This window comes from Paraburkholderia kirstenboschensis (genome assembly GCF_904848585.1).
In the GTDB taxonomy this organism is placed as follows: domain Bacteria; phylum Pseudomonadota; class Gammaproteobacteria; order Burkholderiales; family Burkholderiaceae; genus Paraburkholderia; species Paraburkholderia kirstenboschensis.
Map to the genome: position 1 here is coordinate 173015 of NZ_CAJHCR010000002.1, position 56504 is coordinate 229518.

Below are 56504 nucleotides of genomic sequence, written 5' to 3' on the forward strand. Positions count from 1 at the left end.
CAAATGCTCGAGCCGGTCCTCGACCCATTTGACCGGCGCACCGGCTTTGCGTGACGCGAGGCACATCAGCACCACATACGGAAACACCGCCTGCTTCACGCCGAAGCTTCCGCCCGAATCGCGCGGCGCCTTGTGACGCAGACGATTCGCCGGCACGTTCAGCGCCATCGCCATGACCGCGTGCAGCGAGAACGGTCCCATGAAATTCGACGTGACGTCATAACCTTCGTCGCCCGGCAGATACTCGGCAATCACCACGCCGCACTCGATCGGCGCACACGTGTTGCGCGGATAGTGCGCGACCAGTTTCACGCGATGCGGCGCTTTTTCGAACGCCGCTTCCGGCTCGCCATAACGGAAATGCCGGTCGCTGATCACGTTGCTGCCCACCTTCTCGTGCAGCACCGCAGCGTTATTCCCGACAGCTTCCTCGATCGACGTGACAGCCTCCAGCGTCGCGTACTCGACCTTGATCAGATCGAGCGCATCCTCAGCGATAGCGCGAGATTCGGCCATCACGACCGCAACTGGTTCGCCGACATAACGGACGCGGTCCATCGCGAGCGCCCACTGCTCCATCGGCGATTTGACGCCGACCACGAACGGGCGCGACCATGCGCGCAGATCGTCACGTGTGAGAATCGCGCGCACGCCACGCAGTTGCGACGCCGCTTGCGTGTCGATTGCAAGCAGTTCGGCATGCGCATGCGGCGAGCGCAAGACCGCCGCGTGCAGCGTCCCGGGACGCACGCCGATATCGTCGCCATAACGGCCGCGGCCCGCGAGAATCGCCGGATCTTCGAGACGCTGCATCGGGCGCCCTACGTGACGCTCGGCGCCTTTCGCGGGTTCGGCCTCGCGTTCGCGCGTAGCCGCGTCGGCTGTATTGAGCAGATCGCGCTGGTTCATTGCCCGCCTCCCGCTTGCCGTTGTGCGAATTCATCGGCCAAGCCGCTCCAGCGTTGGGCGATCTCGCCGTGCTCGATACCGAACAGATCGAGAATGCGCCCGACGGTGTGGTCGACTACGTCTTCGATGGTTTTCGGATGCGCGTAAAAGGCGGGCACCGGCGGCATCACGATGGCGCCCATCTCGGTCGCGTGAGTCATGTTGCGCAGATGCGCGAGATTCAACGGCGTTTCGCGCGCGACCAGCACGAGGCGGCGACGCTCCTTGAGCATCACGTCGGCGGCGCGGGTCAGCAGGTTGTCGGCAAAACCGTTCGCCACGCCCGCGAGTGTTTTCATCGAGCACGGCGCGATCACCATGCCGGCCGTAATGAACGAACCGCTCGCCACGGCCGCGCCGATATCGCGCACGTTGTAGACCACGTCGGCCAGGCTCTCGAGGTCGCCGCGCGTCATGCCGAGTTCTTGCGCGGCCGTGACCGCGCCCGATGCCGACACGATCAGATGCGTCTCGTGTGTGCCGAGACGACGCAATGCAGCGAGCAGACGCGCGCCGATCAGCGCGCCGCTAGCGCCTGAAATGCCGACGACGATGCGCTGCGCCTTAGCCGCGCGCAGGTCTTGCCGGGTGTTGTCGACCCTCGCTTCAGACATGACCGTCACCGAGATAAGTGTCGAACGCGGCGTTATCCGCCGCGACTAGCGCGTTCAGATCCACCGTGTCCTCTCCGGGAATCCGCACGCGCGTGAACACGTGCGATGCATAGGCCACCGGACGCGTCGCGTCGAGTCCCATCTTCGCGCTGATGCCCTGCAGATAAGCAGGTGCGTCCTCGGGCTGGCCGACGGTAGTCGACGGATCGAGTGGCGAGCCCTGCGCGCCTTCGATTACGACGAGATCGCGATCGGCCTGGAAGCGCGTGGCGATTGCCCATTCGATTTCGGCGGGATCGTGCACGTCCACGTCCGTATCGACCACGACCACCTGCTTGATGTCGTAATGCGCGCCGAACGCGCACAGAATCACGTTCTTCGCCTCGCCCTCGCGCTTCTTCTCGAACTGCACCCACAGGTGATAACGGCACACTCCGCCCACGGACAGGTGCACGTCCTTCACGTTCGGATGGCTGCGTTGCAGATGCGAGAGCAGCGTCGCCTCGCGGGGAATCGCGCCGAGCAGCAAATGCTCCATTTCGGCCGGCACGATCGTATGAAAGATGGGGTCTTTGCGATGCGTGACGGCGGTGACCTCGATCACCTCGCGTGCTTCCTGCGCGCTGTAGTACTTCGGAAACTCGCCGAACGGGCCTTCCATCTCTCGCACGTTCGGCAAGATGCGGCCCTCGATCACGATTTCAGCGAAAGCCGGTACATGTACCCCGTTGCTCACGCATTGCGCGACCGGCAGCGGTGCGCCATGCAACGCGCCGGCGATCTCGAGTTCGTCGCAGTCGATCGGAGAAATAGCTTGCGACGCGAGCATCGTGAGCGGATCGACGCCTATCGCAACGGCCACGTCGAGCGCGTCGCCGGCCGCTTCCGCCGTTTTCTGGAATGCGTGAAGATGACGCGGCAACAGCAGGATCGCCATGCGGTCCGCGGCGTGCACCTGGATCCGGTTGATCGACACGTTCTGTACGCCGGTACGCGGATTGCGCGCAATCACGAGACCGGCGGTGATGTACGGGCCGTTGTCGTGTTCGCTATGCGTCGGAATCGGCAGTAGCGCGTGAAGGTCGATGTTCTTCGTATGCACGACCTGCTGGCACGGCGCTTCGTCGCGCGACACGAGACGAGATGCGAGCGGACGTTCGGCAGCGTCGCTAAAGCGAGCGAGCAATTGAGCTTCATCCACCCCCAGCGCTTCTGCGATCCACGCGCGCCGGGACATGAAGCCGCTCACCACCGGCACGCGGTGACCGCCTGCTCGCGTGAAGAAAGCCGCCTGCGTGCCGTCGAGGCGTTTGGCAATCGCCGCCAGCTCGTGTTCCAGCGCGACCGGTTGATCGATGGTCGCGAGGCGTCCGCTGCGCGCGAGATGCGCGAGCCAGTCGCGCAAAGCGAGCGCTCCGCCTTTGCGGGCCCAGCTGAAATGTGAGGTGTCGTGCGGCGCGGCTTCGCGTGTGTTCATCTGCGTCTCCATCGGTGACTGGCTTCATGCCCCGCTTGAATTCCGCTTCATGTCGGAACGGAGCGCCAGTTGATGATGAAGCGTAACGAGATTGGCGTATAACTTCTAATATGGAATATTGATGCTTCGAATCATTCCCGATGATATGAGTGTTAGCACCAATGACAGCCGTTTGTAGGCGGGTTATCAATTCAGCATCCGCATGTAACGGTACATGCACGAGTCCGGTCATCACTGTCGATGACATACCCCTCGGCCCGCAGCGTGTGTTCTGATAAGCCGCGCCCCGCTCATTATGTTCGCTGATGCTTTATTCATACCAACATGGACCTCCGGCAAATCCAGTACTTCATCGCACTGTTCGAGGACGGGTCCGTCACCCGCGCCGCTAAACGGCTGAATATCGTGCAGCCCGCGCTCAGCATGCAGATCGGCAAACTCGAAGACGAACTGCATCAGCAACTATTCGAGCGCAACGCGCATGGCATGGCGCCGACCGCGGCCGGGCGGCTGATGTATCGCCTCTTTCTGCCGATCATGCGCGACCTCGCGCACGCACGTCAGCAACTCGTGCAGCGCGACGAAGTGGTAACCGGGCATGTGTCGATCGGGCTAATTGCCTCGGTGACGGAAAGCGTGCTCGCCGATGCGTTGTCGCGCTTTCATGCGCGCTATCCGCATGTCGACGTGACGGTGGCAGACGGCTACAGCGCGACGTTCATCGACTGGGTGGCGGGCGGCCAGCTCGACGCGGCGCTCATCAACAAACCGCGCGCGCGTCTCTCGCTCGACGCGCAGCCGTTGCTCGATGAGGAAATGGTGCTCGTGACAAGCGCCGCGAACGGCCCCGAGTTACCTCACGCGATCGAACTCGCACAGCTTCCCGAACTCGAACTCGTATTGCCGACGAAGCGCCACGGCCTGCGCGGCGTGCTGGATACGGCCGCCCAGCACGAGGACGTGCTGCTCGCACCGCGCTTCGAAATCGACGTACTGAGCACGATCGTGAAGCTCGTGGAGAGCACACGCTTTGCGACTATCCTGCCGCGCATCGCGGTGCAGCGCGCGGTGCATCAGGGCACGCTGCGCGCATATCCGATTCTCGCGCCGCGCATCGTGCGGCACATTGTGTGCGTAACGCATCCGCGGCGCCCCTTGAACGCGGCAGCGGATGCGCTCGTGTCGGTGATCGCCGACGAGCTGCGCAAGGTGTCGAGCGCGTCGGAGATAGAGGCCTCGATCGAATAGCAACGCTCGGCGCGAACCGCTAACCGTTGGCCACATCGGCGAAGCCGCCGAGGTTTGCGCCGAGGGCTCGAATCGCGCGAGCGACGTCCGGCGACAGCAGTGCTTGCAGTTCGGCGGCGTGGCGGTAATCGCGCATGCCGTCGGTCAATTGGCGCTCGCCTGCAATGGCAGGATGGCAGTAAATTTCTGCGACCCCACCTCTGAGCGAAGCGAGCGCCGCGAGCCACGCGGCCTCATCCATGCGGCCGCTGCCGGCGATGCCGACGACATAGTCGTTGTGAAAAATGCCTGCGCGGTCGAGCCGCGCTTTCACCAGCGCTATCCACGGTCTTAGCCACGGCGGCGCATTCAACTCGAACGGCAAACGCATCGCCTTCATGCCGAATTCGCGGCCGATCTCAAGGATCAAGCCAAGCACCGTCGGATGCAGATGAAAATGCTTGTGGGTGTTCACGTGATCGAGCGCGAGTCCGGTCTTTGCAAACGCCTGGAACTGCGCGCGAATTTCGTGCGCAAGCTGCTCGCGTACATGCGGCAAAAAAAAGAACCGCACGCCGTCGCGGACCATGTTGTCGCCGAAGCGGCCATGCTCGTCCAGCAATGCCCCAATGCAGGCGCGCGGCAATACCGCGTCGCCATCGGCGAGGACGAGATGGAGGCCCACGCGCAAGTGCGGCATTGCGTGCGCGCGCTCGACTGCATCCGTCGCGGCGGGCGCGCCGATCATGAGGCTCGCGGCCGTGAGCACGCCGTGGCGATGCGCCTGCTCCACGGCCAGATTCACACGGGAATGCAAGCCAAAGTCGTCGGCGGTGATGATCAGCGCGCGGGGCCTCTCGGCGCACGGCTCGATGGGACGAGGCTCGAATGCATGTGGCCTGGATGCGAGCGGCCTGGATACGAGCGGCTTTAATGCGTGAGACTCTGCCACATCCACCTCAGCGGCCATCGGATGCCTCCATCACGTCCATCGAGCGCAGTGGCCTCGCACGCGCAGCCGAACGCGAACTTCCGACCGGAACGCGCGCGCCCCGCCACGTGACGTGCGAACCGAAAGCCGCAGCGAGCCATTGGAATAACAGCAGCGTATCGCGCAACGGCAAAAGCGGAAGATCGCGCCAGAACGCACGCCCGAGCGAATCCGCTGTTTCACCGGGAATTGCGCACCGTATTGCCACTTCATGGCGCGCGGCACGCAGATGCAGCAGCAAACGCGCGGCAAGTCCCGCCATTGTGCCGGCCGCGCCGGCGAACGCGTCCCAGGCAGGCGCGCCACCGTTCGCTCCCGCAGCGAACACACCGGTCAGACATGCACCGGCAATGAGCCACGGAGTCGGAAATGTGATGAACAGAAAAGCGAAACCGAGCGGATTCACCGAACGTATCGTGCGCAACCAGCGGGTCTCGCGTTGCCACAGTTCTGCAAAGGTGGGTTCGGTCACATCGGTGGCCACCATTACGCGCGAGAGCACCGTTTGCAACCCGAGCGCACGCGCATGTTCGGCTAGCCAGTAGTCGTCGGCAAGACAGTTCTTGAGGGCCTCGAAACCGCCGATGCGTTCGAGCGTTTCACGCCGCAACGCGAGCGTAGCGCCGAAACCGAAGCGGCGCGAACCCGCCATGTGCGCGACGCGTACCGAGGGCGCAAACCATTCGTTGACGAATAGCGCGCCTACGCGCGGCCAGAAGCCGCCCACGCCTTGCGCGGCATACAGACAGGTGAGAACGCCGATGCGTGGGTCAGCGAGGGGCGCTGCCACGCTCTCCAGATAATCGGCCCGCACGGCGATATCGCTATCGGCAATCACGATCACGTCGTGACGCGCGCGCTCGGCCATATTCATCAGATTGCTGACTTTCAGGTTGCTGCCGTGCACCCGCGTGTCGATCGCAAGTTCGATATCGAGCAACGGATACGCAGCTTGCAAACGACGCGCGACGGCAATCGCGGGATCGTCAGGAGAACATACGCCAAGAACAAGCTGGAAATTCGCGTGACGCTGCTCACAAAAAGTTTGCAGGTTCTCATAGAGGCGGGGCTCGGCGCCGCACAGCGGCTTGAGCACACTCACGCCCGCATGGGGGAGCGGATAAGCCCGACACGAGGCAGGTGCGCCGAGCTCCGCCCCGTGCACGAGGCTTGCCGGATCGACTGCGGGAGCGGCTGGCGAAAGACCGTCGTGGCCAAACGCGGCGCGGCCACGAACGGTAGAGAACGGCATCGCCACCGCCGCGACCAGCGCATACAGCGACGCCGCGATGCAACCGGCGAGCAGAATCCATTCGCCTACTGTGAATGCGTGCGCAACCATTGGCGGATTCCGTCAGTGTCCGCGCAAGACGAACGGTGTGCCAGTGAGGCGAAGATGCAAGATGACGAGCCAAAGCCGCGGGCAATCGGACGCGACGGCGACTGGCCTCGCGTAGAGTCCAGCAGCGTTCGCGTAGCGGTCTTCAACGGCAAGGTGGAATGCGGCCTGCGCCACCTGGCGGGCGACGATCACGCCGCCCACTACCATGGCGAGAGCGGCGAGCCGGAAAGCCGCGGAGACAAACAGATGCTGCGCGCCTGGCAGCGCCGCTACCGTCACACAGGCGAGCACGTCGGCCGCGAGAGCCGTGAGCGAGGCCACCATGAGATGGGCTCGCAGCATATCGACTGTGACTGGCTTCATGGCTTCGTTTCGTGGCCTGATGAACGCATCGTGCGGCTTCCCGTAAGCAGCCAGCGCCCGCTCTTCGACGCATTCGTCAGCAAGGAGAAAGACGGTCACTGCGGCCACGCGTCTGCCGTGAATTCCGTCGATGTACTTACGATTTCATTTCGGTAGACCGACAACAAAAGGCGATGCCGCGTGCTCATGTCGCAAGTTCATTTAGCGAATTCTTATCGCCAATACAACAGTAAGCCGTTGATGAGCGATAGTATCGATTCAAGCTGAAGGGAACCTTAAGCAAAACGCGGTATAACGCAGCTAGCGAACCGCATGGCTGACGCTCGGAGTTGCAGCCGCTGCGTTCATTCCATGCGTGCCGCCACACGATAAAAACATCTACGGAATTTATGCCCCATGCGTGTACTCCTCATTGAAGACGACGATCTGATCGGCTGCGGGATCGAAGCAGGTTTGCGTCAAGCAAGTTTCACTGTCGACTGGGCGCGCGACGGCCACAAAGCCAGCCTCGCGCTCGACACCACCAGCTATGCGCTCGTGGTGCTCGACCTCGGCCTGCCCCGTGTGTCGGGCATGGACGTGCTCAAACGGCTGCGTGAGGCCGGCAATGACGTGCCGGTGCTCGTGCTGACCGCGCGCGGGACGGTGGTGGACCGCGTGGGCGGTCTCGAAGCAGGCGCGGACGATTATCTCGGCAAGCCTTTCGACCTCACCGAACTCATCGCCCGTTGCCGCGCGTTGCTGCGACGCGCGCAAGGCCGCAGTGTCGAGCTGATCCGCTATCGTGAGCTCACGGTGAATCCGGCTTCGCAAACTGTGGAGGTGGCCGGCAAACGCGTGTCGCTCACGTCGCGCGAATGGGCGATCCTGATCCAGTTACTGACCAATCAGGGCATTCCGCAATCGCGCTCGCGTCTCGAAGAAAGCCTGTATGGGTGGCAGGAGGAGATCGAAAGCAATGCGATCGAGGTGCACGTGTCGAACCTGCGCAAGAAGCTCGGCGCGAAGCTCATACGAACCGTGCGCAATATCGGCTACGTGGTGGAGAAACCGTGATGAGCGCATCCATTCGCCGGCGGCTCATGCTGCTCGTGCTCGCCAGCATCGCGCTCGTCTGGGCGATCGCTCTTGCGTCCAGCTATCGCCAGGCCACGCGCGAAGTGGCGGAGTGGGAAGAGGCTCGGCTCGCGGAAGTCGCGCAGATGCTCGGGTTGCTAGACCAGTCCAATCTCGTCACGCTCGCCAATGCACACATCGACGTGCGCGAGGAAGAACGCGGCGGAGAAACAAGTGCAAACGACACGGACGACGATGATTCGCTGCCGCGCGACGCACTGTTCCAGGTGCGCACGCGCAATGGCGACGTGATTGCGGGCAGCCCGCCCTTGCGCGCGCTCAATGCATGGGATTTGCCGGTGCCGCCCGTCACCGGCGTGCAGGACGTCGTGCTCGGTGGCCAGACGTACCACTCGTTCACGCTGCGCGATACGCCGCTCGGGCACACGGTGCGCGTATTCGAACAGGCCAACACGCGCAGCGATCTGGTGAGCGGCGTCGCGAGCCGCATTGCGCGCCCTGCATTGATCGCGCTGCCGGTGCTGGCGCTGCTCGTATGGTCGAGCATCGGCTGGAGTCTCGCGCCGCTGCGCACGCTCTCCGATGCGATCCGTTCGCGAGACATCAATCGTCTCGAGCCTGTCGATATCGGCCATGCGCCGATCGAGGTGCGGCCGCTCGTCGACGCGATCAATTTGCTGCTCTCGCGCCTGTTGCATTCGCTCGAACGGGAACGCGCATTCACTGCCGACGCCGCGCATGAGCTTAAAACGCCGCTCGCCGCAATCAAGGTTCAGGCGCAAGTCGCGCTGGCCGAACCCGACCCCGCGCGTCAGCGGCTCGCCATGGAGCGCGTCGTGCAAGGCGTGGATCGCAGCGCACGGCTCGCCGAGCAATTGCTGTTGCTCGCGCGTCTGGACATGCAGGAGAAACTGGCGACGGCGCCGCTCGCGCCTGGCGCCGTCGCGAAGAACGCATTGCTGGCCAACGCGGGCAATGCACAGCAGAAAAATATCCGCGTGACACTGAACTGCGACATGCGCGCGGAGATCGTTGCAGAGCCCGTGCTGATCGGCATTCTCTTCGACAACCTGCTGGATAACGCGATCAAATACGGGAGCGACGGCGGCACCATCGAGATCGCGGTGCGGCGTGAGAAAGAGCAGGTTCTAACTCCGCTTGGAGAGTACCTTGGAGAGCCGCTCAAAGAGCGCATTCTGGTGAGCGTGCGCGACGACGGCCCCGGCGTTGCGCCTGAGGATCTGGCCCGTCTCACGGACCGCTTCTTTCGCGCGACGGGCAACCAGGCGACTGGCAGCGGCCTCGGCCTGTCGATCGTCGCGCGCATCGCGCAACACTTCGGTGCCACGATGCGATTCGGCACTGGCCTCGCCGGCCGGGGGCTCGCCGTCGACGTATCGTTTCCCGCTTATGCGGCGGCGGCCGCCGAACGATTGAAGCCAGCAGCCTAGCGGCGGTTCGTTTCGCCCGCGACGCTGCCTTCAGCGAGTGGTGCCTGCCGCGGGCCGCGAGCCGCTTCGCCGTGCACACGAGGATGCTCGGCGCGGCTCGCACGTAGCGTCGGATTTTGCACGCGTACGCGCTTCGACGTCTCCGCAAACTGCCATGCGAGCAGCCCCGGCACGAATATCAGCAGATCGCGAATGCGCCGTGCGCCCGCAAGCGCCAGACAGGTCGACGGATCGAGGCCCAGCGCGCCGCCGATCAGTATGAAGCCGCCCTCCTGCACGCCGAGGCCGCCCGGCACGAAGAAAGCTGCGCTGCTGATTGCCTGGATCAACGACTCGATTACCACGGCTTCCACGAGCGTCACTCGCGCGCCGAGAAAATACAGCGCGAGCCAGATTTCGAGCGAGGTCAAAAAGCACTGCAGCGGCTGCCAGAAAAACAGATAGCGCAGCACGACGCCGCGGCGTCGCCAGATCAGCTTGATTGCCCGATCGATCTGCGCCGACTGCCCCACGAGCGCGGTGAGCTTGCCGCTCGTCATGTGATTGAGCGCGCGCGTCATGCGCTCGAACGGACTGGCGTGCTGCACGAGCGCGAACAACACGAGCAGCGGCGTCAGCACGACCACACCCCACGCGAGCTGCCCGGCGAGCCGCAGCGTGTCGGAATGGGCATGCGCGAACAGAAAGCCGATGCCGACCATCGTGAAGAGCAACTGGCTGATCACGGTCAACTGCATGTCGACGATGATGCTCGCCACCGCCGTCGACGATCTCACGCCCCAACGCCTGAGCATGCGAAACGACACCACCTCTCCACCGATGCGCGCGACCGGCAGCATGCTATTGACGGATTCGCGCACCCACACGAGGTGCAGCATGTTCGGAACGTGCGGCCGGTTCGCGCCACGAATCAGCGAGCGCCAGTCGCAGGCATTGGCGAGCATCGGCAGCACATGCGCGAGCGCCGCGAGCACGAGACCCGCGCCAGCCGCGCGCAACGCGCCGAGCACTGCACCCGGGTTGCCCTGCCAGACGAGCCACAGCGACGCGATGAGACCCGCGAGCGCGGCGACGCGGCCGAGATGCTTCATCATGCGGATACCTCGTGCGCACCGGTCGCACGCCTCGTGCAGGAGGCTTGCCGCTCATCGTTCGATTCAGAAGAACTGCGCGTCATTGCTGCCCTAACCTCCCTTCGTCCGCCATCTGTTCGCGCCAAATCGCAGCTCATCAAGCCACCTCGCGCCTCATCGCGACTCGTCCCGCGCGGCCGACAGCAGGCCGTCACCGTCCACGTCGAAGCTGAACCCGCGCCAAATCACGCGCGAAGAGCCGAAGCTCGCCACGAAAATCGCAAACAACACGATATCCCATATCGGCAGCAGCCATAGCCCGCCATGCGCCTGCCGCAACGCGCGATCGGCGCAAAGCTTCAATGCGAAGCGCGCAAACAGGGCGAGCGCCGCAATCGCCCAACCCCATGACGCGCCGCCCGAGAACACCACGGCGAGCAATGCGAACGCGAGTGGATGCATCAACGCGGAGCCGAGATGGCCGAGCGGATCGATGCTGCGGATCGTCCGGCTCCAGCGCAGCTCGTGCGAGACGAGTTGCGCCGCGCTGCCCTCCACGCAAGCATGCGAGATGGTGAACGGCGGAATCGCGACTTTCTCGCCGATTGCGCGTACCGCTTCGCCTATCGCGTGATCTTCCGCGAGATGACGCACGAACGGCATCAGGCCGCCGATCTTGTCGAGCGTGGCGCGCCGCATTGCAATCGTCTGTCCAAAGCATGGCCGCGCAAGACCGAGCGCGATACCGGTGACGACCCCCGGCAAAAACTGATAGTGAGTCGCGGCTGCCGACAGGCGCGGCCAGAAGCCGGGATCGGGCTCGCCGCGATACGGGCACGTCACGAGTCCAACGCCGGGCTGCTCCAGTTCGCCGACGATGTGGCGCAGATAGTCGGGCCCCACGCCGACATCGCTATCGGCAAACACCAGCACGTCGTGCCGCGCGTGCGGCAGCATATTGATGATGTTGCTGATCTTGCGATTCGGGCCATACAGCCCGTTGTCGGCAATCACCGTGATGTCCGCCTGTGGATACAGGCGCTGCAATTCATCGACGGTTTGCAATGCCGGGTCCGCCGGGTCGTGTACGCCGAACACGAACTGCACGGCGCCGGCATAGTTCTGCTCGCAGAAACTCGACAGATTGCGCAGTAGTGCGCCTTCGCTGCCGTGCAGCGGCTTCACGACCGTTACAGCCGGAAAGCTACCCGGCTCGGCCACCGCACGCGCGAAGAACCGCCCGATCAGCACGCTCGCCACGAGCGTATAGCCGACGCCGGACACGGCGCACGCGGCGCATGCATACGCGGTGGCGACGGCAAACCAATGCGCGCCGTTCACGCCTCGTGTGCGCGCAGGAAGCGGAAGAACTCGACGCCTTCCCGCAAGCGCCGTTTCATCATGTCCCAACTGGTCAGCATTTCGCGCACGATTTCCCAGATTTTCGACGGACGGAAATAGAAGCGCTTGTAGAAGTTTTCGAGCTGGTGATAAATCTCTTCACGCGACAGATGCGGATAGCCGATAGCCGCGAGCTGAACGCCTTCTTTGCTGACGAGGTTGATCACCTTGTTCTGTTCGAGCCAGCCGTTTTCAACCGCCTGCTCGTAGAGCCGCGTGCCTGGGTACGGCGCGGCAAGCGACACCTGGATGGTGTGCGGATTGATCTGCTTCGCGTATTCGATCGTCTTCTGAATGGTGTCCTGGGTCTCGCCGGGCAAACCCAGAATGAACGTGCCGTGAATCTTGATGCCGAGCTTGCGGCAGTCGTCGCTAAAGCGCCGCGCGATGTCGGTGCGCAAACCCTTCTTGATGTTCAGGAGGATCTGATCGTCGCCGGATTCGTAGCCGACGAGCAGTAGCCGAAGGCCGTTTTCCTTCATGATCTTGAGCGTAGCGTACGGCACGTTCGCTTTCGCGTTGCACGACCATGTCACCCCAAGCTTGCCGAGACCACGGGCGATTTCCTCGACGCGCGGCTTGAAGTCGGTGAAGGTGTCGTCGTCGAACATGATCTCCTTCACTTCGGGCATGTTGTCGCGAATCCACTTCACTTCTTCCAGCACGTTCTCGACCGAACGCGTGCGGTAGCGATGCCCGCCCACTGTCTGCGGCCACAGGCAGAACGTGCACTTCGAGCGGCAGCCGCGTCCCGTGTAGATCGACACATACGGGTGCTTCAGATAGCCGATGAAGTAGTTGTCGATCTTCAGATCGCGTTTGTAGACCGGTGCGACGAACGGCAGCTCGTCCATGTTTTCGAGGATCGGGCGCGCTGCGTTGTGCTCGATCGAGCCGTCCGGTGCGCGATAGCTGAGGCCGGGAATCTGCGTGAACGGTTTGCCTGCGGCGACATCGGCGCAGGTGAAGTCGAATTCCTCGCGGCAGACGAAGTCGATCGCCTCGCTCGCCGTCAGCGAGTTATACGGGTCGACGGCGACCTTTGCGCCTACCATGCCGACGAGCAGCGACGGCTTGCGCTTTTTCAGATCTTCCGCGAAAAGCGCATCGGTGGGGAAAGACGGCGTGCTGGTGTGAATGATCACGAGATCGTATTGCTGCGCGACATCGAGCGTCGCATCGACCGACAACCCATCGGCGGGTGCGTCGAGAACGCGGCTGCCGGGAACGAGTGCGGCCGGTTGCGCAAGCCACGTCGGATACCAGAACGAGCGGACTTCACGCCTCGCCTGATAACGCGAACCGGCGCCACCATCGAAGCCGTCATACGACGGCGCCTGCAAGAACAGAGTTTTCATGGATGCTCCAGCAAGCCTTGAACAGGCGCTTTCTGTTTTCTGTCGAACAACTGTCGGAGGGGCACTCGCCACGCGGCGAGCAAAGACATGAATTCGCACAGATGCTACGGAGCAAAGCTGAAGGAAACCTTAAGCAGAATGGCGCGAGCGGGCGTTGCACCCGCTCGCATTACCACGAGATTTCGGCATGCTTACTAATCACCTGCGAAGCTACCCGAAACAACAGCCGGATCAACGCGCAAGGTGTCGTGCCCAATCGAGCCACCCAAGATTCAGTGCGGCGTTCACGGCGACGCCGAGGGCCGACGCGATGGCCGCGATCATCGTCCAGAATGCAGAGCGCCGCGCGGCTGTTGCGGAGGTATGCGCGGCATTGGCCGCATCGCGCGACGCGCTCGCCGCCACCTGCGCCCCATGCGACGTGGACTCCATCTGCGCGAGCGACTTCATGGCGAAGCCGCGCTCGTCGTTGGCCCGCTCCTGGTCCTTTTCAAACAGATAGCGATGACAGAACGGCGCGAGCGGCGCCTCGGGATTTTGCGCAGCGAAGAACTTCGCATACGCTTCGCCGCCGTTAGCGTCGATTTCCTGGTAAGCGGATTGCCTGTCCACACGAACCTCGCCTGCGCGCGGCGCGAGGCGGCGATCGACGTGCCGGCCATGCGCCGGGCGCGCATGCCGGCCGCCGCCGCTTCGCTAGCGTCTCGCTTGCCCCTAGATGGGCTTGATATCCGCTGCCTGCTTGCCCTTGGGCCCCTGCTTCACTTCGAAGCTGACCTTCTGGTTTTCCTGCAACGACTTGAAACCCTCCGAGCGAATCTCGGAGAAATGGGCGAACAGGTCTTCACCTCCGTCGTCGGGTGTGATGAAGCCGAAGCCCTTCGCGTCGTTGAACCACTTCACTGTACCGGTAGGCATGTCGATTCCTCATGTGCATCTGGTTGACTAAAACTGGCAATTCTCGGGCGGGGACTGCCGCTCGACTGTACGCCTGTTTGCGCGGCGTCGCAGCGATTGCGCTTGCTTCACGCGCCTCCAAGCCTGGTCAGGCAAGTAAAGGCCTACGGTCCCCAAAACATCTGAGCAAGACGCGTGCCTCGTCCGCGCGAACGCGGCGGCCGCCGGTGCGTTTCGGCACAATCAGATAAGATGTTCGTATCGGCAGTCCATTCTCGGCAGCGCGAGTTCGGCTCATTATCCGAACGCCGCGCAGCCTGTCGTTTTCCCATTTACAGGAACCAGCATGGCAACTTCGAGCTATACCGATACCCGACTTCTGATCAACGGCGAGTGGTGCGATGCCGCGAGCGGCAAGACCATCGACGTCGTCAACCCCGCCACCGGCCAGGTCATCGGCAAGGTGGCCCACGCCGGCATCGCCGACCTCGACCGCGCGCTGGAAGCGGCTCAACGCGGCTTCGAAGCATGGCGCAAGGTGCCGGCTCACGAGCGCGCCGCGGTTATGCGCAAGGCAGCCGCGCTCGTGCGCGAGCGCGCGTCGGACATTGGCCGTCTGATGACGCAGGAACAGGGCAAGCCGTTCGCCGAAGCGAAGATCGAAGTGCTGGCCGCGGCGGATATCATCGAGTGGTTCGCCGACGAAGGCCGCCGCCTCTATGGGCGCGTCGTGCCGTCGCGCAATCTCGCCGCGCAGCAACTCGTATTGAAGGAGCCGATCGGTCCGGTCGCCGCCTTCACGCCGTGGAACTTCCCGGTCAACCAGATCGTGCGCAAGCTGAGCGCGGCGCTCGCAAGCGGCTGTTCATTCCTCGTGAAGGCCCCGGAGGAAACCCCTGCGTCGCCGGCGGGCCTGTTGCAGGCTTTCGTCGAAGCAGGCGTGCCGGCCGGCACGGTGGGTCTCGTGTTCGGCGATCCGGCCGAAATCTCGAGCTACCTGATTCCGCATCCGGTCATCCGCAAAGTCACGTTCACCGGCTCCACGCCGGTCGGCAAGCAACTGGCCGCGCTGGCCGGCGCGCACATGAAGCGCGCCACGATGGAACTGGGCGGTCACGCGCCGGTAATCGTCGCTGAAGACGCCGACGTGGCGCTCGCCGTCAAGGCAGCGGGTGGCGCGAAGTTCCGCAATGCGGGCCAGGTCTGCATTTCGCCCACACGCTTTCTGGTGCACAACAGCATTCGCGAAGAGTTCGCCGCGGCGCTCGTCAAGCACGCCGAAAGCCTCAAGCTCGGCGACGGTCTCGCGGAAGGCACGACCCTCGGGCCGCTCGCCAACGCACGCCGTCTGACGGCCATGAGCAAGGTGCTCGACGACGCGCGCAAGACCGGTGCGAAGATCGAGACAGGTGGCGAGCGCGTCGGCTCGGAAGGCAACTTCTTTGCGCCGACGGTGCTGACCAACGTGTCGCTCGAAGCCGACGTGTTCAACAACGAGCCGTTCGGCCCGATTGCGGCAATCCGCGGTTTCGACAAACTCGAAGAAGCGATCGCGGAAGCCAACCGTCTGCCGTTCGGCCTCGCCGGTTACGCGTTTACGAAGTCGTTTGCCAACGTGCATCTGCTGTCGCAGCAGCTCGAGGTCGGCATGCTGTGGATCAACCAGCCCGCCACGCCCACGCCGGAAATGCCGTTTGGCGGCGTGAAGGATTCGGGCTACGGCTCGGAAGGCGGGCCGGAAGCAATGGAAGCGTACCTGGTCACGAAGTCCGTGACGGTGATGTCGTCCTAAGGCATCTGGGCGGGCAAGCAACGGCTGATCGTTGCTAGCTGCACCGGGTCCGCGAGTTCACGCTCGCGGACTTTTTTATTTCCATCGACAAAAGCGTTCCGTGAGCACATGCAACCCACGCTGACCGGAGAGACGGTCGAACTGAGGCCGCTTGAACGCGACCACGTAGAAGCGCTGCTCGATGCAGCCGCAGACGGCCAATTGTGGAATCTCAAGCTGACTGTCGTGCCCGGGCCCGACACGATCGGCGGCTATATCGACACCGCGTTGGCGGGACGCGATGCGGGAACGGTGATGCCGTTCGTGATCGTGCGCCGCGATACCGGCACGGTGATCGGCAGCACGCGGTTCTGGAAGATCGACCGCGCGAATCGCAAGCTCGAAATCGGCCACACGTGGCTACGTGCATCGGCTCAACGCTCGGCGGCCAATACAGAGGCGAAATATCTGCTGCTGCGCCACGCTTTCGAAGCGATGCAATGCGTGCGCGTGCAATTCACGACCGACGAGCTCAACGACAAATCGCGAGCGGCGATTCTGCGCATCGGCGCGAAGCAGGAAGGCGTGGTCCGCCATGAACGCATCATGCCGGACGGCCGTAAGCGCAATTCGGTGCGCTATAGCATCATCGACGACGAATGGGCGCAGGTGAAGGCCATGCTGCAAATCAGGCTGGGGCCGCGTTGAAGCGCGGGCCCGGCCCCGGCGTGCTTTGCCTGGCGCCTGACGCTTGCCAGCGAGCCTCACACGTGCAAGTCGCTTTCCTTCAGCGGCGGTGCGGTCGGCACCAGCAACTCCTCGCGCAGCGTGTCGCGCGCGTGATGCCGGCGCACCCATAGCGCGGTCAGCATCGGCACAAGAATCGCGGTGACGAGGCACGCGGTTGCAACCATTGCGGTCGCGGCCGGCACGAGCGGCTTGAAGCTCGGAATCATCTCGCCGATGATCGCCGGGTTCGCCACCGCCGCGCCCGCCGTCGACGACGCCGCGAGTCCCGCCGCGCCATTGCCGCCCGCGATCCAGCGGTCCGCGAGAATCAGCGGAATGCCCGTCACGACGATCACCGCGAGACCCAGCAACACGCCCGCCATGCCGCTCTTCGCGATCACGTTGAGGTCGATGCCGTTGCCGAGCGCAAAGCCGAAAAACGGAATCAGCGGATGCACGCAGCGGCCGAAGAACTCGCGCAGGTCGCTGTCGATATTGCCGAGCGCGAAGCCGATCAGGAACGGCAGCACGGCGCCGACGAAAAGCCGCGGCTCGAAGAAAGCAACGCCCGTCGCGCCCAGAATGATCATGCTCACGAGCGGCCCCGACTCGACCGACATCAGCACGAACGCGCCCGCTTCCTCTTTCGTGCCGTACTGCTGCATCACCGCCGCGTAGAGACCGCCGTTGGTCATGTCCATCGACGTGGTGATCGCCAGCACGGAGAGCCCGGCGAAGAGCCCGCCCTTGATTCCGTCGATCGGAATGAAATGCGACGCCACGATTGTCGCGATCCACGCGACCACCATTTTCGTGACGAGCAGCGTGCCGGACTTGCGCAGCACGGTGCCGGTGGCCCGCAAGTCGATCGTCGCGCCCATGCAGAAGAACCAGACCGCGAGAATCGGCACGGTGCCGGCGATCAGTCCGTTGGTGAACGACCCGAAGTATTTGCCCGCGCCCGGCGCAAATGTATGAACGCAGGCGCCGAGCAGCAGCGGCACCAGCATCAGCCCGCCAGGAATGCGGTCGATGGCCTTCTTGAGCTTCATTGTCTCCTCCGTGGACTTCGCGTCCAGTGATCGGGTGAATCCGGCTGGATGAGAACCGGTCTTGCGCCGGCTGCTCCCTTTCGGCGCAATATAGCACCGCGAGAGGAACGGTGTTCCGAATATTTTCGGCGCAAGGGTAATCGTTTACCCGGCATTTTTCTGGGCCGTTTTGCTCGCACCCTGGCGTGTCGCTAAATATTCCGGACCACTGTTCCGAAATCGCGAATAACGCGCTACAGTCGATGCCACACACTTCGCCGGCGCAGCGATGCGCCGGGCCGACCCAATCATCGGAGACAGATCGTGGAAGCGAGCATGCAAGTGAGGCAGGCCATCAACAGCGAATACGCAAAGACGCTGGATACCGCCGGATTGCGCAAGGAGTTCCTGGTGGACCAGGTGTTCGAACGCGACGCGCTGCGGCTCACCTATAGCCACATCGACCGGATCATCGTGGGCGGCGCGTGGCCGGTGGCGCGCGCCGTCGAAGTGCCCGGTTCGCTCGGCAAGTCGATCGGCGTCAACTATCTGCTGGAGCGGCGCGAGCTGGGCGCGATCAACATTGGCGGCGATGGCTGGGTCGACGTGGACGGCACGCGTTACACCGTGCGCAACGAGGAGGCGATCTACGTTGGCCGCGGCGCGCAGTCGGTTGCATTCGGCAGCAGCGACGCGTCGCGGCCGGCCAGGTTCTACGTGAACTGCGCGCCCGCCCACGAGTCGCACCCGACCCGCACGATCTCGCTCGGCGAGGCGTCGCCGCAAACGCTCGGGGACGCAGCCACGAGCAACCGCCGCACGATCTACAAGTTCATCGTGCCGGAGGTGCTGCCCACCTGCCAGCTTTCGATGGGCATGACCAAGCTCGAACCCGGCAGTTTGTGGAATACGATGCCCTGCCATACGCACGAGCGGCGCATGGAAGTGTATTTCTATTTCAATGTCGCCGACGACGCCGCTGTCTTCCACATGATGGGCGAGCCGAACGAGACGCGGCACATCGTCGTGCATAACGAACAGGCTGTGATCTCGCCGAGCTGGTCGATTCACTCGGGCGTCGGCACGCAGGCGTACACGTTCATCTGGGGCATGGTCGGCGAGAACCAGGTGTTCAGCGACATGGACCACATCGCCGTGCGCGATCTGCGTTGAGTGTCCTTCGCGTGTATCGGCCGCATTCGCGACCGGCACCTTCGCACATGCAACACACGTAACACACGCAACACACGCAACACACGACATGGGCTCTGACATTGTGAACATCCCGGCGATGAACCGCTCCACGACAAATCCCTTCGACCTTGGCGGCAAGGTGGCCATCGTCACCGGCAGCAACACGGGCCTTGGCGCCGGCATGGCGCTCGCGCTTGCGGAGGCGGGCTGCGATATCGTCGGCGTATCGCGGGCCGATGCGGGCGATACGCCGGCGCGGGTCGAAGCCGCCGGGCGACGATTCGCGGACGTGCGCGCCGACCTCTCGTCCACCGCGCCGGTCGACGACATCGTGCGCGCCGCGGTCGAAGCGTTTGGACGTATCGACGTGCTCGTCAACAACGCGGGCGTGATCCGCCGCGAGAACGCCCTCGATTTCACCGAGGACGATTGGGACGCGGTCATGGACCTCAATCTGAAGAGCCTCTTCTTTCTCGCGCAGGCCGCCGCCCGGCAGTTCGTCAAACAGCAAAGCGGCGGCAAGATCATCAACATCGCGTCGATGCTGTCGTTCCAGGGCGGCATACGCGTCGCGTCGTACACGGCGTCGAAAAGCGGCGTGCTCGGCCTCACGCGGCTTCTTGCGAACGAATGGGCCGCGCAGCGCATCAACGTGAACGCAATCGCGCCGGGCTATATGGCGACGGCGAACACGGCCGCGTTGCGCGAAGACGCGCAGCGCAACGACGAAATTCTGAGCCGCATCCCGGCCGGCCGCTGGGGCGCGCCGGACGATCTTGCGGGACCGGTGGTGTTCCTCGCATCGTCCGCGTCGGACTACGTGCACGGGCATACACTGGCAGTAGACGGCGGATGGCTCGCGCGCTGACTCGGCAGAAAGCGCGAGAGACGGTATGCTCCGGGCGTTCGTCAACACGCGGTACAGAAAAGCGTTCGATCAGGGAATTACGGAAATGGCAGCAACCGGCAAACACAGCAAAGACGACCCCGCAGCCCTCGCGCACGACGCGCAGAGCGCCGAGTGCGGCAACGACAAAGGCGAATCGGCTTCGTCCATTGGCCGCGTGTTCGCTCTTCTCGGCGCGATCGGCGACAGCGGACAGATCGGCATCAGCGAGTTGTCGCAACGTCTCGGCATGTCGAAGACCACCGTGCACCGCGTGGTTCAAACGCTGAAGGCACTCGGGTACGTCACGCAGGAAGTGGAGACCGAGCGTTATCGCCTGACCATCCGGTTGTTCGAACTGGGCGCGAAGGCGCTCGAAAGCGTGGATCTGGTGCGCGAAGCCGATGTGGAAATGCGCCGCATCGGCGCGGTGACTCGCGAGGCGGTGCACCTAGGTGCATTCGACGAAGACGCGATCATCTACATCCACAAGATCGACGCCGACTACGGACTGCGCATGCAGTCGCGCATCGGCCGGCGCAATCCGTTGCATAGCACGGCGATCGGCAAAGTGCTGCTCGCGTGGATGGACCCGGCCGACGCGCGCGAGGTGCTCTCTCACGTCGAATTCCGTAAGTCGACACAAAAGACGCTGTCTTCGGCGGAGGCCGTGCTGAGCATTCTGCCGCGCGTTCGTGAGCAAGGCTACGGCGAGGACAACGAGGAACAGGAAGAAGGTTTGCAGTGTCTTGCGGTGCCGGTCTTCGACCGTTTCGGCCGCGTGATCGCGGGACTGTCTGTTTCGTTTCCGACGATGCGCTGCGGCGCCGACACCAAGTCTCACTACGTCGCGCTGCTGAAGCAATCGGGCCTCGCGATCTCGACACGGCTTGGCTATCGCGAGGCGGCCGCGCCTGAGCACGCGGCCGCCCAGGCCGGCTAAGCGGATGCCTGTGCGGCGCGCGCGCTTTATGCCGCCTTTGCTGCAGGATTCGGTTCGACGGTGCGCGTGAAGCTCCTGCGGCCGTCCACGCTTACCGGCACGTCACCCTTGAGCGTCACGCGCCGCACCACGCGGTGTTCGTTGCCGTAGTCGTTGACCGCGTAGTGCTGGGTCGCGCGATCGTCCCAGAGCGCGACATCGCCTGCCCGCCCGCGTCAACGCCAACGCCAACGCCAACGCCAACGCACGATATTCTCGGGGCGCGTGACATAAGCCTGCAGCAGATGGAAAAGATGCGCGGACGCGCTCGGCGTCTCGCCCACGAAACTCTTCACGAAGTGCCCGAGAATCAGCGTCTTTTCGCCTGACTCCGGATGCACGCGCACGACCGGATGCCCGGTTTCATAGCGAGTCGCCTTGTGACGCACGAGCGCGGCGCGTGCTTGTCGCGATGCGATGAAGCGGATTGCGGCCATGACGGAGTCATCGCGCGTGCGAGTGCATGCGCGGACGGATCGGCCTTGCGTGCTGCGGAAAGTGTGCTCATGACTGGTCCGCGAAAAGGCGGTTTGGTGCATTCGGCTCGATTGCGTATAGCCAATGTCCGATCTAACCGGTCTTGAGCGTGCGGGTAAAAGACTTGTTCCTTATGTGCTTATCACGCATAACGCGGCGATCGCCAGGCGCCGTCGCGATCACGGAAAAATCGTTGGCATATCGGCACAGCGCAACACATTAATAGCGCTGAGGCCGCGCCGATGCGCACGTGCACGCTTTCGCTCAAGGCAACATACGCTGCAAGACCTGATCCTTGAGAACGAATCGATGATAAAGCGCGCCAGCGACATGCAAGCCGATCAGCGCCAGCAACACCCAGGCAAGATAACCGTGGATGTCGCCCATTTCATGACCGACGCTCGAGCCGACAGGCGAGATCGACGGATAAGGCAGCAGACCGAAGAGCTTCACCGACCAGCCGCGCGACGACGCATTCGCCCATCCCAGCACGGGCACGATGACGAGCGCGAGGTACAGCAGACCATGCGTGACATGCGAAACAATGCGAAGGAAACGCGACACGGGCGCGGGTCCGGGCCGGTGCGTGAGTCGCCAGACGATTCTGAGAACCACGGCTGCGACCAGGGTTGCGCCGACTCCCAGATGCCACGCGATCAGCCCTTCGGGCCGCGTACCCTTGTGAATGTCAGGCATGGTCCAGCCGATCACGAATTGCGCCGTGATCAGCACGACCACGAGCCAGTGAAGGAACTTGGCGACGCCATCATAGCCGGCCGCGTAAAAGTGCGAACGGGTATCGATAGATTGCATCTTCATGGGAGGTGGCCGTTGTCAAAGCGTCATTGGAAGCCGCTTGTCGCGGCCGCGTGGGAGCCAGTATGCTACGGCGCGAATCTTAAGAAAAGCTGACGTCTCGCCGCGCGCCACTTCCGCGCAGGCGTGAATGTCGCCAGAGGCTCGACACGAAGCGCCAGTCTGCAACCGAATGTATCCGCGAGGCATACGTGCGGCTCCTTGTCTTCGTGGCCGCTCGCCGGTGTCCGCAGCACCGAAGCTTCAACGCGCCGCAACTGGTTGCGTCCGCAATCACGCGGCGTTTTCGCAGCAGGCTCAACGGCTTGCCTGTCGCGCGCACCACATCACAGCTGACTCCGCTGTCCTTACCTGCCCTCGCCTGCCCTCGTACCGTGCAATGCTTTCGCGCAATGCAGTCGACACGTCCTGTTACACACGAACACAACGGTAATGCCACCTCTCAGTAGAGTTCGGATCAACAGGAAAAGGAGCAATGTCATGAAACGAATTTTCGCGCTGGCCATTCTGGCGGTAACGCTGGGCGCCGCGCTGAGCGGTTGCATCGTGGTCCCCGACGGCGGCGGTTATCACGACCATTATCGTTACCACGATCGTTACTGATCGACGCTTACGCAGACCGTCCACGCTCAATCATAAAAACGCGGGAACCCCACATGAATCAAACACGAAACCGCTTGTTGTCCATTGCAATCGTCGCGGGCCTTGGTATCGGCGCGTCGAGCGCCGCGCTCGCTCACGTCGACGTCGGCGTGAACATCGGCGTGCCGGGTGTCGCGTATGCGCCCGAGCCCGTCTATGCGCCGCCTCCGCCGCCCGTGTATGCGCCGCCGCCACCGGTTGTTGTCGTGAGCCCAGGCTGGTATGGCGAGCGTTACTACGACGGCCACCGTTATTGGGAGCGGCGCGAGTGGGAAGAACGTCATCGCGAACGTGAATGGCGTGATGCGCGCGGCGACTGGCGCGGCCACGGCAACGGCCGCGGCCACGATGAATGGCACGGCAACGGCCACGGTGAATGGCACGGCCACGGCGGCGATCATTGACGCTTGCCGCGCGGCGCTAATGTCGATGAACATCGCGCCGCGCGGCGTTTGCTTGCGCGTCAGCACTTTGCAGGAGCGACAGTTTGCTACGCACTGATCCACGGCGAGTCACCGCGCAGGTAGACGGCATGGTCGTCTGCGCGGAATACAGCGAGCAGACCGGCCAATTGTGTTTGCGCCAGGACGGCACGCTCGTTCGCGAATGGTTTCCACCGCACTCGTGGACCGCGATTGCTTCGGTGGCCGGCGCGCGGCATTGGGGCACGCGTCCGACCGACGACGATCTGCTCGCGTTGCTACGCAACGAGATGACCTTGTTGCGTTCGCCGCAGGGAAATGCCTCACAGAAGTAAAAAAGCGCGCGACGCATGATGCGTTGCGCGCCTTTTGATCGGCGTCTCACAAGATTCTCTTGGAAAACTTCGGTCGCGGGCTTTGTTTCAAAGCCTTTTCCGCAACCGCTTATCAGCCACTTATCGTGCGTTGTAGACCGGCGGCGAGTACGAACTGAACGTGACGTCACCGCCGCGGCCCGCTTGCCAGGTGCCGTGGCTGCCCGAACCATAGCCGCTGTTATCGGCTCGCGCGAAGCCCTGCTGACCGGCGGCCTGCGTTTGCACGGCCTGTGTGTCCTGCGTCGCGGCTTGAGCAGACGGCTGCGCGAACGAAGCGATCGGCGCGCCAAGCACCGCGGCAATTGCAACAGCCTGAATGAGCGATTTCATTTTGACCACCTCCGGTCATGTCTTCTGCGTATGCTGCAAACGGGATTTGCTCGCAGCGATGAAGGCAGTGTAGGCGCGCGGCGGTACAGGATAAATCCGCTAATCCTGAATTCACTGTTGCTGTTGCGCCGACAATCGGAAGCGGTTTGCCGCGCTCACTCCTGCGGCACGGCCATGCCGACGTAGTTTTCCGCCATGACGGTGGCCGCCGAGCGAGACGTCGTCACGTATTCGAGTTCCGCCACCTGAAGCTGCCGCTCGAACGGCGACGCGCCTTCGATACGGTGCATCATGCTCGTCATCCAGTACGAGAAATGCTCCGCACGCCAGATGCGCTTGAGCGCCGTTTCGCTATAGCCGTCGAGCAGGTCCGTGCGGTTCTCGACATAGAACGCGTTCAATGCCTTCGTGAGCAGACGCACATCGGCGACGGCAAGGTTCATTCCTTTCGCTCCGGTCGGCGGCACGATATGCGCGGCGTCGCCCGCGAGAAAGAGCCTGCCGTGCTGCATCGTTGCCGATACGAAGCTGCGCATACCGACAATGTTCTTCTGGAAGATCTTGCCGTCCACCACGTGCTGGCCGTCGTGCGAATCCACGCGAGCGTGCAGCTCCGCCCAGATGCGATCGTCCGACCAGTTGTCGACGGAGTCCTTCGGGTCGCACTGGAAATACATGCGCTGAACGTTGGCCGAGCGCGTGCTGATCAACGCAAAGCCGCGGTCGTGGCGCGCGTAAATGAGTTCGTCCGACGACGGCGGTCCTTCACACAGGATACCGAACCATCCAAACGGGTAGACGCGTTCGAAGTCACGCCGCAATGCCTGCGGAATCGCCGCGCGCGACACGCCTTGCGAACCGTCGCAGCCGATCACGAAGTCGCATTGCAACTCGCACGCTTCGCCCTCGTGACGATAGCGGATCGACGGCTTGTCGGTATCGACGCCGTGCAGCGACGTTTCGGTTACGCCGAAGCGCAACGCCCCGCCCGCAGCGACGCGCGCCGCGACGAGATCCTTGATCACCTCGTGCTGAGCGTAGACAGTGATCGAATGGCCGGTAAGTCCGGTCAGATCGATCCGCCGACGCTTGCCTTCGAACGCCAGCTCGAAGCCATGATGCAGCGCGCCTTCCGCCTTCATGCGCTCGCCGACGCCGGCTTCAGTGAGAAGATCCATCGTGCCCTGCTCGAGCACGCCGGCGCGGATGGTCGATTCGATCTGCTCACGCGTGCGCGTCTCTAGCACGACCGACTCGATACCGCGCAGATGAAGAAGATGGGAAAGAAGCAGGCCCGCGGGCCCTGCACCGATGATGCCAACCTGGGTGCGCATGATGTGTCTCCTGAGTGCAAGTTTGATTTGCGCCCAGTTTGACGATCGGCCCTGCTATCGCGCAACGCGATATGCGAGATACGCTCTATCCAGTTTTGAGATAACGCACCTGCGTCTCAAGCGCTACTGAAAGGCGTCGATGCCACGCGACGCCCTGCTGACGGCGCTTGCAACGCGGCCATTCGTCATGCGGCTGCATCAAGCGCCGGAAAGGCACTCAAGGTAAACCCCGAGCGCGATTTCAATCCCAAAGTTCAGGCAAGAAACAGCCGATACACCGGATTGTGCGTCTCTTCCCAATGCGGATAACCGAGTGTGGCGAGAAAGCGCTCGAACTCCGCGTTGTCCGTCTCCGGCACCTGAATGCCGACGAGAATCGAACTGTAGTCCGCGCCCTGATTCCGGTAGTGAAAGAGGCTGATGTTCCAGTCAGGCGCCATCGACGATAGAAACTTCATCAGCGCGCCCGGCCGCTCGGGAAACTCGAAGCGGAACAGGCGTTCGTCATGCGCGAGCGGCGAGCGGCCGCCGACCATGTAACGGATGTGCTGCTTCGAGAGTTCATCGAACGTCAGATCGACGGTGGCAAAATTGTGCGCCTCGAAGGCGCCCGCAATCTGCGCCGATTCGCTGCGGTTCCTGATCTGCACGCCGACGAAAATATGGGCGGACTCGGCCTGCGCGATCCGGTAATTGAATTCGGTGACGCTGCGCGTGCCGAGCAGTTCGCAAAAGCGCTTGAAGCTGCCGCGCTCTTCGGGAATCGTTACCGCGAACACCGCCTCGCGCGCCTCGCCCACTTCTGCGCGCTCGGCCACGAAGCGCATGCGGTCGAAGTTCATGTTCGCGCCCGACGTGATCGCGATCAGCGTCTGGTTCTCGATGCCTTCGCGCTCCGCATACTGTTTTGCGCCCGCCACCGCGAGCGAGCCCGCCGGTTCGAGCACGCTGCGCGTGTCCTGAAAGACGTCCTTGATCGCGGCGCACAGCGCGTCGGTGTTCACGAGCAGCACGTCGTCGAGATATTCACTGCACAGGCGGAAGGTTTCTTCGCCGACAAGCTTCACCGCAGTGCCGTCGGAGAACAGGCCGACTTCGTTTAACGTGACGCGCTCGCCGGCTTTCAGCGATGCCGCCATCGCACACGAATCGTCGGTCTGCACGCCGATCACCTTGATCTCGGGACGCACCGATTTCACGTACGCCGCGACACCTGCCGCGAGTCCGCCGCCGCCGATCGGCACGAAGATCGCGTGAATCGGGCCCTGATGCTGGCTGAGGATTTCCATTGCGACCGTGCCTTGCCCGGCGATCACATACGGATCGTCGAACGGATGCACGAAGGTCAGCCCGCGCTCTTCCTGCAGCTGCACCGCGTGGCCGTACGCATCGCTATACGATTCGCCGAACTGCACGACCTCGACGGTCGGGCCGCCATGCGCGCGCACGGCGTCGACCTTGACCTGCGGCGTGGTGACCGGCACGACGATGATCGCCTTCACGCCCATGCGCGCCGCGGACAGCGCCACGCCCTGCGCATGATTGCCCGCCGACGCGGTGATCACGCCGCGCGTGAGTGCCTCGGCGGGAATGTGCGCCATCTTGTTGTACGCGCCGCGCACCTTGAACGAGAACACCGGCTGGTTGTCCTCGCGCTTCAGATAGACCGGATTGCGCAGGCGCGCCGACAGTTGCGGCGCGCGTTCGAGTTCGGTCTCGCGGGCCACGTCGTAGACGCGCGCGGTGAGGGTTTTCTTCAGGTAGTCGTGTCGAAGCGCGACGCTGTCAGCAGTTTCGGCGACCTGTTCGAGTTCGTGTGACGGCAAGGCAAGCTCCTGTGCGGCGAGGACGTAGCATCGAAAAGCGACCAGGAGGCGGAGCAAGCGGACATAAAAAACCCGCCTCATGGGGCGGGTTATGTGTGACTGCTATCAGACGCGCGCTAACCCACCATTCGATGAATGATGCTAATAATCAGCGCAATACGGATGTCGAGGCAGTTCATGTGGCCGATCATCGTTGACTTGTCGTGGTTTGTCAATGCCGGTGCCGTGAGCGGTGACCTCTCATGGCCGCTGCGGTTTCAGCTTCCGCTGCGGTTTTGCTTCCCGCTGAGGAACGCGTGGTCCGCCTGCAACGGCTATGGATGCCGCGCGCGCGCCGAGTATGCGCTCGCGCAAAAACGCTTCCAGCTGCGCCATCATCGCTTCGCGCGCGCAGCGTGAGAAGAGCGCGTGATCGACCTTGCCTATCTTCTTCACCGAAATATTTTTCAGCTTGCGCAACTGATTGCCGTCAGGGCCAAAATGAATGTCGAGTTCGTCGAGGCCTTCGTCGAGTGTTCCGTACAGCAGCGCGGTTTGCACGCCTTTGCGCTCCAGTTCGAGCACGAGTCTGCGAATGGCGCTGCCGGGCGTGCGCTCACCGAGCAGCCTTTCAAGCACGGCGCCTGCGCGCGCCGCGACGCGGGCCGACAATCGCCGCGCAAGCTCGACGGTGATCGCGCGAGCATTAGCCTGGCCGCTCAGCAAACGCAGCCATTTGCGCGGATTGCGCATCGCCCGCCGATACACCTCGCTCGGCGCGACATACTGTGCGCCAGGCCGCACGCGCGCGCCGCCCCATTTGAAAAACGGCAGATTGATGCACGCGCAACCGGCTACGGCGGCATGCGCGAGCGCGGTATGCAGGCTCACATAAGCACCGCTGCAGACGCCGGCCATGACGACCTTCGGATAACCGGCGGCGGTCAACCAGTCGACGCCAGCGCAGGCATCGTCGATCGAGTACGTCGAATAGAGCGCGTCGAGCGTAAGCGTTGCGTCGCGGCGCAGGCTGTCGCCGAGACCGCTCAGATCCATGCGAAGCGATGCGATGCCCTGTGCCGCGAGCCGCCGCGCCATCAGCACGGTGAAACGGCTGTCGCCGATCCGGTGCACACCGCCCGTGTTGACGAAGAGAACGGCTGGCGCTGCGTCGAGTGCGCGCTGCGGTTCGCACAGCACACCTACGTAGCCGCCGAACACGACCGGCGTCTCGCACCCGTGCGCAAAAGCGATACTCGCCGATGCCGCGGCGTTCAGCACTTCGACCGTCGGAAGCGACACTGGCTCAGTGCCGGCGCCGAGCCATTCCAGCACGCTATCGAACGCACGGCGAGGCGGCTCGCTGTAGCTCGGATTGAGCAGAAACTTGCCGTATTCGCCGAAGAACTGCACGTCCGCTTGCGCGCCGAGCGCCTCGTAACGAGCGGCGAGCCGCTTCAGCCGGGCGCTGCCCGCCAGATCCTGCAACAGCACACGGCGCGCGGGAGGCTCGGCGCCTGCCGGGCTGCTGCACGGAGCCCCACACTCTGTAGCAAGTTCGAGATCGACTTTTGCAAGCAGCTCGAGCGTGTCCGGATAGAGCCTGAAACCATGCGCGCCGACGGTGTGCGGCAGCTCTGCATCGAGGTGCAATCCAAGCGCGGTCTGCGCGGCGAGCCACGTATGCTGCTGAAGCTCCAGTTCACGTATATACGCCTTGCCGGAAATCACGGGCATCAACAGTATGAGGTTGTCGACGTCGCCCAGCTCTTGCGCAGCGAGTGCGGCGAGTGTGGCGCCAACGCGCAGACCGCACAACGTGACGCGCTTGACTCCGGTTTCCGCACGCAGAAACTCAACCGCGGCCTTGACGCTCTCGATCCATGCGCGCCAGCGCAGCGGGTCTTCCTCGTTGCCGCCCGAGTCGCCCGTGCCGGGATAGTCGAAGCGCAATACGACGACGCCGCGCGCGGCGAGTACGTCCGCGAGTTCGCGCCAGCCGCGATACACGGAAAGCGCTTCATAGCCGAACGGATTGCACAGCACCACGCCCATTTCGGCTTGCAAAGCGGCCGGCGCATGCAGCCATCCAGAACAGCCGTCGAACGCGACAGGTCTCATCGTGGCCATGACCGTTGCGATAGATTGCCGGAGCACAGCGTCAGCTTCGCGTTGCAATCGACTCCTCCGGCACGAGTTGCGCGATCACGCCGGCAAGCGCGGCGATGCTCGCGAACATGTCGTGGGTGATCAGCGCGCCCGGAATCTCGAGCGCGAATGCCTCCTCCACGGCCAGCATCACTCGCACGGTGCCTAGCGACGACAAACCGGCGGCGTACAGATCGTCGTGATCGCCTAGCGTGTCGACAGCGACATCGAGGCAGGCGGTCTCCTCAAGAATGCGGCGCACATGATGTTTCATTGATTTCCCCGGATGCGTTAGTTTCTCGCGCGGCGCTCGAATGTCGCCGTCGCGAATGCTGTCTGGCCGTCAGGTGAGCGCATTGCCGCTCGCACACTGAGCCGCGAGCGCCCTTCTGTCGATCTTCCCGTTAGCGTTCAGCGGCATTGCATCGAGCGCGATGACTCGCTGCGGCACCGCGTAGGCCGGCAGGCGCTGACGGCACGCCTGCAGAATCTGCGCGGCGTCGATCCGCGTGTGCGTCACGAACGCAAGCAAGCCGTGCGCGCGGCCCGTTTCATCGACGGGCCATGCGATCACCGCGCAAAGCGCGGCGCGGCTACTGGTCTGAACCACGTGCTCGACTTCCTCGATCTCGATGCGGTTGCCGCGAATCTTCACTTGCGTATCGAGACGGCCTTGAAAGACGATGCCGTCTCGCGCCACCTCGCGTGCGGCGTCACCGCTTCTGTACCAATGCGATGAATGCAAGCCCGCGTAGCGCCTCGTAACGAACCGGCGATTGTTCGGTTCGTCCGCGCGCAGGTAGCCTGCCGCGACCTGCGGGCCGCCGATCAGCAATTCCCCGCTCTCGCCTTGAGCGACCGGCTGCAGGGTTGCATCGACGATCAGCAGTTCCATGCCGGGCACGGCTTGGCCAAGCGGCATGACGGCGTGCGTCGCATCGGCGAGAAATTGCGGCGTGACTTCGAAAGCGGAGCACGCGACGGTTGTTTCCGTCGGTCCATAGACGTTGAAAATGCGGCTCTTCGGCGCCGCCTTCTGCCACGCCTGCGCGAGTGAAACGGGCAGCGGTTCGCCGCCGAAGCACGTCACGCGCAGGCTCACGAATTCGTTGGGCGGGAGCTTGCGAAACTGCTGCATGAAGGCGGCCACTGAGGGCACGCTGTTCCAATGCGTGATCGCATGTTCTCGAATGAAAGCCGCGTTGTAGATCGGCTCGGTCGTTTTCGGCACGTACAGGCAAGCGCCGTTCGCCCAGCACACGAACATGTCGTGCACCGAAGGATCGAAGGACAGCTCGCAAAATTGCGCATAGCGTGCATCAGGCAGCCGGCCGAGCAACTGAAGTTGCGCTGTGACGTATGCGCAGGCGTTCGCATGCGAGATCGCCACGCCTTTCGGCGCGCCGGTGGACCCCGACGTGAAGAGCACATAGGCGTGATCGTGCAGCGCGCGTTGAGCGGCGTGTGGCGGCGCGACGGCCAATGCGCCCGGCAGTCGCGGCAGATCCGCCACGCGGCGATGTGCCGGGGAGTCGTCCATGCCGCTGAGATCTTTTTCATCGTCGATGAAAAAGATCTTCGGGCACTCGTCTATCAGCATGAGCACATCGTCGAGCAGAGCCGTGCAGCGGCGGTCGACCAGCAGCACGGGCGCCTTCGACTGCTCGACGGCCGCCGCGATACGGGCGGCGGGCAGCGTCGGATTGAGCGGCACGTAGGCGAAGCCCGCCTTCACGATGCCGAGCAAGCCCGCATAGGCGGCCACGCTGCGGTGTGCGAAAAGCAGACAGCGGCGAGCGCCGCCGGCGGGCATCGCGGATGTCAGTCCCGCCGCTATACGGCTCGCACGCGAAGCGAGTTCGCCATAGCAATACAAGTGTTCATCGACCCATAACGCGGGCCGCTCGGGCTCGCTCGCGGCAGTGTCGAAGAAAAAGGAATCCAGCATTCACGGCCTCGCGTTGCACATGCACGGCTGCGCCGCGCACAGTCGATAACCGTGCGAAAGCGATTGTCCGTCATGTCGAAAGCACACCGCCGCGCAGCGACAGTGCGCGATGGCGCACTGCGCTATCGCAGCAGAATGTCGTAACCAGGATGAACGAAACGGCGCCTTGCAACGTCAGTTGCGCGAGCAAATACTCGTGCAACCAGTCGCTGAAGGATTTGTAAGGATCATAGAATCCGGCCGCGCCGGTATATGTACGATAACGCTCTCACACCGCGATCGAGCGTCCGGGAGAACGCGCGTCGGGCGGGCCGCGGACGGCGGCGGCATTGATCCGCTGCACGTCGCGTTCGAAGCGTTGAAGAGAAAATGCCCTGACGAAACGCGCGCGTTTTCGGAGAGTTCTCGCGATGGCTGCGGGAATACCTTGAGGCCGACGCCCGGAAACGGACGCTCGAATGGCGAGGCAGCCGCTGAGCAGACAGCACCGCAACGGCAAGGGTAACCGCCGCGCCAGCAGTGCGGCAAACGGCGCAACTGGTACGCAACGTCGATGAAACAACTGTGCAACAACGGCGCATGACGCGCCGTTTGAAAAATCAGTCTTGCACGCCGCTCTGTTTTTTGAACGCGGCGAGAATGCGTCGTTCGAGCGCGTTGTAATCGCCGCCGAAGTGATGGTCGCCCGAGGTGCGGATCACCTCGATGCCCGTCTTCGTGAGCGCGGGACACAACGTGTCTTCCTCGTCTGCGCCGTAGATGCACTGCACGACCGCGGGCGGCACGCGCTCTAGTTCGGGGCGCACCTTCAACGCCTTGTCGCTTGCGGGCATGCCGAGCCAGCCGCCTACGCGGATCTGGAAATCGGCGTCCGGCGCGAAGCCGAGCAGCGAAATCAGCGACACCTTTGCACGCAACGCCTCCGGCAAACGGTTGTACGCGAACGGCATTACGTCCGCGCCGAACGAATAGCCGATGAGCGCGATGTGCTGCGCGTGCCAGCGCGCGCCGTACGTTTGCATCACGCGTGCGAGGTCGCGGCTCGTTTGCGCGGGCGGCTTCTCGCTCCAGAAATAGCGCAGGCTGTCCCAGCCGATCACCGACACGCCGTCTTTCTGCAAGGCCTGCGCGATGGTCTTGTCGAGGTCGCGCCAACCGCCGTCGCCGGAAATCACGATCGCCATCAGGCCGTTCGGATGCGCCGCCGGCAACTCGATCAACGGCAGATCGGAGACGTCGTCGTCATGTGTGGAGACGGTTTGCAGATGCGGCGCAATCAACGCGACGAGACGCGCGCGATCGGCGTTGCCCGTCGACGCTTTTTCGACGAAGCCAGGAATCTTGTCGCGAATGATGGTTGCATCCGGCGGGCAAGGCCGGAAGCGCCGATCGAGCGTGTGCTCGGCATCCACGGAAACAGCACCTGCAATAGTGTTCGACGGCGCCTGTTCGAGCACCTGCATGGCGAGCGTCGCGCCCTGCCCGGTGCCCGCCACGATCGGCGCGAAATAGTGGCTCGACTGCGACTGCCGTTCGAGTTGGTGGCTCAACGCTTCCGCATCGCCCACGAGCTGGTTGCAGGTTTCTTTCTTCTGCGCCAGATCCGCCGCGAGGTTTGCCGCATAGCGTGCCGTATCCACGCCCACGGTCAATGCGCCGGCCTTGGCGAGCGCATCGGCGCCTTGCTGATCGGCCGGGCTCCAGCCGCTTGCCTGCGAATAAAGCACCACGAAACCACGCAACGGACCCACTGGCTGCGTGACGGTGACGTTGCCGTAACGGCCGCCGGGAATGGTGGTCGTCGCCGCACTGGCGAGCGTGCCGCAACTGACGAGGCCTGCGAGGACAGCGAGCCTGAAAAACGAATGCAAGGTCATGAACGCCGGCCTCCTGCCAGCAATGACAGGTCCGCGAGCGTGAAGACCACGCCAACCGAACCCGACGCCGCGAGATAGCGCGGCTCCCAATGCGGCTGGAACTTGCTCTTGAAAGCGCGCAGTCCGCGGAAGTTATAGAAGCGGCCGCCAAAGCGCCACACGATGCCGGCGACCCGATGCCAGCGCGACGCGAGCGGCGTCGGCTGCATGCCCGAGAGCGGCGCGATGCCGAGACTCAGCGAGCGGAAACCGGCCTGTTTCAGATGCAACGCCAGTTGCGTGAACAGATATTCCATTGCATACGGCGACGCGCTTTCCACGTGACGCATCACGCCGACTGTCGCCTCGGTGTTCAGGTCGGTCGTCATGAATGTGACGAAGGCAACCGGCTCGCCGTTCTGGCGCACCAGCATGACGGACTGCGCGGCGAGATATTCGTCGGTGAAGGCCGCGACCGAAAAGCTCTTCTCGCGCGCGTCGCGGCTGTTGAGCCAGCCGTTGGAAATGCTGCGCAACGTTTCGAGCGACGCCGGTACATTCGCCTGATCGATCACCTCGACGGTGAAGCCGTCGCGCTCGCCGCGCTTGAGCGCATAGCGCAGATGCGCGCGGTGCGAGCCCTTCAGGTCGAAATCGTCCAGCACGACATGGGCTTCCTCGCCGAGCTTCATCAGCGAAAGGCCCGCGTCGAGATACAGCGGCAAAGCGTTGGCGCGCACCTGATAGAACGCCGCGCGTCCGCCATGCGCATGCGCAAGCGCGACGAACTTGCTGATGAGGCCCGCCCACTCTTCGCGCGGCCCGACCGGATCGTGCAGCGCGGCCCACGTGCGCCCATATTTGGCGTACATCAGGAAAGCCTCGCGCGATTCGGAGAACAGGAAACTCTTGTCGCCCATCAGCGCGAGACCGGCGTCGCTGCGCTCCTGCGCACGCACGATGCGCGCCGCGTCGTGCAGATCTTCGGGCGCCGGCTTCACGAAGTGGCCCGGCGCGGGGCGCAGCAACTGCCAGAACGAGAACGTCGCCGCGAACAGACTCGCGGCCAGCGTCGCGCGCAGCGCGCGCGGCGCGCGTTCGTCGAACGCGAATTGCCACCACAGGTCGTCCGTATAAGGAACGTCGCGAAAAGCGAACAGCATGACCCAGGTGGCGAGCATCAGCACCATCGCAACCGACACGAGCCAGCCGGCCGTGAAGCGCTCCGCAAACAGCGACGAATGACGATTGAAACGCCGGCGCGTTGCGAGCAGCAGCACGATCAGCGTGCACAGCACGCCCGCTTCGACGAATGCGAGACCCTTGGTCAACGACAGCGCGAGACTCAGCACGGCAAGAGCCAGGGTCATCCACCACGCGGCGTCGAGACGCCGCAGCAGCCCGCGCGCGACGAACAGCAACAGCACGCCGAGCACACTGCACAGCATCTGCGAGCTTTCCAGAACCCACAGCGGCAGCACGTCGCGCAGAATATGAAGACGATGCCAGAACGCGGGCGTTGCGCTGGAGATCACCAGCATGCCGCCGACCACGAACGTGACGAGGCTCAGGAACAGCGGCGCAAGTTTCGACGCGCCCGCCGCGTGCCGCAACGGCAGGCGGCCTTTCAACGCGCGGCCTTCGAAACCGGCGAGCAACGCAGCCGACACGACGAGCGGCACGCCGAAATAAATCGCGCGATAAGCGAGCAGCGCGGCGACCATCTGCTGCGTGGCCACACTGCCGTTCAGCGTGAACACCATTGCTGCTTCGAATACGCCGACGCCGCCGGGCGTATGGCCGATCATGCCAAGCAGCATGGCCGCGGCATAGACGGTAATGAAGGTGACGAAGCTCACGTCGGCGTGCGGCAGCAGCGCCCACAACGCGAGGCCGGCGGCGACCACATCGACGGCCGCAAGCCCCACCTGTTCGAGCAGATCGCGGCGCGCGGGAATGTCGAACGACAGCCACTGCCAGCGCGTGCGGATCGCGCGTGTTTCGACGCGGCATGCGGCGCACAGCAGGCCAAGCGCAACGAGCAGCAATGCGCCTACCCAGCGCACGGTGGCAGGCGGGAGATGCAGCATCGCTGCGAGCGTGCCGCCCACGCACACCATGCCGAGCGCCGTCATCAGCACGAGCGCAAGCGCCAGCGAGACGCTCGTGAATACGGTCATGCGGCCGATCTGTGCGGGCGTGATACTCGCCACGCCGTACACGCGGGCGCGCACCGCGCCGCCCGTCAATGCGCCGAAGCCGGTGGCATTGCCAAGCGCGGAGCCCGCGGTGGCCCCGATCCAGAGCGCTACGCGAGGCACAGCCGCGCCCAGATAGCGCAGGCCGACTGCATCGCGACCGACCAGCGCCACGTAGCTAAGCGCGGTGGCGGCGAGCGCGGCGGTCCACTCGCCGGCCGTCAGCCGACGCAACTCGTGCATGACCGAGCGGTAATCCACCGCCTGCGACAGATGCTGGAGCACGACGAGCAGCAGCGCGCAGATTGCGAGCGCGAAAACGGGCGAGAGTAATCCCCTGAAGCGAGGCGTCTTCGATGCACGAACGAACATCGCGCCTACCCGGCCGAAATTATTCTTATATCGATGGAACATGGTCAATGCGGGCCTTGCGTGGAGCTGTCGCGGCGACGGGCCGTCTGCCGCAAGGTCGCCAGTTCGGCGATTACAACTGGATAACGGCAAACAGGTTAAAAGGTTGACAGTGCAGGCCTAGGCGCCTGGGTTTAACCTGGGGCGATTGTGCGCAACGGATGCGCTTTGCGGTGCGCTCTGGCGCCACGTCGGCTGGTATTGAATCCAGGGGGATGAAGTTTAAACGCTTATTACGTGCCGTGAACGAAGATTCGAGATCTGCCTGGTCGCAAGGCGCTGCTGTAGCGGCATTACGCGCGCATTAGCGTGCGTGCGCGCGCAAATGGACCTGAGTGCGACCTTCGCGGGCGCGAATAAAGCCAGTTAAGCTTTTTGCCGCATGTGCCGTAATCGCAAGCATCAGCCTCACGAGATGCGACGTATTGGCCGCAAGAACGGGGCACTTGACGGGAGAACGATGATGGCAGAACAGGATTGGATGGTGGCGGGCTTGTATCTGGTCGGCCTGGTGTCGACCGCGCTCGTGATGAGCGCTTTATCCGCACGAGCAACGAAAGTGCGTCAAACGCTTGCCAGGGTGCCGCATCGCTCCGGTGAATAAGCGGCACATAAATACGACGTGGCAGACGCACAAAGCACAAGCGGCGCAAAAGCGCCGCTTGTTTCTGTCTGATCGCCCTGCGACGTCTTGCGTCTTACTGCGCCACGTCGGAACGCGTCAGCGCAGCGCAACCTCGCGCCTTGCCTTTCCAGGCGCGGCGCGCCAGCGCGCGAAGCCTTACTGCGGGCGACGATGCGCTTCAGCGATGACAGCGCAGTTTTGCAGATGAAGGTTCAGCGCATGCAATGCGAGAGCGCGCAGCTTTGCGAGCCAGTTACCGTTGGTTGCGACGGTGTTGCGGGCGGATGCAGTGTTAGAGGCGGTGTTCATGGTCGGGCTCCTGTATAGGGTTTATACCTAGGGAATAACCCGATTATAGTCTTCTTATTGCGCAGCGCAACAAAAATCAAACATGTTGCGTCAGAGTCACGGGCTTCCGGCTGTCCTGCACGGAGCGACGTAAACCGAAAAAGGGCGCAATCCGGACACGCCTTATTAACAAACTGCACCGTACAGGTGCAATAATGACCCCTTTGCCTGCGACAGCCCGCCGCAGCCTCTTTCCATGACCGTCGCTGAGAAAGCCCTGATTGCGCCTCTGATCGTCGCGTGCGCGATGTTCATGGAAAGCGTCGACGCGAACGTGATCGTCACGGCCCTGCCGGCCATGGCGCGCGACTTCGGGCGCGACCCCGTCACGCTGAAAATCGCGGTTACAAGCTACGTGCTCGGCCTCGGCGTGTTCATTCCGGTATGCGGCTGGCTCGCCGACCGCTTCGGCGCACGCACGGTCTTTCGCACGGCTATCGGCGTCTTCGTCACGGGGTCGCTGCTGTGCGCGGCCTCCAATTCGCTTGCCACCTTTACCCTCGCGCGTTTCGTGCAAGGCGTCGGCGGCGCAATGATGGTGCCGGTCGGGCGAATCATCATCTTCCGGGTCGTGCATAAAACAGACTTCATCCGCGCGATGAATTATCTGAGCGTGCCCGCCATGCTCGGCCCCGCGGCCGGCCCGCTGCTAGGCGGCTTTATCACGACGTATCTGCACTGGCGTCTGATCTTTTTCATCAACGTGCCAATCGGGATTCTCGGCATCTATCTGACGAACAAACATATTGCGAACACGCGCGAGCCGCACCCGGGGCCGCTCGACTGGATCGGCTTTTTTCTGTCGGCGTCGGGCGCGGTGCTGCTTTTGCTGGGGTTGTCGCTGATTGGCGGCGAGCTGATCTCCAACCTCGACGCGTTTGGCATGTGCGCGCTGGGCGCTGTGCTGCTTGCCTTGTATGTCGCGTATGCGCAGCGCGCACGGCTGCCGCTGCTCGACTTGCGCTTCTTTAAGGTTCCGACATTTCAGGCGAGCGTGCTCGGCGGGTCGCTGTTCCGCATCGGCCTCGGCGCATTGCCGTTCCTGTTGCCGCTGATGCTGCAGGAAGGTCACGGCATGAGCGCGTTTCAATCGGGGCTGATTACCTGCGCGTCCGCATTCGGCGGGATGTTCATGCGCACGGTTGCGTCGCGCGTGCTGCATCGCTATGGCTTTCGTTCCGTGCTGGTGGTCAACGCCGCGCTGTCGGGCGTTTCGATCGCGGCTTGCGGACTGTTTTTTCCGGGCACGCCAACGTGGATCATCTGGGTGGTCGTGCTGCTTGGCGGCTTCTTTCCCGCGCTGCAATTCACGAGCCTCAATTCGCTGACCTATGCCGAAATCGCGAGCCGCGACGTCGGGCGCGCGACGAGCCTGGGCAGCGTCGTACAGCAGATGTCGCTCGGCCTTGGCGTGACGGTTGGCGGCATCGTATTGCAGATTTCGCGTTTGCTGCACGGCCATGAAACCATCATGTGGTCGGATTTCTGGCCTGCGTTTCTCGTGGTCGGACTGTGCTCTTTTGCGTCCATTCCGGTTACGCTGCGCCTGCCGCCTCGCGCCGGCGAGGAAATCTCACGCGGCGGCCGCGGCTGACATCGGCCTGTCGGCCCGCCTGTTCACTGCTTCTTGTGGATCACGCTCACGTCGCCGTTTCGCTCGAGAATGGCGGCGGCCACCTTGTCCATCGAACGTGAGCCGGTTTTCTGGCGCACGCTTTCGCACACGTCGTTGCGTGTCATCAGCGCGGCATTCATTTCCCGTTCGTTGAACGCACCGTTGCTGTAAATCTCACGCTCGACGCCGCCCACGAGTCGCTCGATCGCGGACGAGCGCATGCACGCCCATGCAAGGAGGCGGTGACACACCACGATCATCAGCGACGCCAGGACCGTCGCGACAAACGGCGATGCGCCCACAATCGCCCGGCCCAAAGTCGCGCCGAGCAGAATGACCACGACTGAATCGAATGGCGAGCGTTTGCCGAACGAACGCCGGCCTGAAATCCGGATCAGCACGAGCGTGACCAGAAACACCACGAATGCGCGCATGCTCATCTGCAGCGGGTCGAGATCTCTGCCTTGCCCGAATAGCAGATAGATCGCGTCCATCATTTTTTGTCCTCCTTATAGCGGTCTCGCGCCGTTCGTTTTGTGAGGTCTTTTGGGAAACGGCTGTCGATGCCGCATAAGGGGGTTGAACGCAACTCCCCGGTCTTGCCTGCTGCGTCAAACGGGTCGATCAGGCGGTTGAATATAGCGGTCCGATAAGGCGAGGCGGCATCGGCAACTTCTCGGCGCATACCATCGTTGAGCAAAGCGCATGCCGTTCGGAGAGCCGCGCTTCCCTGCAGTGGCACGTCTCACATGAATGCGGGTCATCGCCTGGAGCCTCTGCCGTGTTGTTCGCAGATCTTCATTCTCCGAAGCTTTCGGATCGCCGACACTCCTCAGGTCCCGCGATTGCTTGCTCGACTCACGATTGAATCAACAACCCAAGGAGCTTCCATTGAAACACGCATCTCTTGCCACGGCCCTCGTGGTCTCACTCGCTTTCATCCACAGCGCAGCGCATGCCGAAGGCTGCACCAAGGGCGCGGTTGTCGGCGGCGTCGGTGGACATGTTGCGGGCGGTCACGGCGTGGCCGGCGCAGCAGCAGGCTGTGCAATAGGCCATCATGAAGCGAAGAAAAAGGACAAGGCCGCAAGCGCCGCAGCTGCCGCAAGTCAGCCCGCTGGAAAATAGCGCGTCGTGATGTAAAAAAGACCCGGTGCGATCCAGCGATCGCAACCGGGTCCAGTCGTGAGCCTCTGTGCGGCCTCACCCCGCCGCGTTGACTTTCTCCGCGAGTTTTGCGTCGTAACTTGAATGGACATGCACGCGTTTCTTGTCCGGATACGCGTATGAATATGCCTTTCTCAGCGCGAGCGACGCCTCGTGAAAGCCCGAAAGAATCAGCTTCTGCTTGTTCGGATAATTGGCGATGTCGCCGACCGCAAAGATGCCTGGCCGCGAGCTTTCGTAGTTGGACGTGTCCACGTCCACCCGGCCGCCGTGAATGCTCAAGCCCCACTGCCCGATCGGACCGAGATCGGCGACCAGTCCGTACAGCACGACGAGCTGTTCGGCTTGCAGTTCGGTTTCACCCTCGATATGTCGCAATGTGATGGATTTGAGGACATCGTCTTTCCCATCGCTTGCGACCGTGAGCCCCGAGATCGCGCCGACGACAAAATCCATCTCCCCTGCCTGCACTGCGCGCCGCATCAACTCGACGCTGGAGTCGGCCGCGCTGAAGCCGTTACGCCGATGCACGAGCGTGACGCGCCGCGCGACCTTGCGCAACGCAAGCGCCCAGTCGAGCGCGGAATCACCGCCTCCTGCCACGACGACGGTCTTGTCGGCGAAATCGGCGAGACGCTGCACGCTGTAATGCACGTGGCGCGATTCGAGCGGCACGGCTTCCGCAAGCAGCAGCTTCTGCGGCACGAATGCGCCATTGCCGGCCGCAAGCAGAATTGCGGCGACGTCGAAGACGAGGCCGCGATCGGTCCGCACGGTCCAACGGCCGTCGCTGCGTTGTTCGACCGATTCGACACGCTGTTCGAGATGAATGGGAACATCGAACGGCTTGCATTGCGCGAGCAGCCGGTCCACCAGTTCGCGTGCGGTGCAAGACGGAATCGCAGGAATATCGTAGATCGGCTTGTCCGGATACAGCTCGGTGCATTGGCCGCCGATCCTGCCGAGCGCATCGACTATCTGGCAGGACAGCCCGATCACCCCGGCTTCGAAAGCGGCAAAGAGACCAACGGGGCCCGCTCCGACGATTAGCACATCGGAACGGATGGGTTCGGAGGCCGGCTGTGATATCGGCTCGGAAGCAGACTGTGAAGCTGGTTGTGAGCCCTTTTGCGAAACAGGCTCGGCGGCGAACGTCATTCAGTATCTCTTCGATGGGACCAGTAATTCACCATACCGAATCGCCGGAAGCGCGGCAACGATGCCATTACAGTGAGCAAGGACGCTCGACGCGCGGCCAACCGGTTTCCCATGGAGAAATGTGGTTACCTCAAAATCCCAGAAAATGGCCATTTTGTAAAGCCAATGCCGGCACTAGTATTCACTCATCGCATCACCTGATGCGTTCCACTAAACGCCAAGGAGTGAATCATGCAACAACGTCTCGACTTCTACAAAGCCAGTCCCGCCGCGATCAAGGCCATGCTGGGTCTTGAAGAACGCATCGGCAAATCGTCTATCGAGAAGTCGCTCGCGGAACTGGTTCGCCTGCGTGCATCGCAGATCAACGGCTGTGCTTTCTGCGTCGACATGCACACTGCCGACGCCCGCAAAGGCGGCGAAACGGACCGGCGCCTCGCCACCGTCGTCACATGGCGCGAAACGCCGTTCTTCACCGATCGCGAACGCGCCGCGCTGGAATGGACGGAAGCCCTCACGCTGATCTCGCACGACCACGCGCCCGACGCCGTGTGGGAAGCAGTGCGCCCGCATTTCGGCGACGAGGAACTGGTCGACCTCACGCTGCTTATTTCGGCGATCAACGCGTGGAACCGCTTCGCCGTTTCGTTCCGCAAGATGCCTGCATGAGCGCTGGTTGCGCGAATGCATTGCACCGCGCTTCGCTTACCGACGCCGCTGAGTAAAGCAGCGCAACCGCAACGCAAGGCGTAATCAGGCGGCCGCGGCATCGAGCGGCTTGCAATGCGCTCGGTTCGCGCCGCATCAAGCGAGCGCGACTTTGAAGGCCCCGGTCAGCTCGCTCAATTGCCGCGCCTGATCCGCAAGCGAGTTCGCCGTCGCGGCGCTTTCCTCAACGAGCGCCGCGTTCTGCTGTGTCACTTCGTCCATTTGCGTGACGGCGAGGCTCACCTGCTTGATGCCTTCGCTCTGCTCTTTGGAAGCCGCCGCGATTTCTCCGACGATGCGCGCCACGCGCTGGATCGCCGCTTCTATTTCCCGCATGGTGCTGCCTGCCCGGTCGACAAGCCCCGCGCCGCTCTCCACGCGCGAGTTCGACTCGGCGATCAGCGAGCCGATCTCCTTCGCGGCGGCCGCCGAACGTTGCGCGAGACTGCGCACCTCGCCGGCCACGACAGCGAAGCCGCGTCCTTCTTCGCCGGCACGCGCCGCTTCGACCGCCGCGTTCAATGCCAGAATATTCGTCTGGAACGCAATGCCTTCGATCGCGGCAATGATGCCGGTCATCTTCGCGGCCCCCGCATGAATCGCGTGCATCGTCTCCACCATGCCGCCCACTGAATCGCGCCCTTGGGCGGCCATTTCCGACGCGCTGGTGGCCAGCTCGCTCGCATGATGCGCATGCTCGGCATTGAGCTGCACGGTCGAGGTCAGTTCTTCCATCGCCGCGGCGGTCTGTTCCAGCGACGCCGCCTGCTCCTCCGTGCGCTGCGACAGATCGAGATTGCCCGCCGCGATCTGCTGTGTCGACGACGCGATCGACTGCGATCCGGCACGCACGCTCGTCACCGTCGCGCGAAGCTTGTCCTGCATCGACGCCACTCCGCGCAGCAACGTCGCCATTTCGTCGTTCGAACGAATCGCCACGCGCGTCGTCAGCTCGCCTGCGGCAATCGCGTCGAACTGGCGCAGCGCGGCGTGCAGCGGGCCCATGATCGCGCGGCGCAACGTGCGCCAACTGAAGAACGCGACGGTGAGACCGATCAGCACGCTGCCGATGCTCGCACTCAACAAACCATGAAAGAGCACGGCCGAGCGCTCGTTGGCGTCGGCGGCCTGCTGGTTCAGATAGGCCTCCAATGCGCCCTGGCTCGCGTTCATCGCGGTGTACAAAGCGATTAGCCGGTTTGCGCGGGTCTCGTCCATCCAGCTCGCGTCGCCGGTGCGGATTGCGTCGATCAGCTGGTCGATGCCGTCGCGCCGCACGGCGGTACGCTTTGCGTCGAGGTCGTCGGTGAGGCGTTGCAGTTCGGGCGTTTTCGGCAGATCGCGGAAGCTGCGCCACCAGGTATCCGACTCGCCGAGCAGCATGCGCGCGCGTTCGAGTTGCGCGTTCAGTTGCGGCGAGTGCGGGTTGCTCATCGCCCAGTCGAGCCCAAAGCGCGCCCGCGACATGGCCGTGCCCGACTTCCCGAGCGCCACCACCGACGCGAAATGTACGTCGTACGCCTCGCGCTGTGCCTGGTTGCTTTCGGCCATGCCGAAAATGCCAAGCGCGCCGATGACAACGAGCAGCGCGCCGAGAAACGCAATCGTGATCGCGATGCGTAGGTTGATGGTGAGGTTTCTGGTCATGACGGTCTGTCTCTTCCCCGGTAGTCGTTATTCTTCCTTGAGCGGCGCTTGTTCCTTATATGAAACAATGTACCGTATATGGAATTATAACGATCCGGGTTCGCGTCAAAAAACAAAAATCGACGCTGGTGGTGTCGGCGCGACACTGCGCGGCTTGCGCGCCGTGCCGCTCGGAACAGTCGGCGGACTTCCCGCGCGCTCGCGATGCCCATATCATTGAAGCGTTTGCTGACAAAACCTCAGCCAAGGGCGCCGCGCGCCCACCATCCGCCATCACATGACCAGGGATACGTCGCATACCGCGCTACTGTGGATCGTCGCCGCCGGTTTCTTCATGCAGTCGCTCGACACCACGATCGTCAATACGGCGCTGCCGTCGATCGCACGCAGCCTGCACGTCGCGCCGCTTGCGATGCAGCCGATCGTGGTCGCCTACACGTTGACGATGGCGATGCTTACGCCCGCATCCGGCTGGCTTGCAGACCGCTTCGGCACGCGGCGCGTCTATTTCGCCGCGATCCTGATCTTCGTGATCGGCTCGATCTGTTGCGCGAGCGCGCATACCCTCGGCCAACTCGTGATCGCGCGCGTGCTGCAAGGCGTAGGGGGCTCGATGCTGCTACCGATCGGACGCCTCGCCGTGCTGCGCAGCGTCTCCGGCGAGCAATACGTGTCTACGCTCGCGTTCATTTCGGTCGCGGGACAACTCGGGCCGATCGCCGGGCCGACGCTCGGCGGCTGGCTCGTCGAGGCGATCACATGGCACTGGATCTTTCTGATCAACGTGCCGATCGGCGCTGTGGGTCTTTATTCGGTGCAGCGCTTTCTTCCGTCGCACGGTGAGAGGCAGGCGCCACCGTTCGATTTCATCGGCTGCGGGTTGCTGTCGCTGTGCATGATCGCGTTTTCGCTGGCCGTCGACGCGCCCGCGCCGACCCATCAGGCAGCGTGGTCGGCGGCATTGTTCGCTCTCGCGGTAGTGAGCGCGCTCGCCTATATCCCGCACGCAAAACGGCGGCGCAACCCGCTCTTCAAACTCTCGCTCTTCGGCGAGCCGAACTTCAGCGTGGGTCTGATCGGCAACCTCGTATGCCGTATCGGCTCGAGCGCCGTGCCGTTCCTCGTGCCGCTGCTGTTGCAACTCGAACTGGGTTATACGCCGCTGCATTCAGGCCTGATGATGCTGCCCGCAGCGCTCGCGGGCACGATCGTGAAACGCTGGATTGCGTCGCTCGTGCGACGCTACGGCTACGACCTGTTTCTGCTGGTCAATACGCTGATCGTGGGTTCGTCGATCGTTGCCTTCGCTTTGATTTCGCGCGGCACGCCGCTCATCGTAGAGATCGTGATTCTGGCGGTGTTCGGCGCCGCCAACTCGATGCAGTTCGCGGCGATGAACAGCGTCACGCTCAAGGGCCTCTCGCATGAAGACGCGGGTAGCGGCAACAGTCTGTTTTCGATGGTGCAGATGTTGGCGATCGGCCTTGGCGTGTCCATCGGCGGCGGGCTCGTGAAGCTCTTTTCCGCGCAATGGGGCTCGGCCGCGCTCGGCTTCCGTCTGAGCTTCGTGTGTGTCGGCGCGATCACGCTGATGTCTGCATGGGTGTTCCGTCATCTCGACACCGCGCCCCGCGTGCGCGCGCCGGCCAGCCAGGGTGCCAGACGTTGAAGCGAGCGCCGCTGTCCGGTCCTTGTGTTGCCTGTTGTCGCTTGGTTGTTGCCCGGTTGTCGCTTGTTGATGCGACGCGCATTACCGGATTCCGCTCTGTTCCTGCTCGGATCCCAGCACGGCGTTTCGCGTTAGCATGGACGCCGTTCACGAATAACAAAGGACTATCAGATGCCATTTGACGAGCGCATGCTGAATGGCATGGGCGTGCTGACAGCTATCGTCGATTGCGGAAGTTTCGCGGCAGCAGGCGTGGCGCTCGACATGTCGCAATCGGGTGTCAGCCGTTCCGTCGCGCGGCTCGAGGCGCGCCTCGGTATCCGGCTGTTCGATCGCACCACACGCTCGGTTACGCTCACCGACGAAGGCCGGCGCTTCTACGAACAGATCGTGCCGCTGCTAAGCGGTCTCGAAGAAGCGGCAGCGTCGGCCGAGCAAGGTGCGACAGCGGTGCGCGGACGCCTGCGCGTGAACATGGACCCGTTCTTTTCGCGGCTCGTGCTTGGACCCAGACTCGGCGGTTTCGTCGACAAACACCCGGATCTGCAACTCGAACTGATTACGCGCGACCAGTTGGGCGATATGGTCGGCGACGGTTTCGACGTCGCGATCCGCTTCGGCGAGCCGCCGGTGTCGTCGCTGATCGCGCGCAAGGTGCTCGACACGCGCATTCTGACAGTGGCGGCGCCTTCGTATCTGAAGAAACACGGACATCCGGCCAATCCCGGGGAACTCGAGAGCGGCGCGCATGCGTGCATCAAGTTTCGCGATCCGCTCACCGGTTATCCGTTCACGTGGGAGTTTCATCGCGGCCGCAGGAAAATGGTCGTCGCGCCGCAAGGCAGGCTGACCGTGAACGACGTCGGCACTCTGCACAGCGTCTGCACCGCAGGCCAGGGCGTCGCGCAGATTCTCTCGCTCGGCGCGGAGTCGCTTCTTACGAGCGGCAAGCTCGTCGAGCTTTTTCCCGAGTGGGGCGACGAGCTTTATCCGCTGTATGCGCTGTATCCGTCGCGGCACCATCCGCCAGCCAAGGTGCGGGCATTTCTCGACTTCATCGTTTCGCTGACGGGTGCCGGTCCGGCCGAGTGAAGGCGCGCAGGCCCGCCCTTTGCTCCACATGGTGAGTCTTCAACCAGGAGAAAGCCATGGCCGACACCAAGCAGCAAACCGGCGAGAAGCCGGACGACATCGCCCATCCGCAGCCGGCAGTGCACAGCGACAACGAAAAAAGCAAGCTGCCGGAGCGCGGCGACGAAGGACGCGATCAGTCCCCGGCCGATCGCCCCGGCCAGAAGCCGGGCGAAGGCGAACCGTCAGTGGGTTGAAATTAAGCGCGGGTCTACAAGCGGCTTTGCTGCTTTTGCGCGGCAAAGCTGCATAAATTTTTCCCTTCCAGCGCCTTTCATACGCCAGACATTTTTTCCGTTTTTTTACCGAATATTTTTTCGGCGTGATGAACTATTTTTCTGCTTGCAGCGACGTATGCTACCAGGCAGACCGGCTGCCGCCCCTTTAACAGATAACAAAGGCGACGCCCATGTCCATTCCCTCGCCCTCCTCCCAGTCCGCCAAAGTGTCGATCTGCCTGCCGACGTGCAACCGGCCGGAACTGCTCGTCGAATGCATCGACTCGTGTCTTGCGCAGACCTACGGCAATGTGGAAATCGTGATCGGCGACGACTCGAGCGATGCGCGCACCGAGCAACTCATCGCATCGCGTTACAGGAACGAGCGGCGCATCCGCTATACGAGGAACGAGCCGCCGCTCGGCCAGGCGCGCAATGTCGCGAGCCTCTTCCAGCGCGCGCGCGGCGACAGGATTCTGCTGATTCACGACGACGACCTGCTCGCCACCGACGGCGTCGAGAAACTGGCCTCGCTCTGGGACCTGCACCCACGGCTCGATGCGGCGTTCGGCGCGCAGTATGAGGCCGACCATTCGGGCGCGATCGACGTCGAGGCGAGCGCGCGGCTCAACGCGGCGTTCCGGCGTACAAAGGACGCCGAAGGTTTGCAGCCGCTGCCCGGCAGGACCGGCCTCATTCAGATGTTCCCGAACAACGGCTGGATGGCCGACGCGCGGCTCGTCAAACGCATCGGCTATAAGGAGCAGTACGGCGTGTGCTGCGATTTCGTATTCGGCACCGAACTTTGCCTCGCGGCGCGCGAGGTGTTTTATCTGCACGATTACGTGTCGGTGTATCGCAAGACCGCGACTTCCATTTCGCAGAGCACGCGCGGCACGTCCGCGGCGGCCACGCTCAGTGCGTACGCGTTCGTCAAGATGCTGAAACTGCCGCCGCAGCTGGAGCCCTCACGCAAGCTCGCGCTGCGGCGGCTTGCGCCCATCGTGGTGTCGGTGCATGCGAGAAATCGTCAGGCGCGGCTCGGCTTCAAGATCGCGCTGGCTCACCTGTTTGCGTACCACTATGGCTTGAGCGCGCGGCTTTACTACCATTTGCTGATGCTCTCGCGAGCCGCGATGAGCGCGCGCGAACGGGCCGTGGCGATGGCCGCCGCTGCGGCGCCCATGGCACCTATGGCACCTATGGCACCTATGGCACCTATGGCACCTTTGACACCTTTGACACCTGTCGCGCCGGCCGCCTTGAGCGGTGAAGCCGGCGCGATGGTGAACGATTTCGTCGCCGAACTGGCCGCCGATACGACCGAGCCGGGCTGATCGTCCAAGTCTCGCCCGCATGCGCGGTCAGCGCTTTTTCTGCTAAGCATCCTCTGCTTAGCAAACGCGTATTTGTTGCTTGGACTCCCGCGCGCCGCTGATTACGATGAGCCGGACACGTCATCAGCTTCGAGGTGATTCGCCATGTCCGACAGTGCCTGTTTCAAGCCGCGCGTGATCGAGCCGGTTGCCGTCAATCAGCCGGAGGGTTTAGGGCTCGCGGTGGAGTTGTGGCTCGCCCATCCCGTCGACGGAATTGCTGGGCGAGCCGTGCAGATTCATTTGCGCAGCGACGCGAAAATGGCGCAGGCCGAAGCGCTGCGCGATCTGCTGCATGTGCTCGGCACCGAGATCGTGGTGTCCTGAGCAAGTGCGGGGCGCGCTAGTCGAAAACGCGCATGGTCGGGAGACTTACGGTTCGTGACGCAAATAGCCTTCTTTCGACGGATCGCGCATGCGCAGCGCGACGAGCCCGGCAATGGCGCACAGCACGGTGACATACCAGTAGAACATCGACTCGCTGCCGACCGACTTGAGCCACAGCGCCACGTATTCGGCCGAGCCTCCGAAAATCGCATTGGCCACCGCATACGAGAGACCGACGCCGAGCGCGCGTACTTCCGGCGGGAACATCTCCGCCTTGATCAGGCCGCTGATCGACGTATAGAAGCTCACGATGGCGAGCGCCAGCACCACAAGCGCGAAGGCCGCATACGGGCTCGTCACGTCTTTGAGCGCGTGCAGAAGCGGCACCGTGCCGATGGTCGCGAACAAGCCGAAGCACAGCATCGAATTGCGGCGGCCAATGCGGTCCGACAATGCGCCGAAGGCCGGCTGGATCACCATGTAGACGAAGAGCGCCGCCGTCATCACATTGCTTGCCGTCTTGGCGCTCATGCCCGCCGTGTTCACCAGATACTTCTGCATGTACGTGGTGAACGTATAGAAAATCAACGAGCCGCCCGCGGTGAAGCCGAGCACCGTCATAAACGCGACGCGGTGCTGCCACAAGCCGCGCAGCGTGCCCGCTTCCTTGCGCTGACGCGTCGCGGCGGTGGTGGTTTCATCGAGCGATTTACGCAGATACAACGCGATCAACGCGGCCATCGCGCCGATCACGAACGGCACTCGCCAGCCCCATGCCTTGAGCTCCGCGGTGGAGAGCGTCTGTTGCAGCACGACCAGCACGAGCAGCGCGCACAGTTGGCCGCCGATCAGCGTCACGTACTGGAACGACGCGAAGAAGCCGCGCCGCCCCTTGAGCGCGACTTCACTCATATAAGTCGCACTGGTGCCGTATTCGCCGCCCACCGACAGACCTTGAAAAAGGCGCGCGACCAGCAGCAGCGCAGGCGCAAGCGCGCCGATCTGCGCGTACGTGGGCAACACGGCGATCACGAGCGAGCCGCCGCACATCATGAACACCGACACCATCATCGCCATGCGGCGGCCATGCTTGTCAGCGAGGCGGCCGAAAAACCAGCCGCCGATCGGGCGCATCAGAAAGCCCGCCGCGAACACGCCGGCCGTGTTGAGCAATTGCGTCGTGGTGTTGCCGCTCGGAAAAAATGCGGGCGCGAAATAAAGCGCGCAGAACGAATAGACGTAGAAGTCGAACCATTCGACAAGATTGCCGGATGACGCGCCGACGATCGCGAAGATGCGGCGCCGTGTGTCGTGGGCTGAGGCCACGCTGTGGTCTGTGAGGTCGGTCATGTTGTGTCTTCCTTGTCTCTTGAACGGAGGCGACGGTCATGGCGCCGCCTTCAGCACGCGGTTTTTAGCGTGCGCGAATTTTACAGAATCGCAAGTAGAAGTTGGTGGTTTGTTGGCAAGCGCCAGGGCAAGCGCTATGAGCGCCGTTGGCACACCGTTCCCGCAGAGCCGCACGCCACTTCGGCAAACGCCGCCTCGTGCGCGTCACGAATGTGCGCTCCCGCTTCCCGGAGGCTGATTCTGGGGTTTATCCCTCGCGATCTAATCGTAAGGTATAAATTTGACGTCGGCATCTTTATACCTTAATGTGTAATTACAGGGTATAAGGAGATGCCAGCTATGGCCAGCTTCCACAACGACGCACTGCAAACGCTGTATTCCTCCGTCACCGAGCGCGCCAGCGCACAAGGTCACATTCCCCTGCACTCTCCGGGCTCGGCGGCCCAGAAGACCGTCGACGGGAAAACGTACACCTACTGGCGCGTCTATCTGGCATCGGGAAAGCATAAGGAAACCTCGCTTGGCCGCGCAGGCGAGCCCGCTACCGAGGCCGCGCTCGAGGCGAAACTACTTGAGAGCGCGGAGATGCGCGTGCTTGCCGCCGAGGTGCAGATCCTGCGCAAGGCGAACTTTGCCGCTGCGGACAACTCTTCGGCGCTAACTCTCGCAACGCTTTTTAATGCCGGCATCTTCAGCCACGGCGGAGTGCTGGTCGGCTCCCACGCCTTCGGCGCCCTGCTGAACAGCCTCGGCGTTCGGCTGCCTGCGAACTACAGGACGGAAGATATCGACATCGGCAGCACCGGCAGCATTTCGGTGGCTATCCCCGAAGAGCGCAGCTTTCTCGACATTCTTCGTGATAGCGGTATTCCGTTTCTCGAGGTGCCGGAACTGGACTCGCGAAAGCCGTCGACCTCGTTCAAGGCTCGCGGGCAACCTCTCAAGGTGGACTTACTCGTGCCGGGTACCGAGGCGTACGAGACGAAAGCCTTGCCGCACTTACGCGCCCACGCGACAGGGCTTCCTTACTTCAGGTATCTGGTATCGAACCCGACGCGCGGCTTTATCCTCGGCAAAGAACACGTGGTGCCGGTGATGCTGCCCGATCCCGCCAGATTTGCGCTTCACAAGCTTATCGTCAGCACGCTTCGCGACCCATCGCGTGCACTCAAAGCAGACAAGGACCGACGGCAGGCCGCCGTGTTGATCGACGCGCTCGCAGAGAAGTTTCCAGACTGGTTGACGACAGCCACCGACGAACTGGAGGAGAACGCGCGCACCCGAGTCGCCACGGCGGCGACCCAGGCCCTGAATCTCGCCCCGGGCTTGTCGGAACGTGCCCGGGATTTTCTGGCTGATTTGGGCAGCCACGCGTAGGGCACCCACACCTAACCCAGGTCGCGCGCCGCTCGACACCACAAAAACTGGCGCGCCGAACCGCAAGAGTTGCGGCGCGCCTATGAGACCATCACGCCCTCACGGCCGGCGGCACGTAGCGGCACTCGTAACGCTTCCTGACCGTGCCGTTTTCATCGACGCTTTCGAGGTACACGTCGAACTGCCACAAGCGCGCCATGTGCTTGAGCACTTCATCGCTATCCGATGAAAGATGCCGGTTGTCGCTCATGAAGTGCCGCAACGTCAGACTGCGGTCGCCACGCGTATTCACCGACCACACCTGAATATTCGGCTCGCGATGATGCATGTCGTACTGCCGCGACAACGCCTGGCGCACATATTGATAACCGCTGTCGTCGTGAATCGCGGAGACTTCGAGCGCATCGCGCATGTCGTCGTCGAGCACCGAGAACAGACGCATTTCGCGGATCAGATGCGGCGACAGATACTGCGCGACAAAACTCTCGTCCTTGAAATTGCGCATCGCGTAGTGCATGGCGGGAAGCCACGGGCTGCCGGCCAGTTCCGGGAACCACTTGCGGTCTTCGTCAGTAGGGTTTTCACAGATGCGGCGAATATCGCTCATCATCGAAAAACCCAGAGCGTACGGATTGATACCGCTGTAGTAAGGCTTCGTGACCGGCGGCTGATAGACCACATTGCTGTGCGAATGGAGAAACTCCATCATGAAGCCGTCTTCGAGCTTGCCCTGGTTGTACATCGTATTGAGCAACGTGTAATGCCAGAACGTGGCCCAGCCTTCGTTCATGACCTGCGTCTGCCGCTGCGGGTAAAAATACTGTCCCACCTTGCGCACGATGCGAATCACCTCGCGCTCCCACGGCTCGAGCAGTGGCGCGTTTTTCTCCGCGAAGTACAGCAGATTTTCTTGCGGCTCAGGCGGATAACGCTCCTCGATTTCCTCGGGCAACGGCGTATGGCGCGTGGGTAGCGTGCGCCACAATTCGTTGACTTGCGACTGCAGGTACGCCTCGCGTTCGCGGCGCGCGGCGAACTCCTTCTCAAGCGACAGCTTCTGCGGACGCTTATAGCGGTCCACGCCGTAGTTCATTAGCGCATGACACGAATCGAGCAGTTCTTCGACACGGTCGAGCCCAAAGCGCTCCTCGCACTCCGCAATGTAGTTCTTCGCGTAGACGAGGTAATCGATGATGGCATGCGCATCCGTCCACAGCCGGAACAGATAGTTGCCCTTGAAAAACGAGTTGTGCCCGTACGCCGCATGGGCGATGACGAGCGCCTGCATCGTCATCGTGTTCTCTTCCATCAGATACGCGATGCAGGGGTTCGAATTAATGACGATCTCGTACGCGAGCCCCATCTGCCCGCGACGGTAGCTTTTTTCGGTAGAGAGAAAGTGCTTGCCGAACGACCAGTGCCGGTAGTTCACCGGCATGCCGACGGACGCATAAGCGTCCATCATCTGTTCAGCGCTGATGAGTTCCAGCTGGATCGGATACACGTCGAGCTCATATTGCTCCGCAACACGGGCAATATGCGAGTCGTACTCTTCGATCAACTCGAAGGTCCAGTCGGACGGGCACGGCAGAGGCCGTCTATCGGCTACGTTCATACGGACTTCCCTTTGCCCCTCAGTGGGCGTTCCGGTGTGTCCCCGTGCTTCAGCGTTGTCGACTGCTCCGGCTGCGACGGGTCGGACTTCGTCCGCCGCTGCCTCGGCATGCCCCGACTGACGCTGCGGCACGCCTTTCCCACGCTCCGGCTGATAGCCGCGCGCTTCGTTGTGCAAGTGCTTGTCCGTCATGACGACGCCACCTGCTTTTCGAACAACTCGCGAAACACCGGATAGATGTCAGCCGCGGTTTCGACTTTCTTCATCGCCATATGCGGCTGGCTCAACGCCAGTTGCGCATATTCCAGCCACAGATTCTGCTCTTCGGGCGTCACCTGAATATACGCAAAATAGCGCACCTTCTCCAGGATGTCATCCGAGAGTATCTTGCGGCACTTCGGCGAGTCGTCGGTCCAGTTGTCGCCGTCCGACGCCTGCGCGCCGTAAATGTTCCATTCAGTCGGCGAATAGCGCTCGTCCATGACCTTCTGCATCAGTTCGAGCGCGCTCGACACGACCGTGCCGCCGCTTTCCGTTGAATGGAAGAAGGTGTCTTCGTCGACCTCTTCCGCGCGCGTGTGGTGACGGATGAACACCACCTCGATCTTTTCGTAATTGCGCTTGAGAAACAGATACAGCAGGATGAAAAAGCGCTTCGCGAGATCCTTGCGCTGCTCGTCCATCGAACCCGACACATCCATCAGACAGAACATCACGGCCTGGCTGGACGGCGTGGGCTGCTTCACGCGGTTCACGTAGCGCAGATCGAACGGATCGATAAACGGAATGCGCCATATGCGCCCGCGTAAGTGGTGGATTTCCTCTTCGAGCAGCTTGATGTCCTCGCGACGGTCGTCGGGGTCGGCTTTCATGACCTCGAGTTGCCGCTCCATCTCGTGCAACTGATTGACGAGCGGTGCGCCGAGTGCGATGCGGCGGCCAAGAGCGCTACGCAACGAACGGACCACGTCGATATTGTTCGGCGTGCCTTCGGCAGCCCAGCCGGCGCGGATGCTCTTCCACGTGGGGACGGCCAGGAGGTGGGTTTTGACGAGCCGCGGCAATTCGAGGTCGTCGAAGAAATACTGCATGAACTCTTCGCGGCTCAGTTCGAACACGAAGTCGTCCTGACCCTCGCCTTCGTTACTGGCCTGGCCGCCCCCGCCTCCGCCTCCGCCGCCTTGCGGACGCTGAATCTTGTCGCCGCGGATATAGTCGGAGTTGCCCGGATGCACCATTTCGCGCCGGCCGCCGGGCCCATGCCGGAACGACGGCTCTGCGATGTCCTTGCGCGGAATCGTGATGCTCTGCGTGTTCTGTATGTCTTTGATGCTGCGGTCGCGCACCGCTTCCGAAACGGCGCGACGAATATAGTTCTTAACGCGACGCAAAAAGCGCTCGCGATTTGCAATGCTCTTGTTCTTGCCTGCTAACCTGCGGTCGATGATTTGATGAAGCACGCCTCGTCTCCCTTGTCGACTCGTCGCGAGACGTACGCTGCATGGTCCAGTGCTATGTCCATGCAGCTTGCGCCTCGCAGGGTGCCCGCGCGGTCGGACCGCGCGGGCGGCACGCGATGCGGATCATGACGATTTGCGCACGCGCAGATACCAGTCACAGAGCAAGCGCACCTGCTTCGGCGTGTAGCCCTTCGCCACCATCCGGTTGACGAAGTCTTCGTGCTTGCGTTGTTCTTCCGCCGAACCTTTGGCGTTGAACGAGATGACAGGCAGCAATTCCTCCGTGTTCGAAAACATCTTCTTTTCGATCACCACGCGCAGCTTTTCGTAGCTGATCCACGCAGGATTCTTCCCTGCATTCGCAGCTCTCGCGCGCAACACGAAGTTCACGATCTCGTTGCGGAAATCCTTCGGATTGCTGATGCCCGCGGGCTTCTCGATCTTCTCCAGTTCGGCGTTCAATGCCGCGCGGTCGAAGCTCTCGCCAGTGTCGTGATCGCGGAACTCCTGATCCTGAATCCAGAAGTCGGCATACGTCACATAGCGATCGAAGATGTTCTGCCCATATTCGGAGTACGACTCCAGATAAGCGGTCTGAATCTCCTTACCGATGAATTCCGCGTAGCGCGAGGCAAGCACGTCTTTAATGAACGACAGATACTTCTGCTCGGTTTCCGGTGGGAACTGCTCGCGCTCGATCTGCTGTTCGAGCACATACATCAGGTGCACCGGATTGGCCGCGACTTCGGTCGAATCGAAGTTGAACACGCGCGACAGAATCTTGAACGCGAAGCGGGTCGACACGCCGGTCATCCCTTCATCCACGCCCGCGAAGTCGCGGTATTCCTGGTACGACTTCGCCTTCGGATCGGTGTCCTTCAGATTCTCGCCGTCGTAGACCTGCATCTTCGAGAACAGGCTCGAATTTTCAGGCTCCTGCAAGCGCGTGAGCACCGACATTTGCGCCATCATCTTCAGCGTGCCGGGAGCGCATACGGCATTGGCGAGCGACGAATTGCGCAGCAGCTTCTCGTAGATCTTGATCTCTTCCGAGTAGCGCAAGCAGTACGGCACCTTCACGACGAAGATCCGGTCGAGCAATGCTTCGTTGTTGCGGTTGTTGCGGAACGCCTTCCACTCCGACTCGTTCGAGTGCGCGAGAATCACACCGTCAAAAGGAATCGCACCGAAGCCTTCCGTGCCCTTGAAGTTGCCCTCCTGGGTCGCCGTCAACAGCGGGTGCAACACCTTGATCGGAGCCTTGAACATTTCGACGAATTCGAGCAGGCCCTGATTCGCGAGACACAAGCCACCCGAGTAGCTGTATGCGTCTGCATCGTCTTGCGCATACTGTTCGAGCTTGCGGATGTCCACCTTACCGACGAGCGAGGAGATGTCCTGATTGTTCTCGTCGCCTGGCTCCGTTTTGGCGATACCGATTTGCCGCAGGATGGACGGATAGCGCCGCACCACACGGAATTTACGAATGTCGCCGTTGTACTCGTGCAGGCGCTTGACCGCCCACGGGCTCAGAATGCTTTTCAGGTAGCGGCGTGGTATGCCGTATTGCTCTTCGAGGATCGGACCGTCCTCGTCGTAGTCGAACAAACCGAGTGGCGATTCGTTCACGGGCGAGCCCTTGATCGCGTAGAACGGCACGCGCTCCATGAGCTGCTTCAGGCGTTCCGCGATCGACGATTTGCCGCCGCCGACCGGGCCTAACAGATACAGAATCTGCTTCTTCTCTTCGAGCCCCTGGGCCGAGTGCCGGAAGTAGGCGACCACCTGCTCGATCACCTCTTCCATTCCGTAGAACTCACGGAATGCGGGGTATACCTTGATGACCTTGTTCGCGAAGATACGCGACAGACGCGGATCGTTGCGAGTATCGATCTGTTCGGGTTCTCCGATTGCCGTCAACATGCGTTCGCCAGCCGTGGCGTACGCGGCGGGATTGTCTTTGCAGAGCGCGAGGTACTCCTCGAGCGAGAGTTCGTCCTCTCGCGTTTTCTCGAAGCGGGTCGCGAAACTGCTGTAGATATCCATGCTACCTCCTCGCCGAAGTCTAGACCGATGTCGTGCGCGGCGCGCTATTCGGAAACGACATCGCTCGAATTCATCCTAAACCCTTTTAAATTTTTTTTCACGAACTACGTTGCGAAAATCGCGCCGCATTCGCCTCCCAACATTCATCACTTGGAAAGCCCGTTTTGACGACCTACAATCTTGCGCGTCGGACGATCAAACAGCTTGCTCTCCAGTTCATCCCAACACTTACATTCACGCGATGGCTGCACACGCACACTGCGTACCTTGAAGCCAGCACCTCGCAAATTTCGCGCTACGTCCCCGCTCTTTTTGCTACCGCGCTTTCCTTCCTAACGCTTCGACATGCGTTTGGTCTACATGTCCCCGCATCTGTTACATGCCGGTCGACCAAAGTTGCTTGCATGGTTCGCCGGCGCACGTTCATGCAGTTCGTCCATGGACGCGAGGTTTCGTTCCATCGCGATTCACATCGACGCAGAAATCGTTGTGCCGCTGCGCATGCTTTGCTATCGAGCCGACGCTTCACTTGCTTCGCAGCCTTTACATAACCGCGTCGACGACATGGTTGCCTGCACCACTTGCAACATCTGCAGCACGTGCATCGCCGGTATCGCGCAGCCATGTCCTCTACCGCTCGCGCTCCCTCTGTTCGCTGTCTGTTAACTGGATAACGGCGCGGCATTCAACTGGTTCAATAGGGTATACGGCTAAGCAGCAAGCACAGACGCATCAAATGTAAAACGGCCGCCCATCGGCAGCCGTTGAATGTCGCGTTTGTAATGCGCCGTTACAAGCACGGCATGGAAGTGAAACGGACACCGTGTCACATCACACAGTGTCACGGCTTCAGGTCAGTTCGATCTCGACCTCTCCGAGTCCGTCGATATGGCCACGCACGACGCCCGGTTTGTCCACATTGTGCGCACCGACGTAAGAGCCCGTGGTCAGCGTCCATTCCGGCTCGATCGTGATGCCCATGGCGGCGCAATGGTTGACGAACCACACTAGCAGCTCGCGCGGGTCGCCCGCGGGATTGCCGGTGGCGGCCGGCACGAGCGAATCGCCGTCGAAGCTCAGTTCCAGCTCCG

At 62.6% G+C, this 56504-nt stretch carries 52 protein-coding genes and 1 pseudogene (2 of these 53 running past the window's edge); 21 read left to right on the forward strand and 32 right to left on the reverse strand.

Annotated features, from left to right (window positions below; all coding sequences use genetic code 11):
• The 3 genes in view from JMY24_RS07430 to JMY24_RS07440 are tightly spaced (each overlapping or abutting the next) and all read right to left on the reverse strand, a layout consistent with a single transcriptional unit that may run on beyond the window.
• Positions 1-909: the beginning of a xanthine dehydrogenase family protein molybdopterin-binding subunit gene (locus JMY24_RS07430; protein ID WP_128595165.1), read on the reverse strand. The gene continues 2157 nt to the left of window position 1, outside the view; 909 of the gene's 3066 nt are visible here — the first part of the coding sequence; it begins with the start codon at positions 907-909; its stop codon lies off the left edge, out of view.
• Positions 906-1562 carry a UbiX family flavin prenyltransferase gene (locus JMY24_RS07435; protein ID WP_128595166.1) on the reverse strand — a complete coding sequence of 219 codons (657 nt, stop codon included), beginning with the start codon at positions 1560-1562 and terminating at the stop codon, positions 906-908. Before JMY24_RS07435 ends, JMY24_RS07430 begins: the two co-directional genes overlap by 4 nt.
• Positions 1555-3039: a UbiD family decarboxylase gene (locus JMY24_RS07440; protein WP_128595167.1), complete on the reverse strand. Its 1485-nt coding sequence runs from the start codon at positions 3037-3039 to the stop codon at positions 1555-1557. The genes JMY24_RS07435 and JMY24_RS07440 overlap by 8 nt, the downstream gene beginning before the upstream one ends.
• A gap of 324 nt (positions 3040-3363) precedes the next feature.
• Between JMY24_RS07440 and JMY24_RS07445 the strand changes: the two genes are divergently transcribed.
• Entirely contained in the window at positions 3364-4287 is a 924-nt protein-coding gene (locus JMY24_RS07445; RefSeq protein WP_128595168.1) for a LysR family transcriptional regulator, read from the forward strand.
• Positions 4288-4306: 19 nt separating this feature from the next.
• Here the strand turns inward: JMY24_RS07445 and hpnK are convergent, their stop codons facing one another.
• The 3 genes from hpnK to JMY24_RS07460 are packed head-to-tail and all read right to left on the reverse strand — an operon-like array spanning position 4307 to position 6962.
• Positions 4307-5236, reverse strand: a complete 930-nt coding sequence (gene hpnK, locus JMY24_RS07450) for a hopanoid biosynthesis-associated protein HpnK (protein WP_236597345.1) — start codon at positions 5234-5236, stop codon at positions 4307-4309.
• Complete coding sequence (gene hpnI / locus JMY24_RS07455; RefSeq protein ID WP_201701704.1) at positions 5226-6599, reverse strand: bacteriohopanetetrol glucosamine biosynthesis glycosyltransferase HpnI; 1374 nt, start codon at positions 6597-6599, stop codon at positions 5226-5228. The genes hpnK and hpnI (JMY24_RS07455) overlap by 11 nt, the downstream gene beginning before the upstream one ends.
• 12 nt (positions 6600-6611) lie before the next feature.
• A complete protein-coding gene (locus tag JMY24_RS07460; protein WP_128592529.1) occupies positions 6612-6962 on the reverse strand; it encodes a hypothetical protein in 351 nt (116 codons plus the stop codon).
• A gap of 396 nt (positions 6963-7358) precedes the next feature.
• Between JMY24_RS07460 and JMY24_RS07465 the strand changes: the two genes are divergently transcribed.
• Together JMY24_RS07465 and JMY24_RS07470 are read left to right on the forward strand one after the other, a co-directional pair.
• The gene (locus tag JMY24_RS07465) at positions 7359-8018 is read left to right on the forward strand and encodes a response regulator (RefSeq protein WP_201701705.1); all 660 of its coding nucleotides are present in this window, start codon (positions 7359-7361) and stop codon (positions 8016-8018) included.
• The gene (locus tag JMY24_RS07470) at positions 8018-9490 is read left to right on the forward strand and encodes an ATP-binding protein (protein ID WP_201701706.1); all 1473 of its coding nucleotides are present in this window, start codon (positions 8018-8020) and stop codon (positions 9488-9490) included. Before JMY24_RS07465 ends, JMY24_RS07470 begins: the two co-directional genes overlap by 1 nt.
• Here JMY24_RS07470 and JMY24_RS07475 read toward each other — a convergent pair.
• The 5 genes from JMY24_RS07475 to JMY24_RS07495 form a co-directional block, all read right to left on the reverse strand.
• Entirely contained in the window at positions 9487-10584 is a 1098-nt protein-coding gene (locus tag JMY24_RS07475; RefSeq protein ID WP_201701707.1) for a flippase-like domain-containing protein, read from the reverse strand. The two genes, JMY24_RS07470 and JMY24_RS07475, sit on opposite strands and share 4 nt — an antisense overlap.
• Positions 10585-10737: 153 nt before the next feature.
• Entirely contained in the window at positions 10738-11904 is a 1167-nt protein-coding gene (hpnI, locus tag JMY24_RS07480; protein ID WP_201701710.1) for a bacteriohopanetetrol glucosamine biosynthesis glycosyltransferase HpnI, read from the reverse strand.
• Positions 11901-13322, reverse strand: coding sequence for a hopanoid biosynthesis associated radical SAM protein HpnJ (gene hpnJ / locus JMY24_RS07485; RefSeq protein ID WP_128595187.1), 1422 nt, complete (start codon positions 13320-13322; stop codon positions 11901-11903). The genes hpnI (JMY24_RS07480) and hpnJ overlap by 4 nt, the downstream gene beginning before the upstream one ends.
• Before the next feature lie 231 nt (positions 13323-13553).
• A complete protein-coding gene (locus tag JMY24_RS07490; RefSeq protein ID WP_128592686.1) occupies positions 13554-13934 on the reverse strand; it encodes a hypothetical protein in 381 nt (126 codons plus the stop codon).
• A gap of 102 nt (positions 13935-14036) precedes the next feature.
• Positions 14037-14240, reverse strand: a complete 204-nt coding sequence (locus tag JMY24_RS07495) for a cold-shock protein (protein ID WP_006052818.1) — start codon at positions 14238-14240, stop codon at positions 14037-14039.
• Positions 14241-14565: 325 nt separating this feature from the next.
• Between JMY24_RS07495 and JMY24_RS07500 the strand changes: the two genes are divergently transcribed.
• On the forward strand, positions 14566-16011 hold the full coding sequence (locus JMY24_RS07500) for an NAD-dependent succinate-semialdehyde dehydrogenase (RefSeq protein WP_128595188.1): 1446 nt from the start codon (positions 14566-14568) through the stop codon (positions 16009-16011).
• A 108-nt stretch (positions 16012-16119) separates the two neighbouring features.
• Positions 16120-16698 carry a GNAT family N-acetyltransferase gene (locus tag JMY24_RS07505; protein WP_128595189.1) on the forward strand — a complete coding sequence of 193 codons (579 nt, stop codon included), beginning with the start codon at positions 16120-16122 and terminating at the stop codon, positions 16696-16698.
• Positions 16699-16754: 56 nt separating this feature from the next.
• Here JMY24_RS07505 and kdgT read toward each other — a convergent pair whose 3' ends face one another.
• Positions 16755-17771 carry a 2-keto-3-deoxygluconate transporter gene (gene kdgT / locus JMY24_RS07510; RefSeq protein ID WP_201701711.1) on the reverse strand — a complete coding sequence of 339 codons (1017 nt, stop codon included), beginning with the start codon at positions 17769-17771 and terminating at the stop codon, positions 16755-16757.
• A gap of 315 nt (positions 17772-18086) precedes the next feature.
• Here kdgT and kduI point away from each other — a divergent pair, with 315 nt between their 5' ends.
• From kduI to kdgR, 3 genes are all read left to right on the forward strand, one after another.
• Positions 18087-18923 (forward strand): 5-dehydro-4-deoxy-D-glucuronate isomerase, encoded by an 837-nt coding sequence (gene kduI, locus JMY24_RS07515; RefSeq protein WP_128595191.1) that lies wholly within the window; start codon positions 18087-18089, stop codon positions 18921-18923.
• Positions 18924-19011: 88 nt separating this feature from the next.
• Positions 19012-19812, forward strand: a complete 801-nt coding sequence (kduD, locus tag JMY24_RS07520) for a 2-dehydro-3-deoxy-D-gluconate 5-dehydrogenase KduD (protein WP_201701713.1) — start codon at positions 19012-19014, stop codon at positions 19810-19812.
• A gap of 85 nt (positions 19813-19897) precedes the next feature.
• On the forward strand, positions 19898-20773 hold the full coding sequence (kdgR, locus tag JMY24_RS07525) for a DNA-binding transcriptional regulator KdgR (protein WP_128595196.1): 876 nt from the start codon (positions 19898-19900) through the stop codon (positions 20771-20773).
• 26 nt (positions 20774-20799) lie between these two features.
• On the opposite strand, the pseudogene JMY24_RS07530 reads toward kdgR, so the two are convergent.
• Positions 20800-21351 (reverse strand): annotated as a pseudogene (locus tag JMY24_RS07530) (TauD/TfdA dioxygenase family protein).
• 202 nt (positions 21352-21553) lie between these two features.
• Positions 21554-22108 (reverse strand): cytochrome b, encoded by a 555-nt coding sequence (locus tag JMY24_RS07535; protein ID WP_201701719.1) that lies wholly within the window; start codon positions 22106-22108, stop codon positions 21554-21556.
• 477 nt (positions 22109-22585) lie between these two features.
• On the opposite strand from JMY24_RS07535, the gene JMY24_RS39230 reads away from it, so the two are divergent.
• The 3 genes from JMY24_RS39230 to JMY24_RS07545 all read left to right on the forward strand — a co-directional run bounded on the left by JMY24_RS39230 (position 22586) and on the right by JMY24_RS07545 (position 23504).
• Positions 22586-22708, forward strand: a complete 123-nt coding sequence (locus JMY24_RS39230; RefSeq protein WP_268960754.1) for a hypothetical protein — start codon at positions 22586-22588, stop codon at positions 22706-22708.
• A gap of 53 nt (positions 22709-22761) precedes the next feature.
• Positions 22762-23151: a hypothetical protein gene (locus tag JMY24_RS07540; RefSeq protein WP_128595193.1), complete on the forward strand. Its 390-nt coding sequence runs from the start codon at positions 22762-22764 to the stop codon at positions 23149-23151.
• Positions 23152-23234: 83 nt separating this feature from the next.
• Positions 23235-23504, forward strand: coding sequence for a hypothetical protein (locus JMY24_RS07545; protein WP_128590921.1), 270 nt, complete (start codon positions 23235-23237; stop codon positions 23502-23504).
• Positions 23505-23624: 120 nt separating this feature from the next.
• Here JMY24_RS07545 and JMY24_RS07550 read toward each other — a convergent pair whose 3' ends face one another.
• The 8 genes from JMY24_RS07550 to mprF form a co-directional block, all read right to left on the reverse strand.
• A complete protein-coding gene (locus JMY24_RS07550) occupies positions 23625-23876 on the reverse strand; it encodes a hypothetical protein (protein WP_128595194.1) in 252 nt (83 codons plus the stop codon).
• Between the two features lie 155 nt (positions 23877-24031).
• The gene (locus tag JMY24_RS07555) at positions 24032-25210 is read right to left on the reverse strand and encodes a 4-hydroxybenzoate 3-monooxygenase (RefSeq protein ID WP_128595195.1); all 1179 of its coding nucleotides are present in this window, start codon (positions 25208-25210) and stop codon (positions 24032-24034) included.
• 254 nt (positions 25211-25464) lie between these two features.
• On the reverse strand, positions 25465-27036 hold the full coding sequence (gene ilvA / locus JMY24_RS07560; protein WP_201701720.1) for a threonine ammonia-lyase, biosynthetic: 1572 nt from the start codon (positions 27034-27036) through the stop codon (positions 25465-25467).
• 240 nt (positions 27037-27276) lie between these two features.
• The gene (locus tag JMY24_RS07565; protein WP_128595197.1) at positions 27277-29145 is read right to left on the reverse strand and encodes an alpha/beta hydrolase family protein; all 1869 of its coding nucleotides are present in this window, start codon (positions 29143-29145) and stop codon (positions 27277-27279) included.
• A gap of 31 nt (positions 29146-29176) precedes the next feature.
• On the reverse strand, positions 29177-29437 hold the full coding sequence (locus JMY24_RS07570) for an acyl carrier protein (RefSeq protein WP_128595198.1): 261 nt from the start codon (positions 29435-29437) through the stop codon (positions 29177-29179).
• A 69-nt stretch (positions 29438-29506) separates the two neighbouring features.
• The gene (locus JMY24_RS07575; protein WP_201701721.1) at positions 29507-31111 is read right to left on the reverse strand and encodes an amino acid adenylation domain-containing protein; all 1605 of its coding nucleotides are present in this window, start codon (positions 31109-31111) and stop codon (positions 29507-29509) included.
• A gap of 599 nt (positions 31112-31710) precedes the next feature.
• The gene (locus tag JMY24_RS07580) at positions 31711-32988 is read right to left on the reverse strand and encodes a virulence factor family protein (protein WP_201701723.1); all 1278 of its coding nucleotides are present in this window, start codon (positions 32986-32988) and stop codon (positions 31711-31713) included.
• Positions 32985-35537, reverse strand: coding sequence for a bifunctional lysylphosphatidylglycerol flippase/synthetase MprF (mprF, locus tag JMY24_RS07585; RefSeq protein WP_236597361.1), 2553 nt, complete (start codon positions 35535-35537; stop codon positions 32985-32987). Before mprF ends, JMY24_RS07580 begins: the two co-directional genes overlap by 4 nt.
• A 502-nt stretch (positions 35538-36039) precedes the next feature.
• Between mprF and JMY24_RS07590 the strand changes: the two genes are divergently transcribed.
• On the forward strand, positions 36040-36180 hold the full coding sequence (locus JMY24_RS07590) for a hypothetical protein (RefSeq protein WP_164853510.1): 141 nt from the start codon (positions 36040-36042) through the stop codon (positions 36178-36180).
• 177 nt (positions 36181-36357) lie between these two features.
• Here the strand turns inward: JMY24_RS07590 and JMY24_RS07595 are convergent, their stop codons facing one another.
• Positions 36358-36510 carry a hypothetical protein gene (locus JMY24_RS07595; protein WP_164853511.1) on the reverse strand — a complete coding sequence of 51 codons (153 nt, stop codon included), beginning with the start codon at positions 36508-36510 and terminating at the stop codon, positions 36358-36360.
• A gap of 235 nt (positions 36511-36745) precedes the next feature.
• Between JMY24_RS07595 and JMY24_RS07600 the strand changes: the two genes are divergently transcribed.
• On the forward strand, positions 36746-38143 hold the full coding sequence (locus JMY24_RS07600; protein WP_201701727.1) for an MFS transporter: 1398 nt from the start codon (positions 36746-36748) through the stop codon (positions 38141-38143).
• A gap of 23 nt (positions 38144-38166) precedes the next feature.
• On the opposite strand, the gene JMY24_RS07605 is transcribed toward JMY24_RS07600, so the two are convergent.
• A complete protein-coding gene (locus tag JMY24_RS07605; protein ID WP_128595200.1) occupies positions 38167-38661 on the reverse strand; it encodes a DUF421 domain-containing protein in 495 nt (164 codons plus the stop codon).
• Complete coding sequence (locus JMY24_RS07610) at positions 38658-38864, reverse strand: hypothetical protein (protein ID WP_128595201.1); 207 nt, start codon at positions 38862-38864, stop codon at positions 38658-38660. The genes JMY24_RS07605 and JMY24_RS07610 overlap by 4 nt, the downstream gene beginning before the upstream one ends.
• A 191-nt stretch (positions 38865-39055) precedes the next feature.
• Here JMY24_RS07610 and JMY24_RS07615 point away from each other — a divergent pair, with 191 nt between their 5' ends.
• Positions 39056-39292, forward strand: coding sequence for a hypothetical protein (locus JMY24_RS07615; RefSeq protein WP_128590688.1), 237 nt, complete (start codon positions 39056-39058; stop codon positions 39290-39292).
• Between the two features lie 75 nt (positions 39293-39367).
• On the opposite strand, the gene JMY24_RS07620 is transcribed toward JMY24_RS07615, so the two are convergent.
• A complete protein-coding gene (locus JMY24_RS07620; RefSeq protein WP_236597346.1) occupies positions 39368-40489 on the reverse strand; it encodes an NAD(P)/FAD-dependent oxidoreductase in 1122 nt (373 codons plus the stop codon).
• A gap of 231 nt (positions 40490-40720) precedes the next feature.
• Between JMY24_RS07620 and JMY24_RS07625 the strand changes: the two genes are divergently transcribed.
• Positions 40721-41158 (forward strand): carboxymuconolactone decarboxylase family protein, encoded by a 438-nt coding sequence (locus tag JMY24_RS07625; RefSeq protein WP_128595203.1) that lies wholly within the window; start codon positions 40721-40723, stop codon positions 41156-41158.
• Between the two features lie 135 nt (positions 41159-41293).
• Here JMY24_RS07625 and JMY24_RS07630 read toward each other — a convergent pair whose 3' ends face one another.
• Positions 41294-42844, reverse strand: coding sequence for a methyl-accepting chemotaxis protein (locus tag JMY24_RS07630; RefSeq protein ID WP_201701729.1), 1551 nt, complete (start codon positions 42842-42844; stop codon positions 41294-41296).
• Positions 42845-43121: 277 nt separating this feature from the next.
• Between JMY24_RS07630 and JMY24_RS07635 the strand changes: the two genes are divergently transcribed.
• The 5 genes from JMY24_RS07635 to JMY24_RS07655 all read left to right on the forward strand — a co-directional run bounded on the left by JMY24_RS07635 (position 43122) and on the right by JMY24_RS07655 (position 47565).
• The gene (locus JMY24_RS07635) at positions 43122-44513 is read left to right on the forward strand and encodes a DHA2 family efflux MFS transporter permease subunit (RefSeq protein ID WP_128595204.1); all 1392 of its coding nucleotides are present in this window, start codon (positions 43122-43124) and stop codon (positions 44511-44513) included.
• A gap of 171 nt (positions 44514-44684) precedes the next feature.
• Complete coding sequence (locus JMY24_RS07640) at positions 44685-45605, forward strand: LysR family transcriptional regulator (protein ID WP_128586639.1); 921 nt, start codon at positions 44685-44687, stop codon at positions 45603-45605.
• Between the two features lie 56 nt (positions 45606-45661).
• Entirely contained in the window at positions 45662-45841 is a 180-nt protein-coding gene (locus tag JMY24_RS07645; protein WP_128595205.1) for a hypothetical protein, read from the forward strand.
• A 212-nt stretch (positions 45842-46053) separates the two neighbouring features.
• Entirely contained in the window at positions 46054-47199 is a 1146-nt protein-coding gene (locus tag JMY24_RS07650) for a glycosyltransferase family 2 protein (protein WP_128595206.1), read from the forward strand.
• Positions 47200-47343: 144 nt separating this feature from the next.
• Complete coding sequence (locus JMY24_RS07655; protein WP_128586644.1) at positions 47344-47565, forward strand: hypothetical protein; 222 nt, start codon at positions 47344-47346, stop codon at positions 47563-47565.
• A gap of 45 nt (positions 47566-47610) precedes the next feature.
• Here the strand turns inward: JMY24_RS07655 and JMY24_RS07660 are convergent, their stop codons facing one another.
• Positions 47611-48915 (reverse strand): MFS family transporter, encoded by a 1305-nt coding sequence (locus JMY24_RS07660; protein WP_128586646.1) that lies wholly within the window; start codon positions 48913-48915, stop codon positions 47611-47613.
• 339 nt (positions 48916-49254) lie between these two features.
• Here JMY24_RS07660 and JMY24_RS07665 point away from each other — a divergent pair, with 339 nt between their 5' ends.
• The gene (locus tag JMY24_RS07665; protein WP_128595207.1) at positions 49255-50292 is read left to right on the forward strand and encodes a GSU2403 family nucleotidyltransferase fold protein; all 1038 of its coding nucleotides are present in this window, start codon (positions 49255-49257) and stop codon (positions 50290-50292) included.
• A 91-nt stretch (positions 50293-50383) separates the two neighbouring features.
• Here the strand turns inward: JMY24_RS07665 and JMY24_RS07670 are convergent, their stop codons facing one another.
• The 4 genes from JMY24_RS07670 to JMY24_RS07685 form a co-directional block, all read right to left on the reverse strand.
• A complete protein-coding gene (locus JMY24_RS07670; RefSeq protein WP_027777162.1) occupies positions 50384-52099 on the reverse strand; it encodes a SpoVR family protein in 1716 nt (571 codons plus the stop codon).
• Positions 52096-53367, reverse strand: coding sequence for a YeaH/YhbH family protein (locus tag JMY24_RS07675; RefSeq protein ID WP_128586650.1), 1272 nt, complete (start codon positions 53365-53367; stop codon positions 52096-52098). Before JMY24_RS07675 ends, JMY24_RS07670 begins: the two co-directional genes overlap by 4 nt.
• A 123-nt stretch (positions 53368-53490) precedes the next feature.
• Complete coding sequence (locus JMY24_RS07680) at positions 53491-55413, reverse strand: PrkA family serine protein kinase (RefSeq protein ID WP_013339422.1); 1923 nt, start codon at positions 55411-55413, stop codon at positions 53491-53493.
• A gap of 849 nt (positions 55414-56262) precedes the next feature.
• Positions 56263-56504, reverse strand: partial view of a 2-keto-4-pentenoate hydratase gene (locus JMY24_RS07685; protein WP_201701731.1) — the 3' portion only. It continues 520 nt past the right edge of the window; the window shows 242 of its 762 coding nt (coding positions 521-762); its start codon lies off the right edge, out of view — the gene reads right to left on this strand; it ends in the stop codon at positions 56263-56265.

Excerpts from the sequence above, each read along its gene's own strand:
- JMY24_RS07670 (WP_027777162.1), bottom strand. The coding sequence starts at position 52,099 with ATGACGGACAAGCACTTGCACAACGAAGCGCGCGGCTATCAGCCGGAG.
- JMY24_RS07630 (WP_201701729.1), bottom strand. The coding sequence starts at position 42,844 with ATGACCAGAAACCTCACCATCAACCTACGCATCGCGATCACGATTGCG.
- JMY24_RS07540 (WP_128595193.1), top strand. The coding sequence starts at position 22,762 with ATGAATCAAACACGAAACCGCTTGTTGTCCATTGCAATCGTCGCGGGC.
- hpnK (WP_236597345.1), bottom strand. The coding sequence starts at position 5,236 with ATGGCCGCTGAGGTGGATGTGGCAGAGTCTCACGCATTAAAGCCGCTC.
- JMY24_RS07505 (WP_128595189.1), top strand. The coding sequence starts at position 16,120 with ATGCAACCCACGCTGACCGGAGAGACGGTCGAACTGAGGCCGCTTGAA.
- JMY24_RS39230 (WP_268960754.1), top strand. The coding sequence starts at position 22,586 with ATGAAACGAATTTTCGCGCTGGCCATTCTGGCGGTAACGCTGGGCGCC.
- JMY24_RS07665 (WP_128595207.1), top strand. The coding sequence starts at position 49,255 with ATGGCCAGCTTCCACAACGACGCACTGCAAACGCTGTATTCCTCCGTC.
- JMY24_RS07565 (WP_128595197.1), bottom strand. The coding sequence starts at position 29,145 with ATGGCCACGATGAGACCTGTCGCGTTCGACGGCTGTTCTGGATGGCTG.
- JMY24_RS07500 (WP_128595188.1), top strand. The coding sequence starts at position 14,566 with ATGGCAACTTCGAGCTATACCGATACCCGACTTCTGATCAACGGCGAG.
- JMY24_RS07580 (WP_201701723.1), bottom strand. The coding sequence starts at position 32,988 with ATGACCTTGCATTCGTTTTTCAGGCTCGCTGTCCTCGCAGGCCTCGTC.
- JMY24_RS07595 (WP_164853511.1), bottom strand. The coding sequence starts at position 36,510 with ATGAACACCGCCTCTAACACTGCATCCGCCCGCAACACCGTCGCAACC.
- JMY24_RS07635 (WP_128595204.1), top strand. The coding sequence starts at position 43,122 with ATGACCAGGGATACGTCGCATACCGCGCTACTGTGGATCGTCGCCGCC.
- hpnI (WP_201701704.1), bottom strand. The coding sequence starts at position 6,599 with ATGGTTGCGCACGCATTCACAGTAGGCGAATGGATTCTGCTCGCCGGT.
- JMY24_RS07660 (WP_128586646.1), bottom strand. The coding sequence starts at position 48,915 with ATGACCGACCTCACAGACCACAGCGTGGCCTCAGCCCACGACACACGG.
- JMY24_RS07465 (WP_201701705.1), top strand. The coding sequence starts at position 7,359 with ATGCGTGTACTCCTCATTGAAGACGACGATCTGATCGGCTGCGGGATC.
- JMY24_RS07555 (WP_128595195.1), bottom strand. The coding sequence starts at position 25,210 with ATGCGCACCCAGGTTGGCATCATCGGTGCAGGGCCCGCGGGCCTGCTT.
- JMY24_RS07625 (WP_128595203.1), top strand. The coding sequence starts at position 40,721 with ATGCAACAACGTCTCGACTTCTACAAAGCCAGTCCCGCCGCGATCAAG.
- JMY24_RS07655 (WP_128586644.1), top strand. The coding sequence starts at position 47,344 with ATGTCCGACAGTGCCTGTTTCAAGCCGCGCGTGATCGAGCCGGTTGCC.
- JMY24_RS07620 (WP_236597346.1), bottom strand. The coding sequence starts at position 40,489 with ATGACGTTCGCCGCCGAGCCTGTTTCGCAAAAGGGCTCACAACCAGCT.
- JMY24_RS07570 (WP_128595198.1), bottom strand. The coding sequence starts at position 29,437 with ATGAAACATCATGTGCGCCGCATTCTTGAGGAGACCGCCTGCCTCGAT.
- JMY24_RS07440 (WP_128595167.1), bottom strand. The coding sequence starts at position 3,039 with ATGAACACACGCGAAGCCGCGCCGCACGACACCTCACATTTCAGCTGG.
- JMY24_RS07535 (WP_201701719.1), bottom strand. The coding sequence starts at position 22,108 with ATGAAGATGCAATCTATCGATACCCGTTCGCACTTTTACGCGGCCGGC.
- JMY24_RS07650 (WP_128595206.1), top strand. The coding sequence starts at position 46,054 with ATGTCCATTCCCTCGCCCTCCTCCCAGTCCGCCAAAGTGTCGATCTGC.
- kduD (WP_201701713.1), top strand. The coding sequence starts at position 19,012 with ATGGGCTCTGACATTGTGAACATCCCGGCGATGAACCGCTCCACGACA.
- JMY24_RS07470 (WP_201701706.1), top strand. The coding sequence starts at position 8,018 with ATGAGCGCATCCATTCGCCGGCGGCTCATGCTGCTCGTGCTCGCCAGC.
- JMY24_RS07460 (WP_128592529.1), bottom strand. The coding sequence starts at position 6,962 with ATGAAGCCAGTCACAGTCGATATGCTGCGAGCCCATCTCATGGTGGCC.
- JMY24_RS07680 (WP_013339422.1), bottom strand. The coding sequence starts at position 55,413 with ATGGATATCTACAGCAGTTTCGCGACCCGCTTCGAGAAAACGCGAGAG.
- JMY24_RS07495 (WP_006052818.1), bottom strand. The coding sequence starts at position 14,240 with ATGCCTACCGGTACAGTGAAGTGGTTCAACGACGCGAAGGGCTTCGGC.
- mprF (WP_236597361.1), bottom strand. The coding sequence starts at position 35,537 with ATGTTCGTTCGTGCATCGAAGACGCCTCGCTTCAGGGGATTACTCTCG.
- JMY24_RS07445 (WP_128595168.1), top strand. The coding sequence starts at position 3,364 with ATGGACCTCCGGCAAATCCAGTACTTCATCGCACTGTTCGAGGACGGG.
- JMY24_RS07475 (WP_201701707.1), bottom strand. The coding sequence starts at position 10,584 with ATGATGAAGCATCTCGGCCGCGTCGCCGCGCTCGCGGGTCTCATCGCG.
- JMY24_RS07435 (WP_128595166.1), bottom strand. The coding sequence starts at position 1,562 with ATGTCTGAAGCGAGGGTCGACAACACCCGGCAAGACCTGCGCGCGGCT.
- JMY24_RS07645 (WP_128595205.1), top strand. The coding sequence starts at position 45,662 with ATGGCCGACACCAAGCAGCAAACCGGCGAGAAGCCGGACGACATCGCC.
- JMY24_RS07590 (WP_164853510.1), top strand. The coding sequence starts at position 36,040 with ATGGCAGAACAGGATTGGATGGTGGCGGGCTTGTATCTGGTCGGCCTG.
- kduI (WP_128595191.1), top strand. The coding sequence starts at position 18,087 with ATGCAAGTGAGGCAGGCCATCAACAGCGAATACGCAAAGACGCTGGAT.
- kdgR (WP_128595196.1), top strand. The coding sequence starts at position 19,898 with ATGGCAGCAACCGGCAAACACAGCAAAGACGACCCCGCAGCCCTCGCG.
- JMY24_RS07575 (WP_201701721.1), bottom strand. The coding sequence starts at position 31,111 with ATGCTGGATTCCTTTTTCTTCGACACTGCCGCGAGCGAGCCCGAGCGG.
- JMY24_RS07605 (WP_128595200.1), bottom strand. The coding sequence starts at position 38,661 with ATGATGGACGCGATCTATCTGCTATTCGGGCAAGGCAGAGATCTCGAC.
- hpnJ (WP_128595187.1), bottom strand. The coding sequence starts at position 13,322 with ATGAAAACTCTGTTCTTGCAGGCGCCGTCGTATGACGGCTTCGATGGT.
- JMY24_RS07640 (WP_128586639.1), top strand. The coding sequence starts at position 44,685 with ATGCCATTTGACGAGCGCATGCTGAATGGCATGGGCGTGCTGACAGCT.
- JMY24_RS07600 (WP_201701727.1), top strand. The coding sequence starts at position 36,746 with ATGACCGTCGCTGAGAAAGCCCTGATTGCGCCTCTGATCGTCGCGTGC.
- JMY24_RS07550 (WP_128595194.1), bottom strand. The coding sequence starts at position 23,876 with ATGAAATCGCTCATTCAGGCTGTTGCAATTGCCGCGGTGCTTGGCGCG.
- kdgT (WP_201701711.1), bottom strand. The coding sequence starts at position 17,771 with ATGAAGCTCAAGAAGGCCATCGACCGCATTCCTGGCGGGCTGATGCTG.